The organism is Bacillus capparidis, from assembly GCF_017832095.1.
Taxonomy (GTDB): Bacteria; Bacillota; Bacilli; order Bacillales; family Bacillaceae; genus Bacillus; species Bacillus gobiensis.
In genome coordinates, this window is sequence record NZ_JAFDST010000003.1 from 229,907 (window position 1) to 287,577 (window position 57,671).

General features: G+C 39.5%; 60 protein-coding genes and 1 pseudogene (2 of these 61 running past the window's edge). 39 read left to right on the forward strand and 22 right to left on the reverse strand.

All coding sequences use genetic code 11. The features are described 5' to 3' along the window. Both JOC74_RS14680 and JOC74_RS14685 read right to left on the reverse strand, forming a co-directional pair. Positions 1-338, reverse strand: partial view of a carbohydrate ABC transporter permease gene (locus tag JOC74_RS14680; RefSeq protein WP_053605409.1) — the beginning only. It extends 523 nt beyond the left edge of the window; only the first 338 of its 861 coding nucleotides appear in the window; it begins with the start codon at positions 336-338; its stop codon lies beyond the left edge, outside the window. A 30-nt stretch (positions 339-368) separates the two neighbouring features. Further along, positions 369-1,601, reverse strand: a complete 1,233-nt coding sequence (locus JOC74_RS14685; RefSeq protein WP_082364365.1) for an ABC transporter substrate-binding protein — start codon at positions 1,599-1,601, stop codon at positions 369-371. Between the two features lie 230 nt (positions 1,602-1,831). Here JOC74_RS14685 and JOC74_RS14690 point away from each other — a divergent pair, with 230 nt between their 5' ends. From JOC74_RS14690 to JOC74_RS14705, 4 genes are all read left to right on the forward strand, one after another. Beyond that, the gene (locus JOC74_RS14690; protein WP_211086196.1) at positions 1,832-2,836 is read left to right on the forward strand and encodes a LacI family DNA-binding transcriptional regulator; all 1,005 of its coding nucleotides are present in this window, start codon (positions 1,832-1,834) and stop codon (positions 2,834-2,836) included. A gap of 47 nt (positions 2,837-2,883) precedes the next feature. Further along, positions 2,884-4,554, forward strand: coding sequence for a glycoside hydrolase family 13 protein (locus JOC74_RS14695; protein WP_053605412.1), 1,671 nt, complete (start codon positions 2,884-2,886; stop codon positions 4,552-4,554). 271 nt (positions 4,555-4,825) lie between these two features. Further along, a complete protein-coding gene (locus tag JOC74_RS14700; RefSeq protein WP_053605413.1) occupies positions 4,826-5,611 on the forward strand; it encodes a SurA N-terminal domain-containing protein in 786 nt (261 codons plus the stop codon). A 147-nt stretch (positions 5,612-5,758) separates the two neighbouring features. After that, a complete protein-coding gene (locus JOC74_RS14705; protein WP_053605414.1) occupies positions 5,759-6,637 on the forward strand; it encodes a VanW family protein in 879 nt (292 codons plus the stop codon). Between the two features lie 57 nt (positions 6,638-6,694). On the opposite strand, the gene JOC74_RS14710 is transcribed toward JOC74_RS14705, so the two are convergent. Then, a complete protein-coding gene (locus JOC74_RS14710) occupies positions 6,695-7,102 on the reverse strand; it encodes a DoxX family membrane protein (RefSeq protein ID WP_053605415.1) in 408 nt (135 codons plus the stop codon). Positions 7,103-7,155: 53 nt separating this feature from the next. Here JOC74_RS14710 and JOC74_RS24160 point away from each other — a divergent pair, with 53 nt between their 5' ends. The 5 genes from JOC74_RS24160 to JOC74_RS24325 all read left to right on the forward strand — a co-directional run bounded on the left by JOC74_RS24160 (position 7,156) and on the right by JOC74_RS24325 (position 9,796). After that, positions 7,156-7,413 (forward strand): hypothetical protein, encoded by a 258-nt coding sequence (locus JOC74_RS24160; RefSeq protein WP_148564354.1) that lies wholly within the window; start codon positions 7,156-7,158, stop codon positions 7,411-7,413. A gap of 16 nt (positions 7,414-7,429) precedes the next feature. Continuing rightward, complete coding sequence (locus JOC74_RS14720; protein ID WP_053605416.1) at positions 7,430-7,861, forward strand: NUDIX hydrolase; 432 nt, start codon at positions 7,430-7,432, stop codon at positions 7,859-7,861. After that, positions 7,858-8,784: a phosphotransferase family protein gene (locus tag JOC74_RS14725; protein WP_211086197.1), complete on the forward strand. Its 927-nt coding sequence runs from the start codon at positions 7,858-7,860 to the stop codon at positions 8,782-8,784. The genes JOC74_RS14720 and JOC74_RS14725 overlap by 4 nt, the downstream gene beginning before the upstream one ends. A gap of 378 nt (positions 8,785-9,162) precedes the next feature. Beyond that, entirely contained in the window at positions 9,163-9,450 is a 288-nt protein-coding gene (locus JOC74_RS14730; RefSeq protein WP_053605417.1) for an AbrB/MazE/SpoVT family DNA-binding domain-containing protein, read from the forward strand. A 259-nt stretch (positions 9,451-9,709) separates the two neighbouring features. Continuing rightward, positions 9,710-9,796 (forward strand): topoisomerase DNA-binding C4 zinc finger domain-containing protein, encoded by an 87-nt coding sequence (locus JOC74_RS24325; RefSeq protein WP_225970412.1) that lies wholly within the window; start codon positions 9,710-9,712, stop codon positions 9,794-9,796. Between the two features lie 223 nt (positions 9,797-10,019). Here JOC74_RS24325 and JOC74_RS14740 read toward each other — a convergent pair whose 3' ends face one another. Then, positions 10,020-10,616: a peptidoglycan-binding domain-containing protein gene (locus tag JOC74_RS14740; RefSeq protein ID WP_211086198.1), complete on the reverse strand. Its 597-nt coding sequence runs from the start codon at positions 10,614-10,616 to the stop codon at positions 10,020-10,022. Between the two features lie 705 nt (positions 10,617-11,321). Here JOC74_RS14740 and iolA point away from each other — a divergent pair. From iolA to fba, 10 genes are all read left to right on the forward strand, one after another. Next, positions 11,322-12,767 carry a methylmalonate-semialdehyde dehydrogenase gene (gene iolA / locus JOC74_RS14745; protein WP_211086216.1) on the forward strand — a complete coding sequence of 482 codons (1,446 nt, stop codon included), beginning with the start codon at positions 11,322-11,324 and terminating at the stop codon, positions 12,765-12,767. Positions 12,768-12,856: 89 nt separating this feature from the next. Continuing rightward, on the forward strand, positions 12,857-13,675 hold the full coding sequence (gene iolB / locus JOC74_RS14750; protein WP_053605418.1) for a 5-deoxy-glucuronate isomerase: 819 nt from the start codon (positions 12,857-12,859) through the stop codon (positions 13,673-13,675). A gap of 24 nt (positions 13,676-13,699) precedes the next feature. Next, positions 13,700-14,695: a 5-dehydro-2-deoxygluconokinase gene (iolC, locus tag JOC74_RS14755; RefSeq protein WP_053605419.1), complete on the forward strand. Its 996-nt coding sequence runs from the start codon at positions 13,700-13,702 to the stop codon at positions 14,693-14,695. A 13-nt stretch (positions 14,696-14,708) separates the two neighbouring features. Continuing rightward, entirely contained in the window at positions 14,709-16,622 is a 1,914-nt protein-coding gene (gene iolD, locus JOC74_RS14760) for a 3D-(3,5/4)-trihydroxycyclohexane-1,2-dione acylhydrolase (decyclizing) (protein WP_053605420.1), read from the forward strand. 17 nt (positions 16,623-16,639) lie between these two features. After that, on the forward strand, positions 16,640-17,533 hold the full coding sequence (iolE, locus tag JOC74_RS14765; protein WP_053605421.1) for a myo-inosose-2 dehydratase: 894 nt from the start codon (positions 16,640-16,642) through the stop codon (positions 17,531-17,533). Between the two features lie 21 nt (positions 17,534-17,554). Further along, positions 17,555-18,997 carry a sugar porter family MFS transporter gene (locus tag JOC74_RS14770; protein ID WP_225970290.1) on the forward strand — a complete coding sequence of 481 codons (1,443 nt, stop codon included), beginning with the start codon at positions 17,555-17,557 and terminating at the stop codon, positions 18,995-18,997. Positions 18,998-19,028: 31 nt separating this feature from the next. Then, on the forward strand, positions 19,029-20,069 hold the full coding sequence (gene iolG / locus JOC74_RS14775; RefSeq protein WP_053605422.1) for a bifunctional inositol 2-dehydrogenase/D-chiro-inositol 1-dehydrogenase: 1,041 nt from the start codon (positions 19,029-19,031) through the stop codon (positions 20,067-20,069). Between the two features lie 71 nt (positions 20,070-20,140). Then, complete coding sequence (locus JOC74_RS14780; RefSeq protein WP_053605423.1) at positions 20,141-21,016, forward strand: sugar phosphate isomerase/epimerase family protein; 876 nt, start codon at positions 20,141-20,143, stop codon at positions 21,014-21,016. A gap of 227 nt (positions 21,017-21,243) precedes the next feature. Next, on the forward strand, positions 21,244-22,092 hold the full coding sequence (iolI, locus tag JOC74_RS14785) for a 2-keto-myo-inositol isomerase (RefSeq protein ID WP_053605424.1): 849 nt from the start codon (positions 21,244-21,246) through the stop codon (positions 22,090-22,092). 32 nt (positions 22,093-22,124) lie between these two features. Then, the gene (gene fba, locus JOC74_RS14790) at positions 22,125-23,003 is read left to right on the forward strand and encodes a class II fructose-1,6-bisphosphate aldolase (RefSeq protein WP_053605425.1); all 879 of its coding nucleotides are present in this window, start codon (positions 22,125-22,127) and stop codon (positions 23,001-23,003) included. An 11-nt stretch (positions 23,004-23,014) separates the two neighbouring features. On the opposite strand, the gene JOC74_RS14795 is transcribed toward fba, so the two are convergent. Then, positions 23,015-23,773, reverse strand: a complete 759-nt coding sequence (locus JOC74_RS14795; RefSeq protein ID WP_053605426.1) for a DeoR/GlpR family DNA-binding transcription regulator — start codon at positions 23,771-23,773, stop codon at positions 23,015-23,017. Positions 23,774-24,008: 235 nt separating this feature from the next. Continuing rightward, positions 24,009-24,620 (reverse strand): DedA family protein, encoded by a 612-nt coding sequence (locus JOC74_RS14800; RefSeq protein WP_053605427.1) that lies wholly within the window; start codon positions 24,618-24,620, stop codon positions 24,009-24,011. 625 nt (positions 24,621-25,245) lie between these two features. On the opposite strand from JOC74_RS14800, the gene JOC74_RS14805 reads away from it, so the two are divergent. From JOC74_RS14805 to JOC74_RS14825, 5 genes are all read left to right on the forward strand, one after another. Further along, the gene (locus JOC74_RS14805) at positions 25,246-26,160 is read left to right on the forward strand and encodes a bifunctional helix-turn-helix transcriptional regulator/GNAT family N-acetyltransferase (protein ID WP_053605428.1); all 915 of its coding nucleotides are present in this window, start codon (positions 25,246-25,248) and stop codon (positions 26,158-26,160) included. Between the two features lie 64 nt (positions 26,161-26,224). Then, the gene (locus JOC74_RS14810; protein ID WP_053605429.1) at positions 26,225-27,511 is read left to right on the forward strand and encodes an MFS transporter; all 1,287 of its coding nucleotides are present in this window, start codon (positions 26,225-26,227) and stop codon (positions 27,509-27,511) included. An 84-nt stretch (positions 27,512-27,595) separates the two neighbouring features. Continuing rightward, a complete protein-coding gene (locus tag JOC74_RS14815) occupies positions 27,596-28,015 on the forward strand; it encodes a GNAT family N-acetyltransferase (RefSeq protein WP_053605430.1) in 420 nt (139 codons plus the stop codon). Positions 28,016-28,135: 120 nt separating this feature from the next. Beyond that, positions 28,136-28,630, forward strand: a complete 495-nt coding sequence (locus JOC74_RS14820; RefSeq protein WP_053605431.1) for a PH domain-containing protein — start codon at positions 28,136-28,138, stop codon at positions 28,628-28,630. Between the two features lie 18 nt (positions 28,631-28,648). Next, a complete protein-coding gene (locus JOC74_RS14825; RefSeq protein ID WP_053605432.1) occupies positions 28,649-30,133 on the forward strand; it encodes a PH domain-containing protein in 1,485 nt (494 codons plus the stop codon). A 171-nt stretch (positions 30,134-30,304) separates the two neighbouring features. On the opposite strand, the gene JOC74_RS14830 is transcribed toward JOC74_RS14825, so the two are convergent. After that, positions 30,305-30,448: a hypothetical protein gene (locus JOC74_RS14830; RefSeq protein WP_158320330.1), complete on the reverse strand. Its 144-nt coding sequence runs from the start codon at positions 30,446-30,448 to the stop codon at positions 30,305-30,307. A gap of 24 nt (positions 30,449-30,472) precedes the next feature. Between JOC74_RS14830 and JOC74_RS24330 the strand changes: the two genes are divergently transcribed. From JOC74_RS24330 to JOC74_RS14855, 5 genes are all read left to right on the forward strand, one after another. Next, on the forward strand, positions 30,473-30,841 hold the full coding sequence (locus tag JOC74_RS24330; protein WP_225970413.1) for a zinc-binding dehydrogenase: 369 nt from the start codon (positions 30,473-30,475) through the stop codon (positions 30,839-30,841). 10 nt (positions 30,842-30,851) lie between these two features. Beyond that, positions 30,852-31,298, forward strand: coding sequence for a MerR family transcriptional regulator (locus tag JOC74_RS14840; RefSeq protein ID WP_053605433.1), 447 nt, complete (start codon positions 30,852-30,854; stop codon positions 31,296-31,298). A gap of 233 nt (positions 31,299-31,531) precedes the next feature. After that, a complete protein-coding gene (locus tag JOC74_RS14845; RefSeq protein WP_192841122.1) occupies positions 31,532-33,163 on the forward strand; it encodes a Na/Pi cotransporter family protein in 1,632 nt (543 codons plus the stop codon). Positions 33,164-33,475: 312 nt separating this feature from the next. Then, complete coding sequence (locus JOC74_RS24165) at positions 33,476-34,597, forward strand: response regulator aspartate phosphatase (RefSeq protein ID WP_225970414.1); 1,122 nt, start codon at positions 33,476-33,478, stop codon at positions 34,595-34,597. Continuing rightward, on the forward strand, positions 34,587-34,724 hold the full coding sequence (locus JOC74_RS14855) for a hypothetical protein (protein ID WP_158320331.1): 138 nt from the start codon (positions 34,587-34,589) through the stop codon (positions 34,722-34,724). The genes JOC74_RS24165 and JOC74_RS14855 overlap by 11 nt, the downstream gene beginning before the upstream one ends. A gap of 176 nt (positions 34,725-34,900) precedes the next feature. Here the strand turns inward: JOC74_RS14855 and JOC74_RS14860 are convergent, their stop codons facing one another. From JOC74_RS14860 to tcyA, 3 genes are read right to left on the reverse strand one after another with little or no spacing between them, the layout of a single operon-like run. After that, positions 34,901-35,644, reverse strand: coding sequence for an amino acid ABC transporter ATP-binding protein (locus tag JOC74_RS14860; protein WP_053605436.1), 744 nt, complete (start codon positions 35,642-35,644; stop codon positions 34,901-34,903). A gap of 12 nt (positions 35,645-35,656) precedes the next feature. Next, positions 35,657-36,358: an amino acid ABC transporter permease gene (locus tag JOC74_RS14865; RefSeq protein ID WP_053605437.1), complete on the reverse strand. Its 702-nt coding sequence runs from the start codon at positions 36,356-36,358 to the stop codon at positions 35,657-35,659. Beyond that, positions 36,345-37,148 (reverse strand): cystine ABC transporter substrate-binding lipoprotein TcyA, encoded by an 804-nt coding sequence (gene tcyA, locus JOC74_RS14870; protein ID WP_053605438.1) that lies wholly within the window; start codon positions 37,146-37,148, stop codon positions 36,345-36,347. Before tcyA ends, JOC74_RS14865 begins: the two co-directional genes overlap by 14 nt. A 218-nt stretch (positions 37,149-37,366) precedes the next feature. Here tcyA and JOC74_RS14875 point away from each other — a divergent pair, with 218 nt between their 5' ends. Next, entirely contained in the window at positions 37,367-37,561 is a 195-nt protein-coding gene (locus tag JOC74_RS14875) for a DinB family protein (RefSeq protein ID WP_082364244.1), read from the forward strand. A 79-nt stretch (positions 37,562-37,640) separates the two neighbouring features. On the opposite strand, the gene JOC74_RS23625 is transcribed toward JOC74_RS14875, so the two are convergent. The 4 genes and pseudogenes from JOC74_RS23625 to JOC74_RS14890 form a co-directional block, all read right to left on the reverse strand. Continuing rightward, positions 37,641-37,820 carry a DUF2568 domain-containing protein gene (locus JOC74_RS23625; protein WP_245212978.1) on the reverse strand — a complete coding sequence of 60 codons (180 nt, stop codon included), beginning with the start codon at positions 37,818-37,820 and terminating at the stop codon, positions 37,641-37,643. A gap of 79 nt (positions 37,821-37,899) precedes the next feature. Beyond that, positions 37,900-37,980 (reverse strand): annotated as a pseudogene (locus tag JOC74_RS24335) (hypothetical protein); the annotation flags it as partial. Next, the gene (locus tag JOC74_RS14885) at positions 37,977-38,666 is read right to left on the reverse strand and encodes an MBL fold metallo-hydrolase (RefSeq protein ID WP_053605440.1); all 690 of its coding nucleotides are present in this window, start codon (positions 38,664-38,666) and stop codon (positions 37,977-37,979) included. The gene JOC74_RS14885 and the pseudogene JOC74_RS24335, both read right to left, overlap by 4 nt. Then, entirely contained in the window at positions 38,663-39,298 is a 636-nt protein-coding gene (locus tag JOC74_RS14890) for a TetR/AcrR family transcriptional regulator (RefSeq protein ID WP_053605441.1), read from the reverse strand. Before JOC74_RS14890 ends, JOC74_RS14885 begins: the two co-directional genes overlap by 4 nt. 585 nt (positions 39,299-39,883) lie before the next feature. On the opposite strand from JOC74_RS14890, the gene JOC74_RS14895 reads away from it, so the two are divergent. The 7 genes from JOC74_RS14895 to JOC74_RS14925 all read left to right on the forward strand — a co-directional run bounded on the left by JOC74_RS14895 (position 39,884) and on the right by JOC74_RS14925 (position 47,170). Beyond that, positions 39,884-40,849, forward strand: coding sequence for an amidohydrolase family protein (locus tag JOC74_RS14895; protein WP_053605442.1), 966 nt, complete (start codon positions 39,884-39,886; stop codon positions 40,847-40,849). Further along, the gene (locus JOC74_RS14900) at positions 40,839-42,116 is read left to right on the forward strand and encodes a sugar ABC transporter substrate-binding protein (RefSeq protein WP_053606193.1); all 1,278 of its coding nucleotides are present in this window, start codon (positions 40,839-40,841) and stop codon (positions 42,114-42,116) included. Before JOC74_RS14895 ends, JOC74_RS14900 begins: the two co-directional genes overlap by 11 nt. A gap of 54 nt (positions 42,117-42,170) precedes the next feature. Beyond that, positions 42,171-43,094 (forward strand): carbohydrate ABC transporter permease, encoded by a 924-nt coding sequence (locus JOC74_RS14905; RefSeq protein ID WP_053605443.1) that lies wholly within the window; start codon positions 42,171-42,173, stop codon positions 43,092-43,094. Positions 43,095-43,113: 19 nt separating this feature from the next. After that, positions 43,114-43,932 (forward strand): carbohydrate ABC transporter permease, encoded by an 819-nt coding sequence (locus JOC74_RS14910; RefSeq protein WP_053605444.1) that lies wholly within the window; start codon positions 43,114-43,116, stop codon positions 43,930-43,932. Positions 43,933-44,007: 75 nt separating this feature from the next. Further along, positions 44,008-44,562 carry a GrpB family protein gene (locus tag JOC74_RS14915; RefSeq protein WP_053605445.1) on the forward strand — a complete coding sequence of 185 codons (555 nt, stop codon included), beginning with the start codon at positions 44,008-44,010 and terminating at the stop codon, positions 44,560-44,562. 264 nt (positions 44,563-44,826) lie between these two features. Beyond that, positions 44,827-45,789: an oxygen-dependent tRNA uridine(34) hydroxylase TrhO gene (gene trhO, locus JOC74_RS14920; protein ID WP_053605446.1), complete on the forward strand. Its 963-nt coding sequence runs from the start codon at positions 44,827-44,829 to the stop codon at positions 45,787-45,789. 178 nt (positions 45,790-45,967) lie between these two features. Further along, positions 45,968-47,170, forward strand: a complete 1,203-nt coding sequence (locus tag JOC74_RS14925; RefSeq protein ID WP_053605447.1) for an ornithine--oxo-acid transaminase — start codon at positions 45,968-45,970, stop codon at positions 47,168-47,170. Between the two features lie 37 nt (positions 47,171-47,207). Here the strand turns inward: JOC74_RS14925 and JOC74_RS14930 are convergent, their stop codons facing one another. From JOC74_RS14930 to JOC74_RS14945, 4 genes are all read right to left on the reverse strand, one after another. After that, positions 47,208-47,999: an SDR family NAD(P)-dependent oxidoreductase gene (locus tag JOC74_RS14930; RefSeq protein ID WP_053605448.1), complete on the reverse strand. Its 792-nt coding sequence runs from the start codon at positions 47,997-47,999 to the stop codon at positions 47,208-47,210. A 213-nt stretch (positions 48,000-48,212) separates the two neighbouring features. Beyond that, positions 48,213-49,904 (reverse strand): glycoside hydrolase family 13 protein, encoded by a 1,692-nt coding sequence (locus JOC74_RS14935; protein WP_053605449.1) that lies wholly within the window; start codon positions 49,902-49,904, stop codon positions 48,213-48,215. Positions 49,905-49,976: 72 nt separating this feature from the next. Then, the gene (locus tag JOC74_RS14940; RefSeq protein WP_053605450.1) at positions 49,977-51,209 is read right to left on the reverse strand and encodes an MFS transporter; all 1,233 of its coding nucleotides are present in this window, start codon (positions 51,207-51,209) and stop codon (positions 49,977-49,979) included. 315 nt (positions 51,210-51,524) lie between these two features. Next, complete coding sequence (locus tag JOC74_RS14945) at positions 51,525-52,517, reverse strand: LacI family DNA-binding transcriptional regulator (RefSeq protein ID WP_053605451.1); 993 nt, start codon at positions 52,515-52,517, stop codon at positions 51,525-51,527. Positions 52,518-52,737: 220 nt separating this feature from the next. On the opposite strand from JOC74_RS14945, the gene JOC74_RS14950 reads away from it, so the two are divergent. Together JOC74_RS14950 and JOC74_RS14955 are read left to right on the forward strand one after the other, a co-directional pair. Beyond that, complete coding sequence (locus tag JOC74_RS14950; RefSeq protein WP_053605452.1) at positions 52,738-53,475, forward strand: sulfite exporter TauE/SafE family protein; 738 nt, start codon at positions 52,738-52,740, stop codon at positions 53,473-53,475. Between the two features lie 14 nt (positions 53,476-53,489). Next, positions 53,490-53,831, forward strand: coding sequence for a YunG family protein (locus JOC74_RS14955; RefSeq protein ID WP_098945268.1), 342 nt, complete (start codon positions 53,490-53,492; stop codon positions 53,829-53,831). Positions 53,832-53,866: 35 nt separating this feature from the next. Here the strand turns inward: JOC74_RS14955 and JOC74_RS14960 are convergent, their stop codons facing one another. From JOC74_RS14960 to JOC74_RS14975, 4 genes are all read right to left on the reverse strand, one after another. After that, the gene (locus tag JOC74_RS14960; RefSeq protein WP_053605453.1) at positions 53,867-54,526 is read right to left on the reverse strand and encodes a carboxymuconolactone decarboxylase family protein; all 660 of its coding nucleotides are present in this window, start codon (positions 54,524-54,526) and stop codon (positions 53,867-53,869) included. A 292-nt stretch (positions 54,527-54,818) separates the two neighbouring features. Next, a complete protein-coding gene (ulaA, locus tag JOC74_RS14965) occupies positions 54,819-56,183 on the reverse strand; it encodes a PTS ascorbate transporter subunit IIC (protein ID WP_053605454.1) in 1,365 nt (454 codons plus the stop codon). Between the two features lie 34 nt (positions 56,184-56,217). After that, complete coding sequence (locus tag JOC74_RS14970; protein ID WP_053605455.1) at positions 56,218-56,484, reverse strand: PTS sugar transporter subunit IIB; 267 nt, start codon at positions 56,482-56,484, stop codon at positions 56,218-56,220. A gap of 18 nt (positions 56,485-56,502) precedes the next feature. Next, positions 56,503-57,671, reverse strand: the 3' portion of a protein-coding gene (locus JOC74_RS14975) for a BglG family transcription antiterminator (RefSeq protein WP_211086199.1). The gene runs 931 nt beyond the window's last position; only the last 1,169 of its 2,100 coding nucleotides appear in the window; its start codon lies beyond the right edge, outside the window — the gene reads right to left on this strand; the stop codon is at positions 56,503-56,505.

A 57,671-nucleotide genomic window follows, 5' to 3' on the forward strand; every position in this document is an offset into this window, starting at 1 on the left:
ATGAGAACGCTTAAAATATTAGGAATAAAGTAAATGCCTCTGAAAAATGTTTTTAACCGATTGATTTTATGCAAGCCGATTGCGATCAAAAGACTCAGAGCATTAACCAAAACAGTGGATACAATAGCGAACTGAAAAGTAAAAAGATATGACTTTAGTACCCGTTCATCTTGAAAGACAAGAAAGTAGTTTTTCAGACCAACAAATTCATAGCTTCCGAAGCCGGCATAATTCGTAAAGCTGTAGTACATTCCCTGGAGAACGGGAAACGTGTGGAAAATGATAAATAAAAGCAGCGCCGGCAAGGTTAATATCAAGTAGAATTTTGTAGATTTCATAATGATCCTCCTCGTTTAATAAGAGCTCTATTAAAACCGGCTTCTCTCATTGATCTTATCCCATTCTTGATCCAATTTTTTTAGAAACCTATCTTTGTTTTTCGTAATCAGAAATTCCTGCACAAGGTTTTCCGGTCCTAATCCAAGGGGATATGCATGATCGGGAAATCCAGTAACCCGGTTGTCTTCGAAATAAGGTTGTAACCCTTCTAGGTATTTGTTTTCCTGAAAAACATTGCCGGATGTTGCAAACATGTTCTGGTTTTCAATATATGCTTTTACATTTTCCGGTTCGAAAAGAAAATTGATAAATTTCATCGCTTCTTCGGGATGCTCGGCATGCTTTGACATAAGCAATGTCGTATCAATACCTGTCACCAGTTTGTTCTCACTTTCTTTATCGGATGAAGGAAACGCTGTCATTCCAATGTTCGCATCAGGATTGTTTTTCAAAATTTCTGGAACGGCCCAGTTGCCTTGCAGGTAAAAAACACCTTCTCCTTTTGCAAAGGCGACGCTTCCGTCGGCATAGTTTCTTCCAAAGATGTCGTCCTGGCCATATTCGAGAAGCTGAAGCATTCTGTCAGCAATAACGCCGTATTGTTCCCCAAAAGATGTTTGCTTCTCGTTTTTTTCTTCTGCAAAATTTTCGCTCTGCAAATTGCCAGCAAGAGAATTTAAAATAGGGAGAGCGGTCCAGCTGTCTTTTAATGTAAACTGAATGGGAACCTCTCCCTTTTCTTTGGCTGTATCAAGCATTGATATAAATTCATCCCACGTTTTTGGCGGGTCACCGAAGCCCAGCTGTTTTAATTTGTCTTTGTTATAAACGAGACCGTTGGCGTTTACGCTATAGGGAAGGCCGATTATTTCGTTTTTCTTTAAATTATTTTCTGTGGCGAGAATGTCTAGATAAGTAGGCTCAATCTTTTTGGTGACTTCTTCATCGGCCAGGTTTCTTAATACGCCTGCTTTGGCAATATCCCTGAAAGTGCCGAGAGACATAACATCCGGAAGGCTTTCTTTGGCCACTCGTGTGCGAATAACGGTATCCGCATCAGGCGGGGCAATTAGCTGAACTTTTATCTCTGGGTTTTCCTTCTCGAATTTTTCAATGAGCTGTTTAAGGATGGTTATGTTTTCACTTTTGTTAGAAAAAAATTCGATTTTTGTGACTTTTTCTGATGAAACTGTAGGATGACTATTGCAGCCTGTGATGAATAAAAACAAGAAACTTAGCAAAAAAATAGTTAACCATTTCATTCCCATCAATTCCCCCTTGTTGTACAACGCTTACATTTTACGTAAACGCTTTCCCTATTTTCTAGATTATTTTGCAAATTTCATTTTGTCAACTCCTAAATATTTTATATTCTGACGAAATCTGCACGTGAACCTTTGATTCGTCAGAGTTTTTATTTTTTTGTTGACTTATGTTCGAGTGGTTTTATATACTCTTTATAAGAAAGCGTTTACTCGAAGGTGTGATCATTGTGAAACCAACGATCAAAGATGTTGCCCAAAAAGCCAATGTCTCTATAGCAACAGTGTCAAGAATATTAAATAACGAAAAGGGTTATGGTGAAGAAACGCGCAAAAAAGTCCTGTCCGTTATTCGGGAACTCGGGTATCAACCGAATGCCGTTGCCAGGGGACTGATTAACAAGAAAACACAGTCCATTGGAGTTGTGTTTCCTTATGTGTCGAATATGTATTCTGGTGAAGTGTTGTCAGGTATTGAAGAAGCTGCTTATAAGTCAGACTTTAGTGTCGTTATTTGTAATACAGACGGCCAGCAGGAGCGCACGCTGCGAAATTTAAAGATGCTTGCCGAAAAACAAGTCGACTGTATTATTTTCGTTAGTGAAATGGTCAGCGAGGAGACGGCGAAATTTCTTTTAAACACGAGCATCCCTGTGCTTTTGATTTCAACGAAGTCAGAAATGTATCCATTGCCTTATATTAAAACGGATGATCAATTTGCAGCTTTTTCAGCAGTAAATTATCTCATTCAGAGCGGCCACCGGGATATCGCGATGCTTGCGGGACCGATATCTGATCCGATTGCCGGCAGTACAAGAATAAAAGGGTACACACAAGCTTTAACTTCAGCAGGATTCCCGGTTAAAGAGGAAAATATTATTAAAGTGAATGGTTTTAGTTTTGAAGATGGACTAGAAGGGTATGAAATCTTAAAGAATGTGAAGAGCCAGTGTACAGCGGTTTTTGCCGCCAGCGATGAGATAGCGCTTGGCGTTATTTCGGCCGCTTACCAGAATCATGTCAGCATACCTGAAGAGCTTTCAATCATCGGCTATGATAATTTAAAGCTCGCAGAAATGGCAGTACCGCCTTTAACGACAGTTGCCCAGCCGCTGAAAGAAATGGGGAAAATGGCTGTAGAGATGCTGTGTGATCATATTCAATCCGGAAAAGAATTAAACAGCATCATAATGCCTCATAAAATCGTTGAAAGACAATCGGTTAAACGATATTAAAAATTTTGTCTACAAAGTAAACGTTTACTCAAAAAGGGGGAGAAACGATGGAACAGCAATGGTGGAAAGAAGCGGTCGTTTATCAAATTTACCCGAGGAGCTTTAAAGACAGCAACGGAGACGGAATTGGAGACATTCAAGGCATTATTTCTAAGCTGGATTATCTAAAACTTCTTGGAATTGACGTAATATGGCTATCTCCGGTCTATGATTCACCTAATGACGATAATGGGTATGACATTCGCAATTATACAGAAATCATGCAGGAGTTCGGGTCAATGGAGGATATAGACGAGTTAATCGCTGAGGCTCATCGAAAAGGTATTAAAATTGTGATGGATCTTGTCGTTAATCATACGTCTGATGAGCATGAGTGGTTTTTAGAATCGAAATCATCAAAGGATAATCCGAAAAGAGATTTCTATATTTGGAGAGAAGGAAACGGAGATGAGGCCCCTAATAACTGGGAGTCGATGTTTAGAGGCTCGGCTTGGGAATATAATGAACCAACAGAAGATTATTATTTACATTTATTTTCAAAAAAACAGCCGGATTTAAATTGGGAAAACCCTGCTCTGCGCCAGGAAGTATATAAAATGATGACATGGTGGGCGGAGAAAGGCATCGACGGATTTCGAATGGATGTCATCAATTTTATTTCCAAACACCCAGACCTGCCGGATGGAGAGAAATCTCACGGAAAAGAATTCGGAAACGGTGCACCTTTCTTTATGAACGGTCCGAAGATACATGACTACCTTCAGGAAATGAACAAGGAAGTTCTCAGCCGTTACGATCTGATGACTGTCGGGGAAATGCCGGGTGTCGACGTGGAAGAGGCCCGGAAATACACGGATAGCAGCCGGAACGAAGTCAACATGGTGTTCCAATTTGAGCACATGGGTGTCGGAGATGGAGTAGAAGAAGGAAAATGGAGTAATAATGCATGGGAGCTGAATGAATTAAAGGAAATATTGTCCAGGTGGCAAAATGGCTTGGAAACAACAGGATGGAATAGCCTGTACTGGAATAACCACGATCAGCCAAGGGTTGTTTCCCGCTTTGGAAACGATGGCCAGTATCGGGTGGAGTCAGCTAAAATGCTCGCGACCCTGCTTCATATGATGAAAGGCACACCGTATATTTATCAAGGTGAAGAGCTGGGAATGACCAACAGTGAGTTTACATCCGTACATGATTTTAATGATATTGAATCGATAAACTCCTACTATGATTTAAAAAACCGTGCCAAGTGGGATGAAGAGAAAATCATGAATGCTCTAAAGGCCAGAAGCCGGGATAACGCCCGTACGCCTGTTCAGTGGGATCAAACGGAGCATGCAGGGTTTACCACCGGAAATCCATGGCTGGAAGTGAATCCGAATTACAATGACATTAATGCGGAAAAATGTTTAGCCGATAAAAATTCTGTCTTTTATTATTATCAGAAGCTCATCCAGCTCAGAAAAACATATCCGATCATCGTGCATGGCAAATACGAGCTTATTTTTAAAGAACATCCACAGCTTTTTGCTTATGAGAGGCATTACGAAGGCAAGAAATTAGTGGTATTATGCAGTTTTTCTCCTGAAAAGATCGATTTTGACTATCCGTCTCTCGATAAAGCAGACGGTAAGGAATTGTTGATTAGCAATTATTCGCAGGAGAATCAACCGGAAGCCCTGCGGCCGTATGAAGCGCGTGTGTATTTAATTTAATACGAAAGTACGTTTTTTGACCCTGCCCAAAGGTTTTAGTTTGAGCAGGGTATTTTTTCCACTTTATATATATCGCCATAGCTTGCTATATTCAATACAATATTCAGGTTAATTTTGTAAGCTTTTTATTACAAAAACCTTTCAATTCTATTACAGATCCGGGGAATAGGCAGAAATGGTTTATTTTTATGCCAATATCATATAAAATGCGCACTAGATGATTTTCTCGCAATAGGAAATTATACTTCTTAGCTACGAAAGGAGAAAAATCATGAAAAAATTGATATTTCCATTATTTATAGGATTGTTGGCTTTTGCACTAACTGCATGCTCATCCAATGCTGAAGGTGATAAACCAAAAGAGAATAAAAATGAAAATACTGCTCAAGCGGATCAGCAGGATCAGCAAAAGCAACAGCAGGATCAGCAAAAGCAAATGGAAGAAATGCAAAAGAAAATGGAGCAGCAAAAAATTGAAGATAGCAAAACCGTTGCTATTGTAAATGACAAGGAGCTTTTGGGCAGTGACTACAATGCTGTACTAGCTTCATCACAATCCCAGCTTCAACAAATGGGACAAGATCCAACGTCCGAAGAAGCGGCAAAGCAAATAAAAGAACAAACTATCAACAGCTTGGTGGGACAAACGCTTCTAATTCAAGATGCGGATAAAAAAGGCTATAAAGCATCTGATGATGAAGTAAACAAACAACTAGAAGAAAGCAAGAAACAATACAAAAGTGAGAAAGAATTTAACGATGCTGTAAAACAAGCAGGTTTAGATGCTGACAAGCTTAAAGCTCAATTTGCTGAAAGCATTACATTCCAAAAGTATGTTGATAAAGAAATAAAAGTAGATGAAGCAACTGACAAAGAAATTCAACAATACTATGATCAAATTTCCCAGCAAGGAAACAGCACAGGTCAAAAGCCTCCAAAACTAGAGGAAATAAAACCTAAAATCAAAGAACAGCTTGAGCAGCAAAAGAAACAAGAAAAGCTTGTAACAAAGGTTGAAGAGCTTAAGAAACAGTCAAAAGTCGATATTAAAATATAAAAAGACAGGAGTGCTCCTTTAAGATAGGGGCGCTCTTTTTTTACGTTATTTTCTGGATATAAAAGGTATACATAAACAATCACATTTAAAATCATTCTAAAGTTATACATATCTTATTCATTTTACGTATCATCAGGAGGTTGCTTTATGCGGCTAGCATGGATTGCCGGGCTTTTATTAATGGTTCACCAAATGAATACTCCTGACAATTTAACAATAAGCCATCAAGGGCAGACGGTAGCCATTGTTAATCGAGCCGATTTGACAACACCGCTGTTTGGGGTGCCGATCATTGATGAGAATAAATACAATCAGTTTATTGAAACACTTAACCAAAAAATTTATCACGAGCCTGTAAATGCAGTATTGAATGACCATGGGGGAATAGTGCCAGGCGAAGCAGGCTATAAGCTTTATCGAAAAAAATTCAGAGAAGAGTTTACTTCCTATCTGTACGCAAACGGATCAAAAGAATTAGATGTTCCGTTGCTTCCGATAAATCCAAAAGTAGACAGTGAATTGCTTTCTCATATACGGATTCAAAAAATTGGCCAATACGTGACGTACTTCAATAAGAATAACAAAAACCGTACTCACAATATTATTCTTGCTGTCGATGCAATAAATAATTCTGTTGTTTTCCCTGGAGAAAAGTTCTCCTTTAATCAAGTGGTTGGCAAGCGAACAGAAAGCAAAGGATACATGAGGGCGCCTGTCATCGTAAAAGGTGAAATGGCAGAAGATATCGGCGGTGGGATTTGCCAAGTGTCTTCAACCTTATTCAATGCCATTGACAGCGCGGGCGTTCAAATTACCCAACGCTATTCCCACAGCAAGAAGGTTCCCTATGTTCCGCCTGGCCGTGACGCAACCGTAAGCTGGTATGGTCCCGATTTTTCATTTAAAAACATTTATAACCAACCGATTCTAATACGTGCCAAAACAATTGGAGGAATGGTTGTGATCGGAATTTATTCCTCAGATGTAATCAACTATAAGCCCCGAAAGATCTCAAGTCAGAATTAAAAGAAGAAATCCACACGCATAACCTGCTATGCATGTGGATTTTTAAAGGAGGATAAGTTAATCTCTCGCTCGCAAATAATTATTTTTTGGTTTGAAAAGCGGACGATAGCTCTCTATGTTTGAAAAAAGAAGGAAAACATTTAGAAAACCAATGATCAGTGAAGGAAGAATGGTGGTAATGTCCAGAAATGCGTGAAACAAAATCATATTTACTGTAATAGGCATGAAGATAACAAGCGCTAGAGGAACAAAGCGATTGATGACTAACGATAAACCAACAAGAAGCTTCAATAAACCGACGATGAACAGAATATATCCAGTGTTTTCAAGAGCCATCAAAAAATTATTCGCCACAGGATCAGGATATTCCATCGGAGGCACCAAGTTGAATACAACAATCGAACCAGAAGCTAAAAGCATAAGTCCAAATACAATACGTAAAATCATTGTGATTTTACTTTTCATCCTTCTCACCCCTTCAATTTTTTCAGAAACCTGATCTCTTAGGTAGCCGCATTATGAAAACAATAAAAATCAACAAAGAGACAACAACAGACACAGCGCTGACTATGAACAGGCCCCGATACCCAGTATATTGCGAAACCCAGCCAAGTATGATTGCCCCTATACCGATCCCCACGTCAAATGCGGTGAGAAAAGAAGCTGTGGCTCCTTATTTACGATTCGCGATTTGCAGCTTAATTCCTTCACTTATATATCATTCCTACTTGAAGGATTTCTTTCTCTTCGAAGCGAAGGTAAAAGAATGCAAGTAAAAGGAGTGGGGAAATGATGTTTATCATAAACGTAGAAGGAGCAATATGTAAAGAAAACAAATGGCTGGTCATTGAACGCAGCTCTAAGGAAGCACACGCCGGCGGCCTTCTTTCTCTTGTTGGCGGTACAGTAGATCAGGAAGGAGATTCCAATGATCTATTAGAAAGAACGTTGAAAAGGGAAATGTATGAAGAGGTAGGTATCACAGTGAAAAATCTAATGTATGTTAGAAACACTTCGTTTGTAATTGATAACGACCGAGAGGTGATCGATATCGTGTTTTTGTGTGAAATTGATGAAGGGAAGCCTTTTGCGAAAAGTCCGGATGAAGTAGAATCTGTCTTTTGGATGACTGCTGAAGAAATTTTTCATCATGAAAAGGCGCCAATCTGGTTAAAAGAGAGTATTCAAGAGGCCGATGCTATTCGGGAGAAAACGTTTCAATGAAGAAAGCTTCTGGACATATGCTGCCGGATCGAGTGTTAAAATGGGTCATCCAATCTGTTGGCCCTGATGCTTCCATACAATCGATTCAAGAACTTCATGGCGGGATGTCGTCTCTGGTTCACAGGATTTCTGTAGGAGCCGATCATTCAGAAAAAGAATTTGTCTTGCGTCTGTTCACCAATGCTGACTGGCTGCGTGCTGAACCAGACTTAGCGCTTCATGAAGCAGAAAGTCTTCGGGTGGCGTCTCGGACTGGTGTGCAGACGCCCCACATCATCGCATTTGATGAAACGGGAATTGAATGCGGCGTGCCGGCCGTATTGATGACGAAGCTGGAAGGGACGGTAGAATTAAGGCCGGAGAGTATGACCCGATGGGTAAATGAGCTGGCAGATGCATTGGTAAAGATTCATTCGATCGAAGCTGATGACTTTCCTTGGACATACTTTACCTATCACGATATCGCTTCTCTGGAGATTCCAGGCTGGTCGAGTGTCCCGGATTTATGGAAGAGCGCGATTGAAATACTAAAGGGGCCACGTCCCGAGTCGAAAGAGTGTTTCATCCATCGGGATTACCATCCTACCAATGTATTGTGGTCAGAGAATACAGTGAGCGGCGTTGTCGATTGGGTCAATTCTTGTAAAGGTCCGGCAGGTATTGACGTTGGCCATTGCAGAGTGAACCTGGCTATGTTATTCGGAATCCAAACCGCTGATTTATTTTTATCAGCTTATGAAAATTCCGCGGGGCTGTATTATAAGTACGATCCATATTGGGATATATTATCATTAGCGGATATAGTAGATGGGCCGCCCGAAGTATATCCCGGCTGGCCGGCTTTTGGTGTTACAGGGCTGACAGACAAACTAATAATGGAACGGCTGGACAGGTATTTGATCAGCTTGTTAGAACGTATATAGAGATTACAAGTATATTAGATATCTATCCCATTTATGGGAATATACACCTGCGACAAATGTATCTGAGAAAGTATCATCTCAGAATATTTTAGCAGTGATATTAAACCTTCACAAAAATGGAGAAAAATGAATGGGATAATGTGTAAATGATGAAGTGTTTTATGGTTTATCCATAGTCTTCTAATGGTTAGAACAAGACGTGGCTTAATTGGTTAAGCCCCCGCTCTCTAAGAGAATGGAATAGATTTCCCGAAGTTTCAGCATGTGAAACAAGTACACTAGAATTCTTTTTAAACATGTTGCTATTCAATCTCCTAATTTATCGGTATAATAGAATTTAATAAAAATATACCCTTTAAAAAATTGGAGGATGTAGTGATGAAAGCTACAGGTGTGACAAGAAAAGTTGATGATTTAGGAAGAATTGTACTTCCTAAGGAGCTGCGTCGTACGCTAGGGATTCAAATTAAAGATCCGATCGAGATTTTTGTTGAAAAAGATAAGATTATTCTAAAGAAATACAGTCCTGTAAAAGCTTGTTTGATAACAGGAGAGGTAAGCGAAAATAACATGGAATTTGGCGATGGAAACATTGTATTAAGTCCGGAAGGTGCACGGATTCTGATCGATGAGATACGTAATAAAGCGAAAGAGAATTGGGTATAAGGATTTTTTGGTGATTTAGACAGTAGATTTTCATCAATATTCTTATCCTAGGTTTGACGAAATGAGCCCTCTGACCGGGAAGAAGGTTTAAGGTATAAATTCCCGATCTAGGGCAATAAATGCGATTTGATAAAAACATGCCTAGGGCAGGATTCACTACGATTAAACTCACTTTTAGTAGCTTAAAGAAACTTTTCTTCCTTTCCCATTCAAGGGAAAAATCTCCACCCTTTTCCCCTTGCATTCCGCAATTCGGCAGGTGCTCAGGCAGTCGAAAAATGGCCAATTTATTGGTTGTTCCAACTATCCAACATGTAAATACACCGAAAATGTTGCAAATGTTTAATACAAATAAAGTTATTTACTTTTAAACAGTCAGAAGCCGCATTCCTTCATTGAAAGTATGCGGCTCATTCAAAGAATAAGTTGTCCGACAGGTTGGGTACCTAAAAGACACCCAACCTGTTTTTTTGTTACCATAACAAACATGATAAGGAGTGAAAGTAAAACCCATGGAATTCATAAATTTCATTGGTTCGTAGTCATTATAACGAAATGTTATTCTATCTTTATTCTTCTACTACGCGACCGTCCTTATAGATATGGAACCAGCCAATTGTGCCTGAACCACCTTCATCTATCCAGTCCTTATTCGCCGCTTTGAGTTGATAATAGGATTGTTTTTTATTATCTTTTACTAATCTACCGTCACCACCGAATACAATGTTTTTACCTAGCTTTTTTTGACCTATTGCAATCGCATCATCCACGGTAAATTGTTGTCTTTCTACTTTATTTTGGTCTAACGCTGCCCACGTTAATGGACCAACAATACCATCTTGAGATAGATTATGATCAGCTTGAACCTGTTTTACCACCGCTTGAGTTTTAGGACCAAAAATACCATCCACACTTGTATCATATTTCAAATCTTTAAGGATTTGCTGCAGATCATCCACATAACTAGAGTTGGAACCTATGCTCAAAGAGGGACGTGTTTCTGATTTTGCTACCCCTTTTTGAGAGGAGACAGCTGCTACCTGTGTTTCAGCTTGTGCTTGAAGGGAACTTTTAGCCCCCACAGTGCTAGTTTCTGCTGCTGAAACTTGTCCAGAAACCCCTGCTAATGATAACAATGCGACTGTACCAACTAATACCTTTTTCATTTCTTATCATCCTTCCTTACTCTTAGATTTCCATAAATGTGAGTTCACGAGCTCGTCTCCATATACATGCATAATCTCTTCTAATTCTTGATCTTTACCATACTCTTTTCATAGGTGTCCCCGCTTTTTTCTCCCCCTTATCACCGTTCATTGTTTTGACGAGGTTAGGGGGAATCAGGTTTCAAATAATACATTACTTCAACTTATTCGATAAAAAGCACACAAGAAAATCTATCGTTATATTTTCTCTTCTTATCAAAGTGAATGTTTTGGGGAAAAGCGTTTAACCCCTTTGAAAATCCAAATTTTTCTCCTTATGGGTCGCTCAAATCTATCAGTCTCTTTTTAATAGATCGACATTCAATTTCTTTGATTTTAACGTGAAAAGTAAGGGAGTTCTTGTTTTGTCTGATATGTTGTAAGAAGAATAAATAAAAAATAATACAAAAAGTTTGTATTTTAATTGACTGAAAGCGTTTTAAATTATATGATGTTTATAAGAAGTAACCAATATATACTCAAAATATAACAATGGTTGGTGGGAAGAGGTGGTGTTTTTATAATTCAAGATAAATGAACTTGTTTTTTAAAACCTTCCAGATACCTGTTCTGAGCTTTACGAAACTTTGGCAGCTATTATTTTTAATAATTCTAAACAACCTGTGTAAGGGGGAAATAAACGTGTCACAAGCAGTAACAGTGAAAATGAAAAATTATATTAATGGTGAATGGGTTGAGAGCAATGCGACGCATTATGAGGATGTCTATAATCCGGCAACGAAAGAAGTGATTGCACAAGTTCCACTCTCGCCGAAAGAAGACCTGGATTATGCAGTAGAAGCTGCAAAGACAGCGTTCGAAAAATGGAAAAAGGTAGCCGTTCCACGACGTGCAAGAATTCTCTTTAATTATCAGCAGCTATTAACCAAACATAAAGAAGAATTGGCTCAGTTAATTACGATTGAGAATGGAAAAAATTTAACGGAGGCATTAGGCGAGGTTCAGCGTGGCATTGAAAATGTCGAATTTGCTGCAGGCGCTCCGTCCTTGATGATGGGAGATTCACTAGCTTCTATTGCGACAGATGTAGAAGCAGCAAATTACCGTTATCCAGTCGGAGTTGTCGGTGGAATTGCACCCTTTAATTTTCCGATGATGGTGCCTTGCTGGATGTTCCCGATGGCAATCGCGCTTGGTAACACGTTTATTTTAAAACCATCTGAAAGAACACCATTATTGACAGAAAAATTGGTCGAATTATTTACAGAAGCAGGCCTTCCAAAAGGCGTTTTTAATGTCGTTTACGGTGCGCATGATGTCGTAAATGGAATATTGGATCATCCGGAAGTGAAAGCAATCTCATTTGTAGGCTCCAAACCCGTCGGAGAGTACGTATTCAAACGGGGCAGCGAAAATTTAAAACGAGTTCAAGCATTAACAGGGGCCAAAAACCACACGATTGTTTTAAATGATGCCGATTTAGATGAAACGATCACGAATATAATTGGTGCTGCTTTCGGATCGGCAGGTGAGCGTTGTATGGCATGTGCTGTTGTAACTGTAGAGGAAGGGATTGCTGATAAATTTATCGCAAGACTAACAGAAGCAGCGAAAAATATTAAGATGGGTAATGGCCTTGATGATGGCGTATTTTTAGGGCCGGTTATTCGCGAAGAAAATAAAAAACGCACTTTACAATATATCGAAACAGGGATTGAAGAAGGAGCCTCCATGCTTTGTGATGGCCGTGCAAATATCTCAGATGAAGGATTCTTTGTCGGTCCAACGATCTTCGACAATATAAAAACGGATATGACGCTTTGGAAAGAGGAAATCTTTGCACCGCTCTTATCAATCATTCGTGTGAAAAATTTGAAGGAAGCTGTTGATACTGCAAATCAATCTGAATTTGCTAATGGGGCATGTATTTTTACATCAAATGCTTCTGCCATTCGGTATTTCCGTGAAAATATAGATGCGGGTATGTTAGGCGTGAATTTAGGAGTCCCTGCTCCAATGGCGTTTTTCCCATTCTCCGGCTGGAAATCTTCATTTTTTGGAACGTTGCATGCGAATGGCAAAGATAGTGTTGATTTCTATACACGGAAGAAAGTCGTGACTGCACGCTATAAATCCCCGTCATTTGAATAAAACAACTTTTGCAGAGAGAATTCCTAGTATTGTAATAATAGAATTCTCTTCTGTTGATCCAATCCACGAAAGAAATGGGAGGCAACCTAATGAGTAACTTGCTGCGAAAACCGATAACGAAAGAAATCAATCCAGGTGTTACTATCTGCCATGAGGTGACCACAGAAAATTCTTCTTTAAAATATGTCGACTTTAAAATTGTCGATTTGGTTCCCGGTGCAACGTATTCAGAAGAACTGGGGAAGACGGAATGCTGCATCGTGGCAGTAACAGGGAAAATCAACGTAACTGATAAAGAAAAAACGTTTGAAAATTTAGGAACGAGAGAAAGTGTTTTTGAAAAAATACCGACGGACAGTGTGTATGTGTCAAACGATCGCGGCTTCGAAGTGGAAGCGGTGACACAGGCGCGAGTTGCCTTATGCTACTCACCATCCGAGAAGCAATTGCCTACCAAACTGATTCGAGCTGCTGATAATGGAGTTGAAAACAGAGGAGATGGCCAAAACAAACGGTTAGTTCACAACATTTTGCCAGATTCAGATCCATCTGCGAACAGTTTGCTTGTCGTAGAAGTCATTACAGAAAGCGGAAACTGGTCCAGCTATCCGCCGCATAAGCATGATCGGGATAACCTGCCGGAGGAGTCATTTTTAGAAGAATCCTATTATCACGAAATGAATCCAAAGCAAGGATTTGTATTCCAGCGAGTATATACAGATGATCGATCGTTGGATGAAACGATGACAGTTGAGAACGGTGATGTCGTGATCGTGCCGGAAGGCTATCACCCGGTCGGCGTACCTGCAGGTTATACTTCCTATTATTTAAATGTAATGGCCGGACCGACGCGGACGTGGAAGTTTCACAATGATCCAGATCATGAATGGATACTGGCAAGCAACTAATCAGGGAAGGAGCAGTGATCGGAGATGAAATACGAATTTACTAGTCAAAAAGAATATGATCTTATCGCAATCGGACGCGCTTGCATCGATCTGAATGCAACAGAGTATAACCGTCCAATGGAAGAAACGATGACATTTTCAAAATACGTGGGTGGTTCCCCGGCTAATATTGCTATAGGGAGCTCTAAATTGGGATTAAAAGCAGGTTTTATCGGAAAAATTTCAGATGATCAGCATGGACGATTTATTGAGAAATACATGCGTGATTGCGGAATTGATACATCAAATCTCGTCATAGATCAAGAGGGACATAAAAGCGGCTTAACCTTTACAGAGATTAAAAGTCCGGAAGAATGCAGCATTTTAATGTATCGGGAAAATGTAGCCGATCTTTATTTAGATCCGTCAGAAGTAAACGAGGACTATATAAAAAAAGCAAAACTTCTCTTAGTGTCAGGTACTGCTTTATCGAAAAGCCCATCACGTGAAGCGGTATTTAAAGCGGTAAGTATAGCTAAGAAAAATGACATAAAAGTAGTATTTGAATTGGATTACCGCCCATATTCATGGGATTCTCCAGAGCAAACAGCCGTTTATTATTCATTCGTTGCAGAGCAGGCAAATGTTGTCATAGGTACCCGGGATGAATACGATGCGATGGAAAACAGAACAGGCGGCCAAAACGAGAGCACCACCGACTATTTGTTTGCCTATTCACCAGAGTTAATTGTAATTAAACATGGAGTGGAAGGATCATATGCTTATACAAAATCAGGCGAAACATATAAAAGTGAAGCCTATCCGACGAAGGTATTAAAAACGTTTGGAGCGGGCGATTCATATGCTTCCGCTTTTCTGTATGCTTTACTCAGCGGCAAAGACATTGAAACGGCTCTAAAGTATGGAAGCGCTTCAGCTTCGATTGTTGTCAGCAAGCATAGTTCCTCTGAAGCGATGCCATCGAAAGAAGAAATCGAGGACCTGCTGAATAAACACTCTGAAGCGAAACAACTGAGATAAGGAGTGGGGGAAAATCGTGAAAACCATTAGACTAACAACAGCACAAGCATTAGTTAAGTTTTTAAACCAGCAATACATTCACGTAGATGGAAGGGAATTCCCCTTTGTTGAAGGCGTATTTAATATTTTTGGCCACGGCAATGTATTAGGGATCGGCCAGGCGCTTGAGCAGGAGGCCGGAAGATTGAAAATCATCCAAGGAAAAAACGAACAAGGAATGGCCCATGCGGCGATTGCGTATAGCAAACAAATGCTGCGGCAAAAAATTTATGCGGTGACCACGTCAGTCGGTCCAGGCGCTGCTAATTTAACAGCCGCGGCAGGAACGGCATTGGCGAATAATATTCCTGTCTTATTATTGCCAGGTGATACCTTCGCGACCAGACAGCCTGATCCAGTGTTGCAGCAAGTGGAGCAAGAGTATAGCGCCGCGGTGACGACAAATGATGCGCTAAAGCCAGTTTCAAGATATTGGGACCGAATTACCCGGCCGGAACAATTGATGTCTAGTTTACTGCGGGCTTTTGAAGTCATGACCGATCCGGCAAAAGCCGGCCCCGCAACGATTTGCATCTCGCAAGATGTTGAAGGGGAAGCGTATGATTTTGATGAAAGCTTCTTTATCAATCGTGTCCATTATCTTGATCGGAAATTGCCGACAGAACGTGAATTAAATGAGGCAGCTGAATTAATAAAAGCAAGCAAAAAGCCGGTAATCCTAGTGGGCGGCGGTGCAAAATATTCAGAAGCACACGAAATATTGATAACGCTTTCGGAAAGGCATAATATTCCGCTGGTCGAAACCCAAGCCGGCAAATCCACTGTAGAAAGTACATTTAAAAATAACCTTGGCGGCATGGGAATAACCGGAACACTGTCAGCCAATAAAGCTGCGCGCCAGGCCGACTTAATTATCGGAATCGGCACGAGATATACTGACTTTGCGACTTCTTCCAAAACGGCTTTTCAATTTGATCAAACGAAATTTCTGAATATTAATGTCAGCCGAATGCAGGCGTATAAGCTTGATGCGTTTCAAGTGGTCGCAGATGCGAAAACAACGTTAGAGCAGCTGGCACCGCTATTAGAAGACTATACGAGTGAGTTTGGCGGCACGATAACGGAATTAAAAGAAGAATGGGCAGCGGAGCGCGACCGTCTAGGCAAAGTAACATTTAGCAGAGAGGATTTTGATCCTGAAGTAAAAAATCATTTCTCTCAAGAAGTACTCAATGAATATGCAGATACGTTAAATACAGAATTAGCACAAACGACCGCGCTGCTTACTATTAATGACACCATTGCTCCTGACAGTATCATTATTGGTTCAGCGGGATCGCTTCCAGGTGACCTGCAGCGTATATGGAACCCGACGGTACGAAACACCTATCATTTAGAATATGGCTACTCCTGTATGGGATATGAGGTATCTGGTACGTTAGGTCTGAAACTAGCTGATCCGACGAAAGAAGTGTACTCATTGGTGGGGGATGGCAGCTTCCTAATGCTGCATTCGGAATTCCTCACATCTATTCAATATAATCACAAAATCAATGTGCTGCTTTTTGATAATTCCGGATTCGGCTGTATCAATAATTTGCAAATGGATCATGGAAGCGACAGCTATTATTGTGAATTTAGAACGCATGACAATCAAATCCTTAATGTGGATTACGCGAAAATAGCGGAAGGATACGGCGCAAAAGCTTACCGAGCGAACACAGTTGAGGAGTTAAAAGCGGCATTGGAGGATGCGAAAAATCAGAAGGTGTCCACATTGATTGAAATGAAAGTGCTTCCAAAGACGATGAGTGATGGATATGACAGCTGGTGGCATGTTGGGGTTGCCGAAGTGTCTAATAAAGAAAGCATTCAAAAAGCTTATGAATTTAAGCAGGAGAAGCTTACACACGCAAAACAATATTAGGGGAAGAGGGCAAGAGGATGGGAGATCGCGATATTTTATGGGGGATTGCTCCGATTGGCTGGCGCAATGACGATTTACCGGAAATCGGTGCAGAAAACACATTGCAGAACCTGTTAAGCGATATTGTGGTGGCCGGCTTCGAAGGAACTGAAGTTGGTGGTTTTTTTCCTGAAGCGAAGGTGTTGAACAAAGAGCTTCAGCTGCGAAATTTAAGAGTGGCGGGGAAATGGTTTAGCAGTTTTATCATTCGCGATGGGATTGAAGCGGCTTCGAAAGCTTTCCATCAACATTGTTCTTTTTTAAGGGATGTCCATGCAGACGTGGCAGTAGTATCTGAGCAAACTTACAGCATTCAGGGTACCCAAAAAAATGTCTTCACTGAAAAACCTCATTTTACTGATGGGGAATGGGAGATCGTGTGCGAAGGGCTGGATAAGCTGGGAAAAATCGCTGCGCAATATAACTTAAAATTGGTGTACCACCATCATTTGGGAACGGGTATTCAAACTGCCGAGGAGATCGATAGTTTGATGAAACATACGAACTCTGATTATGTACATTTGCTATATGACACTGGTCATATCTACGTGTCTGACGGAGATTATTTGAGTGTACTAAATAAACATCACGATCGGATTAAACACGTCCATTTCAAGGATACGAGAAGAAAAGTAATGGATGAGTGCAAAGAATCGGGCCGTTCGTTTTTCCAATCTTTTTTAAGCGGAATGTTTACGGTACCGGGTGATGGAGGTATTGACTTTAAAGAAGTGTATAAGCGATTAACATCTTACAATTATCAGGGTTGGATTGTTATAGAAGCTGAGCAGGATCCTGCTATAGCTCATCCATTGGAATATGCGTTATTGGCTCGTAAGTATATCAATGAAAATCTGCTTGTACACACATAATTTTGTATGGAGGAGAACAATTTGAAGCAGGAAAGCGAAATATCTCATGAGAAGCAGACATTGGCCGGAAAACCAAAGAATCCTAAAGCGTTTATGCGGACAATTACATTCGTCTCGACTTTTGGAGGACTTCTCTTTGGATACGATACTGGGGTAATTAATGGGGCTTTGCCTTACATGTCACAGCCGGATCAATTGAATCTTTCCCCAGTGACAGAAGGGATTGTTACGAGCTCGCTGCTTTTGGGAGCAGCCTTTGGTGCCATGTATGGCGGCCGATTCTCTGACCTGAAAGGGCGAAGAAACAGTCTTCTGTGGCTTGCGGTTGTGTTCTTTATTGCTACTTTGGGCTGTACATTTGCACCAAACGTTCAAGTGATGATCGTATTCCGCATTCTTCTTGGACTCGCAGTCGGCGGTGCATCTGTGACCGTTCCTGCCTATTTAGCCGAAATGTCACCTGCAGAACAGCGAGGAAGGATTGTTACTCAAAATGAGTTAATGATTGTTTCTGGACAGCTGTTAGCGTTTACCTTAAACGCGATTCTCGGGAATACAATTGGTGACAACGCGCATGTATGGCGGTATATGCTGGTCATCGCATCGCTGCCGGCGGTTTTTCTCTGGTTTGGGATGCTGGTTATGCCCGAAAGTCCGCGCTGGCTCGCCTCGAAAGGAAAAATCGGAAATGCCATGCGCGTTCTGCAGCAGGTTCGTGAAGAAAACAGAGCCCAGGCTGAATTGAAGGAAATTGAAGCAGCGATTGCAGAAGATGCAAAGCTGAAAAAAGCTACGTTTAAAGACCTGACTGTTCCATGGGTGCGGCGGATTGTCTTTATCGGACTGGGAATCGGTATCGTCCAGCAGATTACAGGTGTCAATTCCATTATGTATTACGGAACCGAAATTTTAAAAGATTCAGGCTTTGGGACCGAATCGGCATTAATCGGAAACATTGCAAACGGTGTGGTTTCCGTTTTGGCGACCTTTGTCGGAATCTGGCTTCTTGGCAAAGTCGGTCGCAGGCCGATGCTGATGACTGGTCTAGCCGGCACGACATCCGCTCTTCTCTTAATCGGGATCTTTTCACTTGTTTTAAAGGATACAGCAATATTGCCGTACATTATCCTTTCATTGACTGTAACGTTTCTTGCCTTCCAGCAAGGAGCTGTATCACCTGTCACCTGGCTGATGCTGTCTGAAATTTTCCCTCTTCGGCTGCGGGGTATTGGGATGGGGGTCACTGTGTTTTGTCTTTGGATGGCAAACTTTCTCGTTGGCCTGACATTTCCGATTTTGATGAGTGGGATTGGACTTTCGACTACATTTTTCGTCTTTGTGGCCTTAGGGCTTATTGCGATCGCCTTTGTAAAACATTTCTTGCCGGAAACAAAAGGCCGGTCACTTGAGGAATTGGAACATGATTTCCGAAATCATGTGGTGAGGAAGAAAGCGTCTTTTTAGTAAAAATATGTTTTGATAAGGGGAGTTTATTGTGACACTTAGAATAGGCGTAGTTGGTACCGGTGCGATCGGCAGGGACCATATGAGAAGAATTAGCAAAACGCTTTCCGGCGGAGAGATTACCGCTGTAACCGATGTGAATCTGGAGTCCGCCAGTCTTGCGGTCAGGGAGCTCGATTTGAATGCGGAAATTTTTCCTGATGATGCATCATTGATTGCGTCAGATCAAGTCGATGCCATCCTGGTAACAAGTTGGGGCCCTGCCCATGAAGGAACCGTGCTAAAAGCCATTGAAGCAGGCAAATACGTTTTTTGTGAAAAACCTTTGGCCGTTACAGCAGAAGGCTGCATGAAAATCGTCAATGCCGAAATGCGACATGGAAAAAGGCTCGTGCAGGTTGGCTTTATGCGGCGTTATGACAGCGGTTATGTGCAAATGAAAAAGGCAATCGACAATCATGAGATCGGAGAACCTTTGATGATTCATTGCGCCCATCGCAATTCTGAGGTGAATGCAGCTTATACAACGGACATGGCCATGACGGATACCCTGGTTCATGAGATTGACGTCCTGCATTGGCTGGTTAATGACAATTATAAATCTGTACAAGTGGTTTATCCGAAAAAAACGAGGCATGCGCTGGAGCATCTGAAAGATCCGCAAATGATCACGCTGGAAACCGAAGGAGGCATTGTCATCCAAGTAGAGGTCTTTGTCAATTGCAAATACGGCTATGACATTCAATGTGAAGTCGTTGGAGAAGACGGAATCATAAAATTGCCGGAGGTTCCAGGGATTGTCTATCGAAAAGATGCACAATTACGTGTCAATCTATTAACGGATTGGAAGCAGCGATTTATAGATGCCTATGATAAAGAACTGCAAGATTTTATTGATTCGATCCGGGAAACAGGAGAGCCTAACGGACCGACGTCGTGGGATGGTTATGTTGCAGCTGTTACTGCAGGTGCGTGTGTAACCGCGCAAAAAACAGGTGAGAGAGAACCTGTGAGACTAGGAGTAAAGCCTGAGTTCTATAAAGAAATCGGGAAAACAAAAGAGATTATCTAATCTACTATATAGAAGAGAATTTCTAATATTAAAATATATCAAGTGTGTACAAAAGAAAGGAGAAGTTTACATTGCGTTTAGCATATGATCCGTCCCATTATCGTGATAATACCAACTTAAAAGATACTATCGATGCAGTTGCCAGATTAGGGTATGAATATGTAGAGTTATCACCGCGTAAAGATTTTATTTGGTTTTATGAATATCCAAAGGTTGATAAACAGCTGATAAAAGATTTAAAAAGATATTGTTTAGATGCCGGCGTTAAAATCTCTTCTGTACTTCCTGTTCAACAATGGTCTTCACCAATTGAAGAAGAGCGTCAAGCTGCAGTGAGAAATTGGAAGCGTTGTATTGAAATCACTTCTGAATTAGGAGTAGATTTAATGAACAGTGAATTTAGCGGTGACAAAAGCCGTCCTGTCCAAAGTGAAGCTGCTTTTGTTAAATCAATGGAAGAGCTGATGCCGCTTTTTGAAAAAGAAAGTATAAAGCTTAATTTACAAGCTCACCCTAACGATTTTATTGAGTTGAATACAGAAGCAATTCGAATAATTCGTGCGCTGGATAAAGATTGGCTTAAGTTGGTATATTCTGTTCCACATGCTTTCTTTTATGATGATGGTGTTGGCGATGTAGAGAAACACTTGGAAGAAGCAGGAGATTTACTTGATCATGTTCTAATTGCCGATACTCTTAATCATAAAGCGGCATTTGGATTACGATATATTATTAATCCCCCTGATGCAAACGTAACAATTCACCAGCATTTGAATCCTGGTGAAGGGGAAATAAACTTTGATGCATTATATCGCAAATTAAGAGAAATGAAATTTGATGGAATTGTAACAAATGCAGTATTTGCTTATCCTGATAAACCAGAGTGGTCGAACGAATTAACCCTGAAATCCATTAAAGATGGATTAAATATTTATCAGAAGATATAACTTTTTAGAATGGTTTAAAAACCATTAGAAGATCATACTCTACATTTTTAAGGTAGAAATGAATTTTGATGGCAAAACCATGAATGCAGTATTTGCCTGGACCTAAGAAAGCTGATGAGTCCAGCACATTTATGCTGCAAAAAATGAAGAAATTTTTATGCCATTTAATTAATCAATAACCCAAAAATGGAAGCGTTTTAAAAGTTGAGACGATGGAGTGGATGACGATGAAACTGTGCTTTAATCAAGCGACAACTCTGGAAAATTCAACTCTCGCCAAGGATCTGGAGATTTGCAACAGACACGGTTATGACTATATTGAAATTCGTACGATGGATAAGTTGCCTGAGTATTTAAGAGAAAATACGATCGAGGATTTAGCCAACTTCTTTCACACGCATCACATTAAACCGTTAGCATTGAATGCTCTAGTTTTCTTCAACAATCGAGATGACGATGGCTATCAGGAAATCATAAGTGAATTCAAAAAAATGGTGAAAACCGCCAATCAGCTAGGTGTGAAATATATCGTTGCTGTTCCGCTCGTAACGAAAGAAAAAATACGAAAAAGCGAGATTAAAGGCAGCTGTGTCGATGTATTAAAAGAGCTTTCAGATATAGCTGATCCATATGATATTAAAATTGCTCTTGAATTTGTCGGTCACCCGGAGTGTACCGTCAATACATTCGGTCAAGCTTATGACATTATACAGACAGTTGATAGAGAGAATGTGGGATTGGTACTTGATTGTTTTCACTTTCATGCAATGGGCTCTGCCATTGAAGATTTGGAAAAAGCCGATGCGTCGAAAATCTTTATTTTGCACATCGATGACACAGAAGATTTCCCAATTGGCTTCTTAACAGATGAAGATAGAGTCTGGCCGGGATTAGGAGTTATCGATTTGGACCGCATCTTATCAACATTAAAGGAGATCGGGTACTCAGGGGTTGTATCTGTCGAATTATTCCGCCCAGAATATTATCAATTAGATGCTGAAGAAGTGATCAGCACAGCGAAAGAAACAACAATGAACGTCGTATCAAGGTATTATGATTTTAAAATTATGACCTGATAAATAACTTCTAATGAGAGAAGTGATAATAAATGACACTAGTATCTATGAAAGAAATGCTTTTACAAGCAAAAGAAGACAAATACGCTATTGGACAATTTAACATGAACAGCACACAGTGGGTACAATCAATTTTAGAAGCAGCAGAAGACGAACGTGCTCCAGTCATAGTAGCAGCCTCTGACAGACTCGTCGATTATTTGGGTGGTTTTAAAACGATTGCTGCAAGCGTCAAAGCCCTGATGGAGGAAATGTCCGTAACGGTTCCTGTGGCCTTGCACCTGGACCACGGGATGAGTGTGGAGAGATGTAAGGCGGCAATTGACGCAGGCTTTAGTTCGGTCATGTTTGATGGTTCTCATTACCCGATCGATGAAAATATAAGGATGACCAAAGAGGTTGTTGACTATGCAAAGCCTCATCATGTATCTGTTGAAGCAGAGGTTGGTACAGTCGGCGGTATGGAGGATGGCCTCGTTGGCGGGATTAAATACGCCGATCCTTTGGAATGTGTCCGTATTGTAGAAGAAACAGGCATAGATGCATTGGCAGCAGCTCTTGGTTCAGTTCATGGCCCGTATAAGGGTGAGCCTAATCTGGGATTCGATGAGATGAAACAAATTTCTGAGTTAACATGTATACCATTAGTCCTTCATGGCGGTTCAGGCATACCCAAATATCAAATTAGAAAAGCGATTGAATTGGGACACGCCAAGATCAATGTGAATACAGAATGTCTGCAAGCATGGGCAAAAGCTTTACGCCAGGTGCTGGCTAGTGACAGTCACGTTTATGATCCGAGGTCAATTCTTACTCCGGGCAAAGAAGCAATCATTTCTACAGTAAAAGAGAAACTAAAGGAATTTGAATCAAGCGGGAAAGCAGAAAAAATGGGGCACTTATTTTCATGAGTGCCCCGTTTTTATTTATTCGCAATTAGAAGTTTTATATCATTGTTCTCTGTAAATTCTCGATAATTCTCGTTCGGTACAGTGTCAGTAATAAGATAGTCAATATCTTTCAAATCACAATAAGTCATCAACGCATATTTATCAAACTTGAAATGATCGACCAATAAAAATACTTTAGAACTTCGTTCAACTACAATTTGTTTAATTTCACTTTCAAGCGGAGAAGAATTCGTAACACCGTTTGACAAGGAGACACCGGTTGAAGCCATGAATGCCTTGTTAATGTTGTATGCTTTTAGCAGTTCCATGTTTTTGAAGCTGACGAATGATTTTGTTTTCCGTTGAAAAACCCCGCCCATCGAAATGATATTCAAATTATCATAAGGAAGAGAATGATTAATAAAATCCAGGTTGTTGGTAATAATCGTTACATTCTTTGTCTGTAAATAATCAGCCATTTCTAATGTAGTAGTCCCGGAATCAATAAAAATAATGTCGTCATCTTCCACAAAGCTCGCGGCTAATTTTCCAATTAACTCCTTCTGTTTTTTATTGCGAATTTGCCTATCATGAAATGATTCTAGGGTTCTATGGTTGATCGAAACCCCGCCATAAACCTTTTTCAAATCACCTAGATCAACTAACTCTTGAACATCACGTCTTATTGTATTTTTGGATACGTTAAACACTTTCACAAGTTCGTCTAAGGATACGGTTTGATGTTCAATTACATAATCTTGAATTTGTTGAATACGTTTTGTTTTTAACATGCCTCTCCACCTTGTTTTGTTTTTTAGTCATACGTGATTCGTACATGGAACAATTCTTATTAGTTATTATAAAAATACACGATGTTTTTATATATATTATACCAACATTTAACCAAAACATCACCTTTTTCTTTAGGGAATAGTGAGTGAAGGCATATATAGGATCGATCTAAACCAATAGAAAAAGCACTGCTCGAAAATCGAACAGTGCTAAAACATAGATTGAAGAATAAAACTATTTATTTTTGACTCTTTTTTTAATAAATAAGACTGCAATAACAATTACAAGAATGGCTAAAATTGCATAAACGATATTTGAATAGATATCCATATACCCGACAATTGATTCCCACGAATCGCCTACCGCAGCTCCGACATACACCAGAATTACATTCCAAATTAATGATCCCGCTGCTGTAAAAAGGAGAAAGATCCAAAAGTTCATATGCGACATTCCGGCTGGAATGGAGATCAGGCTTCTTATCAGAGGGACAAGACGGCAGAAAAAGACCGCCCAACCCCCGTATTTCGCAAACCAATCATTGGCTTTGTGGATATCCTCTTTTTTTAAGCGAAGGAAGCGGCCCCACTTGTCCACGATTTTTTCCATTCGTTTAATATCAACGACCCGGCCTATTCCGTAAAGAATCACAGCCCCCAGTACGGATCCAATCGTTGCGTAGATCACAACGCCGATCACAGTAAGTTCTGACCTAGTCGTCATATATCCTCCAAACGTAAGAATCACTTCAGAAGGAATCGGAGGAAATACGTTTTCTAAAGCGATGAGCAGAAGAATGCCTATGTATCCAAATTGCTCCATAAAATGTTGAATCCAGTTTTCCATTTTTCACTCTCCCAGATATAACTAATGTATTAGAATTCATATTTATTAATTATTGCAAGATTCATAGCTCCTACTATATGTAAACATAAAAAGGCATGAAAAATGAAATGGCGGCAACAGTCGCCACGATATTCCATATGTATTTACGATTAATAGGGGAATTTTCGGGTTTTTCATTTATATGACGTCAAAAGTTTCCTGCAGGTTTCCCTATTCCTTATTTTAATCAATACAAACGAAAGTCACCACCCTAATTTGACACATTTCCTATCGTTATGTTCATGATAAGTTACATGCCAAAAAATTGCGAGGTAATTTCCTCACCAATGTCGAAAATAAGAAAATAGTCTGTTAGTTGGAGAAATAAGAGTTCTGACACAACCATACTAGTAAATGGCTGTGTTCATTAAAAGATTTCAGGTGATTTTTGCATGATGGGGTACCTTATAGAAAGAGTCGAGCTCCTTTGACCTTGTATGAAACGAAGTAAATTTTTATCGAAAAGATTTTGAAGAATAGGAAATAGGACTGTTTTTTAGGTTTGAAAATGATTGATAAAATCAACTAATTTGCTTTAGAATTTGGTTGATTAAATCAACTGTTTTGTGAGAGGAGATCTTTTAAAATGCCACTTGGTGAAAATTTTATTGGATTAAAATTCAGAAAGTTCAATCGTTTTTATACAAATGTGCTAGGGTTTCTTAATGAGCACATTTATGACAGCCCTTTTTCCTTAACTGAAACACGTATTTTGTTTGAAATTTATAATACAAGAGATTGTACAGCAAAGGTGCTGCAGGATAATTTAGGACTTGATCGTGGTTACGTTAGCAGAATCATAAAACATTTTGAAAAAGAAAATTTAATTTATAAACAAAAAAGTGAGAAAGACGCACGAAACCATTATCTACATGTCACTTCATTTGGTCGAACCATTTATAAAAAATTAGAAGAGAAAGCGAATCAGCAGGTCGAGTATATTTTGAATGATTTAGATAACGAAAGCCAAGAAAAGCTGGTAATCGCTATGGACACCGTTGAATCGATTTTGTCTCAATCCGTTCAAACTAATGAATCTACGGTTTCTATCAGGGATTATCATATCTCTGATGATATTAAGGTCATGATTGAGAAGCAGAGGACGTTTTATGCAGAGACATACGGCTGGGATCAATCGTTTTTAGAGTATTTGCATGAGACGTTTGATGGGGTAATCGAGAAAATTTGGATAGCAGAAAGCGGAGGAAGATTTGCCGGTTGTGTAGGTTTGGTAAAACAAAATGAAAAAACTGTGCAGCTTAGATGGTTCCTTGTAGATGAAGCTTTTCGTGGTAAAGGTATTGGTACTCAGCTCCTTCAAAAGCTAGTTACTTATTGTAAAGAAAAGGAATTTGAACGCGTATTCCTTTGGACAGTCAGCAGTATGAGTACGGCTCGTCCGCTATACAAGAAAATCGGTTTCGAAATTACCGAAGTCAAGGAAGAGCAATTGTTATGGGGAAAACATCTTGTAGAAGAGCGATGGGATCTAGAATTATAAAATGATTGAGAGAATTACAATTCAAGATACAGTGTGAGAAGGTTGCAAATTTCAGGAGGATTTTATGAAGGGGAAACCGCATTATGCGTGGATTATCGTTTGTATTACATTTTTTACTCTATTAGCAGTACAGGGAATTCGGCTTTCATTCGGAGCTTTTATTGAACCGTGGGAGAAAGAATTTTCCATGGATAGAGGATCTATTTCATTGATTTCTATGGTAAGCTTTGTCGTTTATGGCATTTCGCAACCCGTGATAGGCAGACTTGTTGATCAGTTGGGATCTCGGCTGATTTTATCTTTTAGTACCTTGCTGGTTGGCATTAGTATTTTCTTAACGTATTTTGTAACTTCATCGTGGCAGTTATTTTTACTTTATGGAATAGTTGTTTCTATTGGGGTAGGAGGGGTATCGAATGTCACGGCTACGGTTGTAGTGACAAATTGGTTTAACGAAAAACGCGGTATTGCTTTTGGGATTATGGAAGCTGGCTTTGGAGCTGGCCAAATGCTGCTTGTTCCCGGTTCGCTTATGTTAATCAATTGGTTAGATTGGAAGCTGACTGTAGTAATATTAGGTCTGTTCTTAATGGTAACTGTATTTCCAATTGTGCTCTTGTTCCTGCGGAATCACCCGGAAGAAAGAGGGTTGCAGCCGATTGGCGGCAGCAATAAGGAAAAGAACAGAGTAAAATTTTCTACTGAAGAGAAGGTGCCATATTGGCATTTATTTCGTATGAGAGAATTTTGGTTTCTTATCTTGCCATTCTTGGTATGCGGGTTTACGACTACCGGATTAATGGATACTCATCTGATTCCTTTTTCTCACGATCATGGGTTCTCCACAGGCGTAACAAGCGCCGCTATCAGTTTATTAGCTGCATTTAATATAGCGGGAATACTAGTTTCTGGTGTTGTTGCAGACCGATGGAGCAGCAGAAAAATGCTGTATTTGTTATATGCCATACGAGCAGTATCACTGTTAGTTCTTATATACAGTCATGAGTCGTTTTTATTGCTTATTTTTGCAGTGCTATTCGGATTAGTTGATTTTGCAACTGTAGCACCAACTCAAATGTTAGCTACCAAGTATTTCAAGCAGTATTCTGTCGGATTAATTCTCGGATGGTTATTTCTCAGCCATCAAATAGGGTCTGCACTCGGTGCGTATTTACCGGGGCTGCTATATAATGAGACGGGTAATTATACGTTGTCCTTTTACATATCCATTTTTTTATTAACCGGAGCCAGTATTTGCAACGTCTTGCTTCCGGAAACGAGTAAATCGAAAAATGAAGAGGGAATTGAAGTAGCGGCGCTGGATATGCAGACCTATGATAATAAAGGGTGAATTATCTAAGAAAATATTCAATCAACAAGAAATTCGGTGCTTATTATCAGCTCCGAATTTCTTGTGAAATAAGGAGGAATTAAATTGGATATAAAAATACACAGTGATTTTTCGAATGTGAATCTTGATGAAATGAGGGGAATATATCGTTCTGTCGGTTGGACAAAGCATACAAATGAAACAATTAAACAAGTTTTTGAAGCAAGTAATGTCATCACTTTGGTGACAACAAATGGCCGAATGATTGGGTTTGGAAGAGCGATATCAGACGGGGTTTTTAATGCAGCAATCTATGACGTTATCGTCCATCCAGATTTTCAAAAACAAGGGGTAGCTAAAAAAATAATGGAGTTTTTACTTGATAAACTAAGTAATGTTTCCTGTGTTCATTTAATCTCGACTATTGGAAATGAAGAGTTTTATCAGAAGCTAGGCTTAAAAAAGGTGAAAACAGGAATGGCAAGGTATTTAAATTCTGAGCTGGCTAATGAGTATTTAGAGTAGGATTCCTCCTTGTTCATATCAAATCTCTCAGAAAGATATCATTTATTTTAAATTGAAACATTTCTCCCTAAATTTCGTATATCAAGTAATTAAGAAATTTATAGAAAGAGGCGTAAGTGAATGAATTATACAATTCCGGAGCCGCAGCAACGAATTTCAAAAAATGCGGTAAAGGTGTGGAGAATCTCTTCAGTGATTTCTCATATCATAACAATGCTCATTTTTGGAGCTCTATTATATTGTCAGGATCGATTTGGTTGGTACGATTGGATTGGCCACGTCACATGGGTAATTCTGATACTTGTCGGGCTTGATTTCGTATACGGTGTTCTTATTCGTCCGGTTTTTCTGCAGCGAACGTGGAGATACGGGGTGGATGAGGAGCATATTCAGCTTAAGCACGGGGCTTTAGAGAAGACGCATATCATTGTACCGATGACCAAAGTACAGTATGTCAATACCTCTCAGGGACCGCTTCTCAGGAAATATGGGCTCTCAACGATTAAGATCGGAACGACAGCATCCTCTCATGAAATACCGGCGATTCCGGAAGAGGAAGCAGAATCGTTACGGACACAAATCGCAGTATTGGCCAAGATAACCGAGAATGAATGACGGAAAGGATAGATGTGTATGAGACGGGAAGAATTGAATACTATTGCCTCTAAACCTCATCGTCTGCATCCGTTATGGATATTATTTTCGATTGGTGAGTTGATAAAAGAGTTAATTATTCCAATCGTCATTTATCTAATAAATCTAGGGTCGGAATCGTTATTAATGACAATTGGAAAAATCGGTGTCATTTTGTTTGTTGTCTTTCGTATGACTTCAATCTTATTTGAATGGTGGAATTTTCATTATTTTTTTTATAATAATGAGCTGAGGGTGCAAAACGGACGTTTTATGAAGAAGAAGCGTTTTATTCCGCTTGATCGCATTCAAGGTGTGCAGATCAATTCTAATTTTCTGCACCGTTTCTTCGGCTTAACATCCATTACAATTGATACAGCTGCAACAGAAGGAGATTCTTCGGTTAAGCTAGTCTTGATTAAACGCTCGGAGGCTCTCAGGATTCAGGAATATGTCGCACAAAAACCACCTGTTCCTAATCAACCTGCAGAGAAAGAGACACTTGTTGAAGCAGACAATCTCCAACCGTCGGATTGTAAAGAGATAAAGTATAGGGTAAGCGGAAAGGAAATCATTCATGCTTCACTCACGTCATTTAGCTTTGCTGCGGTTATCCCGATATTGGTAGGACTGCTTTTCAAAATTAATGAAATCTTATCGCTTGAAAAGTATTTTGATAACGCTTTGAAATTTGTTCAAAGCGCTTGGACGTGGATGATTGTATTCGGGATTGCTCTCTTTTTTGTGTCGGTTGTGTTCGGCATGGTACTCACGTATTTGCGTTTCGGCAGGTATATTGTTCAGACGGATGCAGAGAGAATTTATATTCAAAAAGGGGTCCTGAATCAATCCGAATGGATGATCGAAAAGAGAAGAGTCCAAGCGGTGAAATTCAAAAAATCGTTTATTCGCCGCTTGTTCGGCATTGTAGAGGTAGAGCTTGTTTGTGCAGGAGCATTTGGAGATGAGGCTGTTGAATCGAACCTGCTGTTTCCGTTCATTTCAGAAAAAAAGGCGCTGCAGCTGCTGCCTGATATTGTTCCTGCATTTAAAGTAAGTGAGAATATGAACAAGCTGCCACAATCCGCTCTATGGGTAAAATGTTTACGACCGAGCTACTTCTGGATAGTGGTAACAGCTGTCCTTGTCTATATTTGGCCGGATAAATGGTATTTCTCTATTTTATTGCTGGCGATTATTATGTGCTTGCGAATACTGAATTTTTATAACAGCCGCTTTTCTGTGGACGATCGATTTATTCAAATGAGCTCGGGTTCATTTTCCTCAGAAATGTTTGTAACAACGAAGCAAAAGATTGAACAATTGTCCGTTACTGAGTCATGGCTGCAACGAAAAGCAGGGCTTGCTACTCTTGATATCGCAACACGCGGAACACCGATTCATCACGCTGAGATCGCTGATATCCCGAAAGAAGCTGCTGTGCGCTATTATCTCTGGTATGGAAATCGAGCAAAGGCTAATTAAATAGAACGGGGCTGTCTAATAAGTCGATTTTTCGACTTTTGGAAGCCCTTCTTCATATTCGAGTAAATTGATATATCAACATTCTTGAATTTTATCGCATTTGCCCTATTCGGACAGCCTCTATTTTTTAATAGGCAACCATGTTGAACATAGAAAAAGCCTTCAGAATCCTTATGAAGGACTTTTCTCTGGATCTTTTCCTTCTTTTTGTCCTTCAGAACCACGATGAGGGACTTTTCTCTGGATTTTTTCCTTCCCAATAATTAAACAAATTTTCTCAAATAAATATCCAATTTGTAACAAAAACTTTTTCATAAAAATGTAATTACTCTCCTTAACATTGCCGGCGAAAACTATAATCGTTCGCTTCAAACTTTAAATGAGAACGGACGGTGCATCGTCTATGGTTATACGTCAGTTCTTGAGAAGAGGAATTCAAGTGATTGGTCGAATGAATGGAAACAAATAACGGAAAATGAGACAGCCCAGGGAGGAAATCCTCAAACCCTCTATTCCATAACAGGCTTAAAAAAAGAAAGACTCGATTGGTTTCGAGAGGATCTGCAAAAGGTATTTTCATTATTAAAGGAAGGAAAGATTAGACCAATTATTGCTGAGAAAGTGCCGTTAACGGAGGCTGCAAGAGCCCAACAATCACTTGAAAATTCCAGAGCGGTAGGGAAAGTTATTCTTACGAATGAATCATAGGAGGTACATGATGTATTCAATTGGAGAGATAGCCAAATTAACGGGCATCACTGCGTTTACATTGAGGTACTATGAAAAAATCGGCCTCCTGCCAAAGCCCCAGCGGCAGAATGGAAAGGAAGACGGGATTCGGCGTTATGATGATCGTGACCTTCAGTTCATTCGTTTTATTCACGGACTGAAGGATACAGGCATGAAGCTTGAAGACATCGCGACGTATGTGGAAGAAGGCTGTCTTTTGGCCAGAAATGATTGGGAGACAGATGATTGGAAAGAAGACATCTATGAAACACTAAACAAACGAATTCAATTGTTAGAAACGCACGAAGATCATCTGGATCGGCAAATCAAAAAGCTGGAAGCGATGAAAACCGCTGCACGTGAAAAAAGAGTGTACTATTTAGCGAGGCTAAAAGAAAAAGGACAGGAGCCCGGCTCTAAAAAAACAGGTGGATAATTAATTAGGAATTGTTGAACAGAAAACCAGAATCTACATGATTTTGTTTTTTTTATTTGCGAAAGAATGCTGTTTAAGTAAGGTAATTGTACTTTAAAAACTGAATAATGATATATACATTTCATTATTGTAAAGTTATTGTAAAGTTTTCGGTTTGGTTGTTTACAAAAATTTAAGGTTCTAACATAATGGACGGAGTTTGCAGACTTTTATTGAATGTAGGGGTGAATCTTTTGGAAATAGATATACAAAAACTATTGTTCGAATTTATTGGCGGACTTGGAATTTTCTTGATTGGAATTAAGTACATGGGAGACGGCCTCCAGAAATCTGCGGGAGATCGGTTGAGAGACATTTTGGATCGATTTACAACCAATCCTGTAATGGGTGTTCTCGCTGGAATTATTGTTACCGTTTTAATCCAAAGCAGTTCCGGTACAACTGTGATTACGGTCGGGCTTGTAAGTGCGGGATTTATGACACTTCGCCAGGCGATAGGAGTCATTATGGGAGCAAATATCGGGACTACCATCACCGCATTTATTATCGGTTTTGATGTGGGTGAGTATGCTTTACCGATTATTGCAGTTGGATCTTTCCTTCTGTTTTTCTTTAAAAATAAAAAACTTCAAAATTGGGGACAGGTCTTTTTCGGATTTGGTGCCCTATTTTACGGATTGGAATTAATGAGCGGAGGAATGAAGCCCCTTCGTACAATGGAAGCATTTCATGATTTAACAGTAAACATGAGTTCGAATCCGCTTCTTGGAGTAATTGTAGGGACCATTTTTACATTAATTGTGCAAAGCTCAAGTGCCACGATCGGAATTTTGCAAGGGCTTTTTGCCGATTCATTAATTGATATAAATAGTGCGCTGCCAGTATTATTCGGAGATAACATTGGCACAACGATTACGGCAGTATTAGCATCAATTGGCGCTTCTGTTGCAGCAAAGAGAGCGGCTGCTACTCATGTGCTGTTTAATCTTATTGGGACTGCCATATTTTTAGTTTTGCTTAAACCATTTACATCATTTATTGTCTTTCTCCAGTCAGCTTGGAGCCTTGATCCCAAAATGACGATTGCTTTTGCGCATGGGATATTTAATACAACGAATACTCTTATTCAGCTGCCTTTTGTTGCTGTATTAGCATTTCTTGTGACAAAAATTATTCCTGGAAAGGATACGGTCATTGAGTACAAGGCAAAGCATCTTGATCCTATTTTTATTGAACAATCACCGTCGATTGCTCTTGGACAAGCAAAAGAAGAGGTTTTGCGTATGGGTGAATTTGCTATAAAAGGACTTGAAGAAACCTATCAATTTTTGCTGACCAAACAACCGAAACATGCTAAAAATGCCTATCAAATAGAGGATGCAATCAATAACCTTGACCGGAAAATTACTAACTATCTCATCGAACTGTCATCTGCATCACTGTCTGATCAGGAGTCAGAAGAGCATAATATGTTAATGGATACAGTAAGAGACATTGAACGAGTCGGAGATCATTTTGAAAATCTTATCGAGCTTGTCGAATATAAAATGGCAACTCGAGTAGACATTACCGAATCGGCGATTGACGATTTAAAATATATGATCGAATTGACTGTTTCAACTATTAAGGAATCCTTAGCTGCTCTTGATCAAAATGATAAAGACATAGCAGAAAAAGTCATTGAAAAAGAGGAGCAGATTGACAAGTTGGAACGAAAGCTTCGCAAGCAGCATATTCTTCGTTTGAACAAAGGATTATGCACTGGCCAGGCAGGAATTGTTTTCGTTGATATCATCAGCAATCTGGAACGAATCGGTGATCATGCAGTAAATATAGCTGAAGCCGTAGCCGGTGATCAAATATAAAGTGAATCTTCAATCAATGGGGCGTTTACTGCCCGTTAATACAGGATAAAGTCTTGGAATTGCCCGCACACCCGTAACTTCAGTCTAAGGTGTGCGGGCTTTTTTGTCAGACAGTTCTCGATGAAGTATTATATTACGAGATTGCTGTATGGTCTGCACTTTCATCAATCTATTTATACTCCTTTCATAAAAATCTACTTAGGACTAATCATCCAATTATAGGGATTTGTACTCTTTTTTGTAAAACACTTCTATGCTATTTTTTTAGTGTAAAGCAATAAAATTAAGGAGGGGATAAACTGGGTGGAAATTGTGTCCTCAGAAGTAGGGGTGAGAATCAACGATTGGTATAATGTAATTCGCAAGCATAATATTGATGAAGCTTTAATCATTAAATCAGAAATTGAGCAAAAGATGAAAAGCATGGATGACAAGGATTTATCAATTTATTACAATTTAATGAGCTTTCGACATCAAATGATGATTGATTATGTAGACCCTGCATTTTTAAAAGATGACAGGATAGAGTTACCAGAGGAGTTAAAGGACAGTGAAAGTAAAAAAGAGCAATTCAATGGATTGATAGAGTATTATTTTAACTTTTTTAGAGGGATGCATGAATTTAATAAGGGTCTTTTTATAAAGGCAATATTGTTTTATAAGAGAGCAGAAAAAAAGTTAGATGCTGTATCAGACGAAATTGAAAGAGCTGAATTCAACTACAAAGTCTCAGAGGTTTATTATCATATGAAACAAACTCAAGTATCGCTGCTCTATGCTATGCAGGCATTTCAAACCTATCAGGCCTATGAAATATACACTGTCCGTCGAATGCATTGTGAATTTGTAATAGCGGGGAATTACGATGATTTGCATCGCCCTGACAAGGCCTTGCCGTATCTTGAAAGCGCTTTATATATTGCGAAGCTTGAAAATAATCATCGTCTAATAGGAGCAGCATTATACAATCTTGGGAATTGCTTCTTGAAAATGGGTGATTTCGCCACTGCTACACAATATTTTAGAGAATCTGTTAATCGGTATGTAGAAGGAAAATTAGAATTTCTTACTCATTCAGTTGAAGCTTGGTTTTCACTTACCCAAATTTTATTTAAGCAAAAGAATATTCACGAGGCGAAGAGAATTTATGAAGAGGGTTTAGCTCAAGCATATCAACTAAAGGAAGAAGGTTTAATTGCAGAGTTCCATTTTTTGAAGTCATTATATCTTGAAGATGGGGATACCAAGGGTATATTAGACTCCTTTTCTGTTCTAGAATCGAAAGGAATGTATCCTGACATAGAGGAATTTGCATTGGAAGCAGCGAAATATTTCAGTGAAAATGGAAAATATAAGGATTCCTCTTTATTTTATGAAAAAATGATTGAAGCACAAAAACAAATTCGAAAGGAGGGGAGTGACTATGAAATTTAGAATATTCAGTATTGTCCTAGCTGTAGTAACATTGGTTGGGGTAAGTATTGTTGGACAAGTATCGAATGAAAAAGAAGAACTGATTTCTAAAAGAAATCAAACTACAAAGATCGACAAATTGGTTTAGAGCATAAAGGTTATCCTGAAAGAAATAAATTAATTAGAAAAAATAACTTCCTCTATATTTTATTGTATAGAGGGTTTTTCTATTGAAAAAGATGTAAAAAGGCCACATCTTAGATTCATTAGTAAGGATTCTAAGATGTGGCAGATCTTCTTTTTCAGTAGTTTCCATTTTCCAGATCAAAGAGGATTCAAAATCCTGTGCAGAAAGCGCTTGGTGCGCTCTTCCTTAGGGGAGATGAGCACCTCGCTCGGAGGACCTTGTTCGACGATTACCCCTCCATCGATAAAAATAATCTCGTCTGCAATCTCCTGGGCAAATTTGATTTCATGCGTGACGACAGCCATTGTCCAGCCTTCGTTAGCCAGGTTTTTCATGACCGTAAGAACCTCGCCAATAAGCTCTGGATCCAAAGCAGAAGTCGGTTCATCAAAAAGCATCAGTTCGGGCTTGATTGCGAGCGCCCGTGCAATGCCGACGCGTTGCTGCTGTCCGCCGGAAAGCTGAAACGGATATAAGTCCAATTTATCCTCTAAACCAACCTTTTCTAACAATTGGATAGCTTCTTTTTTGGCTTCCGCTTTGTTTTTTTTCTGAACCTGAACCGGACCTTCCATTACATTTTGCAATGCCGTCCGATGCGGAAACAAGTGATAGGCTTGAAAAACCATTCCGGATTTTTTTCTGAGACGAAGCAGGTCTGATTGCTTGTTCTTTTCAGAAAAATCGATGGAAAAATCATCAAAAGAGAGAATGCCTTGCTCGGGAGTCTCCAGGGCGTTTAAACATCGTAGCAATGTCGTTTTCCCTGATCCGGACGGTCCTAAAATGGCAATGACTTTTCCTTTTTTTATTTCAAAATTAATGTTTTTTAATATGGTGTTATCGCCAAACGATTTTTGTAATCCACTTACGGATAACATTTACGGACCCTCCTATCTTGCTGTAAATCGGTCAAGATACCGTTCGATATGATGCTGGACAAGTGATAAAAGAAAGCAAATAATCCAGTATATAAATGCGGCTAACATGTAAATATAGACAATTTGATCGAGATGAGTCGCACCGATTTCCTGGGATTTTCTGAACAGTTCAGTCACCAAAATCTGTGATGCAAGTGACGTATCCTTGACCAAACTGATAAAGGTGTTGGATAAGGGCGGGATCGATACCCTCATGGCTTGCGGCAAAATAACGCGAAATAAGGTTTTTCTATAAGACATCCCTATCGTATAGCCTGCCTCCCATTGTCCTTTCGGTACAGAAAGAATAGAGGCGCGAATAATTTCTGACGCATAGGCACCCACATTTAAAGAGAATGCGATAATCGCTGTTGGATACGGGTCAATGTAAATGTTAATTTCAGGAAGTAAGTAAAAAATGATAAACAATTGCACCAATAGAGGTGTTCCCCTAATCGCTGAAACATAAATACTAAAAATCCACCGGAGAATTTTCACCTTGGAAATCCGGGCAAAAGCTGTCAGGAGTGCAATAATCAATCCGACAATAAATGAAATAATAGTTAAGGGAATCGTATATCTGATTCCCTCTAGTAAAATTGGCCAAAATGATTGCTGCATTAAATCCCATGGAATAGCAAATCCGAAAGTTTGGAGATCCTTAATTAGAAACATCTTCACCAAACCATTTCTCTGATATTTTTGAAAGTGTTCCGTCTTCTTTCATTTCATCCAAAGCTTTATTCACTTGTTCAACTAACGTATCACTGCCTTTACGGAAGGCAAAATAGGTTTCTTGTGGTTCGCCGGTTTCAAAAGCTATTTTTACATTTTTATTTTTTGACGTTGTTAGATAATTAAGTACAGCTAGTTTATCATTAAACGTTACATCTGCTCTTCCTTGCTGAATGAGCTGTAAAGCCTGGGCAAGACCTTCCACGCCTTGTACATTGGCGCCTGCTTCTTTAGCGATATCGTTGTAGTTACTTGTCAATGATTGAGCTGATGTTTTTCCTTTGACATCTTCTTCAGATTTGATACTGTTGTTATCGGCTTTCGTAACGACGACAGCTTTAGAAGTTGTATATTTTTCAGAGAAATCATATTGGTCTTCACGGCCGTTTTTACCGACTTGATTGGCAACCAAATCAAATCGCTTGCTGTTTAGCCCGGAAAACATACTGTCCCATTGAGTTTCTTTAAACTCGACCTCAAGATCAAGCCGTTTGCCGACCTCTTTGATAACTTCCACATCATAACCGGTCAATTGGTTTTTTTCATCGTGGAAGGTAAACGGTGCGTAGGTTCCTTCTGTTCCAACGGTTAACACACCTTTATCTTTAACTGCTGTCCATAAGTCTTCATTTTTATTACTGTCTTTCTCTGAAGAGTTATCAGCATTTCCACATGCTGTTAATGCTGCAAAAAGCATAATGAACAGGATGGTAAATAGTCCTTTTTTCATGATATACCTCTTTTCTTATTGGTTTAGACCGTTTAATCTTTCTGACCAATTGTAAATTATAAAACACCTTCCTACATTTTGCATAGGAAATGCTTATTTTTTATTTTTAGCTGATTTTTTTCTTGTATAGTATGTGATAGATTCAATACTTTAAACGCTAGTTAATTTACAGGAATTGCTTTAAGAATATTTTTTAGAACGAAAATCTTTTTCACCGCATGGATTCTGTACTAAACGTATTTCTTTCTCACTTCAGGACAATGGATCTGACGGATTGGAGAAAGCCTCGTGTGCTTGCCGATTATGATGTCACGCCTGAGTGGGTCGTCTATCATCTGATTGAACACGAATCATATCATAGGGGCCAGATTTTTCAGCTGCTGTCCCATATAGAAAAACAGGAATCTTTTTGAATAAAGTTCCCTAAAAATAAGCAGAAAAAAAGATCGAATAATGAATGCTTCTTCGATCTTCTTATTTAAATCGCATGTATCAAAACCCCAGCCAATAATCCAACCCAATCACAACGAGAACAACGATGAAAAAAATGATAGCGAGTGTTTTCTGTCCGGCAAAGTATAAGGCGGCTGCTGCAGCACCGAAAATAACAAGCTTCAAGAGAATTCCTATTGGAACAGAAACGGGAATTGTTGCTTTTGGAGATACGAACATTCCCCAAAAGATGGCGACAAGCAACGGCGTGCCGATTCCCAACGATCAGTTTGACAGCTAATCCTTTATCGAGCTGAAAGCCCCAATAAACAAATGCTACTAAAGCCGAGAGTTCTAAAAGAAAAAGGATGGCTAACACGGTATATTCTATGATGATCATATGGAGAGGCTGCTTATTTCTTTACCAAAGTTCTGAAGGTATTCGTCTAAGTGATCGGCGGGCTGAAATACTGAATTCCCGTGACAGACCTCCAATCGCTTCGGTTTCAATTTCCTGACGATCGTGCTGCTTTTGATCGCTTCATTCATATCGGCTGTAAACATTGGCATGGGCCGGTGAAGCTTCCCTTTTTTAGAGGTGAAGAGATCACCTGCGAGCATTACTTCATTCTTTTCGTGATAAAAAACGACATGCCCCGGTGAATGGCCAGGTGTAAGGTAAGGGGTGAGTTCTGCCATCCTAGTTAAGTTTCCGTGCTCATCTTCAGGAAGTGCTTTGGCTATCTCTTTTGAAACGGATTGGGCGGCTTTTTTTCGGCGTGGATAAGGCAGTTCTCCGTCCATATACGGGATTTCGATTCGATGCGCATAAACCGGGACATTTGCTGTTTTTAAAATAGAAGAAATCGCCCCTGTATGATCCGAATGGCCATGCGTTAACAGAATTCTTTGAAGTGGTCCGGCCTGCAGCTCATCAATAAATGATAAAATGCTTTTAGCCATCGAAGGTATGCCTGCATCAATGAGTGTGACTCCATCGTCATCAGTAACGATCCACACGTGAACCGGGATTATCATCCACGTTTTCAAGCTCCAAATATGCTCTGAAATTTGTTGTTTTTTCATTTTTCATCTGCTCCCTGATTTATTTTTTCTTTAAAACCAAAAAGAATGACATCAACGGCTTCATCAAAGGTTGATGATAATCTATTCATCAATTCTTCGACTGATTCATTCGAATAAGTGTAAGTGCTCACGGTTCCATGGAGGTTATAGAAAAAAATACGCGTAAATGTTAATAGCTGTTCGTTTTTCGGTATAGAGAGACATTCCTGAATGACGCTCATCAATAAAGCAAACATATTGTTGCGAAGTTTATTAATTTCGAGCTTTGGATCTTTCTCATCGATCCTGGTAGATTGTGCGGCGATAATGATTGTGTACATGTTTTTGTTCTGTAAACAAAAATGGATAAATTTATGGCTGATTTGTTTCAATCTGTCTTCTGGGGTTAAAGCATCATGCTGTGCGATTTGTTCCATTTGCTTTTGCAATTTGAGCAATGAAGGCATTGAAAGCTGGTGGAGCAGAGCTTCCTTATCCTTAAAATAAATATAAATCGTCGTATGTGAGCAGCCTGCTTTTTTCGCGATTTGCCGCATCGTTACTGTGTCATACCCCCGGTCGGCAAACAGTTCCTTTGCAGCAGTAAGGATATTATTTTTTGTTTCATCTGAACGCTGGTCAATTTTAGTCATTGATGAGAATTCTCCTTTTATCCCGCATTAATGGGCAGTAAGTCCCCCGCCACAAAGCTGTCGGCAGGTGAACAGGCGGGGGACGGCTGCCTGTAAAAGCCAATTGGTTCACCTAACATGTACGGAGGCTATTCTTCGAAACCCTTGCTGGTTGAAGGGGTACTTTATAACCATTGGTTACTAACCTATGGTTATAATATAACCGACGGTTACCAGAGAAGTCAAATTATTAACTTAATACCAACTTGACTTATAGGAATAATATAATTAATATTGGTAACATATTCTAGTAAACACTTTTGTAAAGAATCTCGCATAACTGAACGGCTAATAATATAGAGGTGATGCTGTAAAGAAATAGATTTAATTTTTATAGGAATCAATAAAAGAAGATTTGATAATCGATATGTCTACATGAGTGATGTTACAAAATATTGAGGAATTAGATGATTATCCAAAACAATGTTTTTGTCCGCATGTCTGTTGGGGGAAAGTTGTGAAAATATTCGAATGGTGTGTGGAATTAACGGGTATAGTTACAGCCCGCTTTCATGTTACATAATTTTAGTAAGGGATGGGAACTTCATGTTATTTAAGGCCCCTTTTAGAGTAGTTGATATTCATGGACATTTGCCATACTCTCTTTCTTTTATCACAAAAAACAAAGTGGTTAATGAGTACAACAAAGACCGTTCCGACCGAATGAAACTTACTTGGGATTTCCCGAACACAAAACAAGAAACCGAACAAAATGATCTTGAAGCTCCTCTCATTGAGCGTTGGGAAAAAGAACTTGACGCCTATCAAATTGATACTCTGAATTTTTTAACGGCAGAAAGTAATGACATAATGGCTAGTTATATTAGATTCAACCCCTCAAGATTTACCGGCTTTGCTTACCATTCGATTGAAAGAGAGGATGCTCATCTTGAATTAAAGCGGGCAGTGGAGGAACTGGGATTGAAGGGATATAAGCTATTTGGCCCGCTTGTTAATAAGGATTTCCACGATCCGTCTCTTAAAAAAGTTTGGACATACTTAGCAGATAAGAGATTGCCAGTTTTAATCCATTTTGGTTTGTTGGGAAGAGCAGGGGGGATTGTCAATCATCAAAACATCAGTCCCCTTTCAATTTTTCAAGTAGCTAGAGAGTATCCTGAGATACCCATCATCATTCCGCACTTTGGTGCAGGTTATTTTCAAGAGCTGCTTCACCTTTGTTGGAGCTGCCCGAACATTTACATTGATACTTCGGGATCAAATCAATGGGTGAGATGGATGCCATACCATCTTGATTTGGAAATTTTGTTTCGTAAAACCTTTGAATTGATTGGATCGAAACGGATCATTTTTGGAACAGATTCAAACGGATTTCCAAGAGGGTACGTTTATAGATATCTCCAGGATCAGGTCCGAACGTGCAGAGAGATGAATATGCGCGAAGATGATCTTGAAAACATTTTTGGTAATAACGCCAGATATCTATTGGGAATTGAGAAGAAAGACCGTAACAATTATAAAAGGGGGAAAGAAGTTGAAAATGAATTATAAATTAATCCTGTTGTTAGCTTTTTCAATATTACTTTTTACAGGATGTTCAAGTAAAGACACAGCAAGTTCGGGTAGCGACACTGTTGAAATTGAATACTGGCAGTATTCTTTTGATTCAAAAGTTCATTTAATGGATGATCTAATTAAACAATTTGAAGAAGAAAATCCGGGTATCAAGATTAAGCAGACAACGTTTCCGTATGAACAGTACAACCAAAAAATTGCAGCATTAGTCCCCGCTGGGAAAGGGCCGGATGTTATTAATCTGTATTATGGATGGTTGCCTAAATATGTGAAATCAGGCTTTTTACAGCCTTTGCCTAAGGACGATTTTCCACAGGAGCAAATTGAAAGTGAATATTTCCCATTTATTCAAACGTCAAAGCTGGATGGTGAATATTATTCGCTTCCTACTGCTGTTCGCACACTAGCTCTTTTTTATAACAAAGATTTATTCAAAAAAGCCGGTTTGGATCCTGAACATCCTCCGACAACATGGGATGAGCTAATCGATATAGGCAAAAAGCTAACGGTAAGGGACAAGAATGGAAAACTGATTACAGAAGGGCTTGCCTGGCAGCCTGAAGCCCAACTGCACACCTGGTTTAGAGACGGCCTTCTCTATCAGGCAGGCGGAAAAGACCAAAGTGATGATTACAAGAAAATTCTTTGGGACGACAATAACGCTGGTTTAGAAGCATTTAAATATTTAGTCGAACTATCAACCGTCCATAAAATAGGGGAGAAAGACTTTTATACCGATGACTCTACAGCTTTCAAAACAGGTAAAGCCGCTATGAATATTGATGGCTCCTTTCGCTTAGGAGATTTAAAGAAAGGGGCTCCCGATTTAAATTATGGTGTGGCACCTCTTCCTTCCTATAAAGAAAAAGCCACACCTGCAACTTACTGGGCAAATGGAATAACCGCAAATGTAGATGGGAAAAAACTAGAGGCATCCGTAAAGTTTTTGCAATTTTTAGCGAGTGACAAAGTCATGGAAAAATGGTCTGATGAAATTGGCGAGCTCCCGGCCAAGAAAGAAGTCGCACTGCAAGACAAGTATGTAAATGATCCGATTATTGGATCTTTTGTCAACCAGTTGCCTGATGGGAAATCTCACTTCTTTATTGATGAAAATGTGGAAAGGCAGTATATCCTCGACGCAATAAATAAGGTTCTGCTAAAACAGACTAGTGTTGAAGGTGCATTTGCAGAATTAGAAGAAAAAACCCAAAGCTTGTTTGATGAATATTGGAATCAGTAGAAAAACAAAGAGAGAACTTTTTTAATTTCTCTCTTTTAATAGGGGGGAAACAAATTGGACTATGTCGGACAAAAACGAGCCAAAAGCAAATCGAAAATCTATCGAATGACCCTTACCCAGCAAAAATACCTGTTTGTTTATGGTAGCTTGGCGATTCCATTGCTGTTTTTTATTTCCATCCGTTTTTTTCCCATGCTTTACACGTTTAATATCGGTTTTAGGGAATGGAATATTATGTCTCAGGATAAGCCGTTTGTTGGCTTAAATAATTATGTTCAGTTATTTCAAGATCCTGTTTTTGGTAAGGCGTTGAGTAATACTTTGATTTACGTTGTCATAGGTGTATCTCTTCAATTGATAGTAGGACTGGCCATTGCTTTATTACTGCAAAAGATCAATAAGTTTCAAGGACTGTTTCGGGTGCTCTATTTTATTCCTTATATCACGAGTGCGGTAGCCATTAGCTGGGTGATTAAGTGGATTTTTATGAATAATGGAATCATTAATGATATTTTGTTGAGTATCGGTTTCGAAAAGCAATTGTTTCTTCAATCCCCTGATCAAGCTATTTATATCGTAATTGCAACCATCATCTATCAAGGGCTTGGTTTTCAAATAATTATCTTTTTGGCCGGACTTGAAAACATCCCGACTATTTATTATGAAGCGGCAGATATTGACGGGGCTGGAGCATGGAAGAAGTTTTTGCATATAACCATTCCTCTGCTGAATCCAACGATTGTTTTTTCCGCTATAATAGCAACGATCAATTTTTTACAAAGTTTTACTCAGGTAGAAAATATGACAGGAGGAGGACCGCTTAACTCAACGATTACCATTGTTCAATACATTTATCAATTGGCTTTCAGTCAGTTTAAAATGGGATATGCTTCTGCGGCAACCGTTATTCTCTTTTTGATCATTTTTATGATCACTATCTTTCAAACAAAAGTGCTAACCAAAAAATTTGAATATTGAAAAGAAAGAGGTGAGAAACATGGCAGCTAGCCAAAAGGCATTGCAAATTGTTTTCTATATTGTGTTAATGTTTGGCGCAATTCTTATGATATTTCCTTTTCTATGGATGATTTCTACCTCATTCAAAGTACCGGCAGAAATATTTTCATTTCAATTGATACCGGAAAATCCAACGATACAAAACTACATTAGAATTTTTACTGACACGTTATTTGGCAGATGGTTTCTAAATAGCCTGTTCATTGCTTCTTTAACTACACTTAGCGTGGCTTTTTTTGATACTTTAATAGGATATATTTTGGCTAAATTCTCCTTTGTTGGACAAAAGGTCATTTTTTTTGCAATTCTAAGTTCATTAATGGTTCCAACAGAAATGCTGATCATACCTTGGTATATCATGTCTTCCCAATTGGGGTGGGTAGATACGTACTGGGGTATCATGTTTCCTGGTGTTATTTCGGCATTCGGTATTTATCTAATGAAACAATTTATCGAATCGATTCCCGATGATTTGTTGGATGCTGCACGAATTGATGGAATGAGCGAATTTGGCATTTTTATAAAAATTGTTATTCCACTTGTCAAACCAGCAATATCCGCATTATGTATTTTTACTTTCTTGGGAAACTGGAATGCGTTTCTGTGGCCTCTAATCATCAGCCAATCAGAAGATGTTAGGACGTTGCCAGTAGGGTTGGCTTTTTTTTCAAGTGAAAACGAATCAAATTGGGAAATGGTAATGACGGGTGCTGCTCTATCGGTCATTCCTTTAATACTTGTTTTCCTGTTTTTCCAAAAGCGAATTATTAAGGGAATCACTCTTACAGGGTTAAAATAAGGTTATGTTAAACTACACTGTTACAAATTTTCGTTCTGTAATAGGGTTAAATTGTCGTTCGGAGATGATTTACCTGTGAACCTCAAGAACAACAGTAACTTTCCTGTTTGGGCAATAGAATCAGTAGAAATAAAAAATCCTGATCCTGTGTGGATCATAAAAGGTAATGAGGAAAGACAGAAACTATATAAACTGCTTTCTATTTTTGGTGTTACTGAGATTGAGCATATTGGGAGCACTTCCATACCTAATTTGCCAGCTAAACCGATCATTGATTTAATGGCTTCAATTCCATCTATGGAGCAAATTAACGAAATGGCACAGAAATTAGTTTCCTATGGATGGCATTATGTGCCACCCGAATTAGATAATCGGCCATGGAGAAGATTTTTTGTTAAGGTGAAGAACGATAAGCGTGCCGCACATCTGCAGCTCATGTTGAAGGGAGAAGAGCGGTGGCGAAAACAACTTTTATTCCGAAACACTTTAAGAGCGAATTCTCATTTAGTGGAAGAATACGCAATCCTTAAAAGAAGATTGGCAAAAGAATTTGCCAATGATCGAGAAGCGTATACGGAAGCAAAGGCGGAATTTGTAAAACGTGTGCTTTTAATGGATCACAATAGTTAAATTTACCGCTTTTCAATGGTGGTTCTTTTGAGCCAAAATTAACACTCAGATATAATAAAGCCTAAAAAGAATTCTAAAAAGGACTTAGAACTTGATCCTTATTGAAAAAATGTATTTACTAAAATGGGGACAAATCAATATTTTAAAATGAAAAGTGGTCTGATATCTCTGTTTTTCCAGAAAAAATATTTTTCCTGTGTCAATTTTTGTTGTATGATAAAGGATAGTAGTTTTTTAAATTAAAATTGAACAGGGTGTTTAATTATGGAATATAGAGTTTTACTTTATTATAAATATGTCCCAATCGAGGATCCTGAGCAATTTGCCATCGATCATCTGGAATTTTGCAAAGAACTCGGTTTATTAGGACGAATTCTCGTTTCAGAAGAAGGTATTAACGGTACTGTCTCAGGAACGGTTGAGCAGACTGAAAAATATATGCAGGCTTTAAGGGAGGATCCGCGCTTTGCTGATACCGTGTTTAAAGTGGATGAAGCAAGCGGCCATGCCTTCAAGAAAATGCACGTTCGCCATAAAAAGGAACTTGTCAACCTTAGCTTAGAGGATGATGTGAATCCACTCGAAATTACGGGAAAGCATCTAAGCCCGAAGGAATTTTATGAAAATATGCAGCAAGAAGATACAGTTGTGATTGACGCGCGTAATGATTATGAATACGATCTTGGGCACTTTAGAGGAGCGATTAGACCTGATATTAAGACCTTCCGTGAGTTGCCTGATTGGATTCGCGATAACAATGAAGTTCTTGAAGGAAAAAAGATTCTTACCTATTGTACAGGCGGGGTACGTTGTGAAAAATTCTCAGGATGGCTGTTAAAAGAAGGCCATCAGGATGTTTCTCAGCTGGATGGCGGTATTGTCACTTACGGCAAGGATCCCGAAGTGCAAGGTAAACTCTGGGATGGGCAGTGCTACGTATTTGACGAACGAATTAGTGTTCCAGTCAACCGCGTAGAGCATGTCATCGTCGGTAAGGATTATTTCACCAGTGAACCGTGCGAACGATATGTAAACTGTGCCAATCCTGAGTGCAACAAGCAAATCATCTGCTCAGAGGAGAACGAGTACAAATATATGCGCAGCTGCAGCCACGAATGCCGTGTGGATCCGCGCAACTTATATGTGAAAGAGCATGAAATGACAGAAGAAGAGATAAGCGCAAGACTTGCGGAAATCGACAGAGAAAATAAAGTAACGTCCAGGTAAAGCGGACTTTTTAAGATGCGGGATAAGAGATACCTTTCTTTTATCCTTTTTTATTTGCCTCAAATTTTTAAAATCGTCTTGTTGAATCTTTTGTTATTCTTTTTTACTATTAAAGGAAACAGGAACGTCTGTGACATAAGCTATACTGTAACGGAATTTGTGGAGGGGGATTTAAAAAATGGATTCGATTAGAAACGAAACGGATAAAATCATCCAACAAACCGAGGAATACGGAGCGAATAACTATCATCCTCTGCCGATCGTTATTTCTGAAGCAGAAGGGGTATGGGTGAAGGATCCTGAGAACAATCAGTATATGGATATGTTAAGTGCTTATTCTGCAGTCAACCAGGGGCATCGCCATCCTAAAATCATTCAAGCTTTAAAAGACCAGGCAGATCGCGTGACATTGACTTCACGGGCATTTCACAACGATCAGCTTGGTCCATGGTACGAAAAGATTTGCAAGTTAACGAATAAAACGATGGCTCTTCCTATGAATACAGGTGCTGAAGCAGTTGAGACAGCTGTGAAAACAGCCCGCCGCTGGGCATATGATGTCAAAGGGGTTGCCGAAAACAAGGCGGAAATCATCGCTTGCGCCGGAAATTTTCATGGCCGAACCATGACTGCCGTTTCTCTCTCCTCGGAGAATGAATATAAAAGAGGCTTTGGGCCGATGCTGCCGGGCATAAGAATCATCGATTACGGAGACATCGAAGTATTACAAGCAGCAATCACGCCAAATACTGCTGCTTTTCTTGTTGAACCGGTTCAAGGAGAAGCTGGAATTGTCCTTCCGCCTGAAGGATTTCTTCAAAAAGCAGCTGAAATTTGCAAAGATAATAACGTTTTATTTATAGCAGACGAAATTCAAGTCGGCTTGGCAAGAACGGGGAAAATGTTCGCCTATGAATGGGAAAACATTGATCCTGATATTTTGATCTTGGGAAAAGCTCTTGGCGGCGGTGTTTTCCCGATTTCTTGCGTAGTCGCTAACAAAGAGGTTTTAGGAGTTTTTAATGCCGGATCACACGGATCAACATTTGGAGGAAATCCCCTCGCTTGTGCTGTTTCGATCGCCTCACTTGAAGTGATCGAAGAGGAGGATCTCGTCAAACGGTCACTTGAGCTTGGCGGGTACTTTAAACAAAAATTAGCGGAAATCACTCATTCTCATATTAAAGAAATTAGAGGAAGAGGATTATTTATCGGCATGGAGCTTCATGAACCTGCCCGTCCGTATTGCGAAAAATTAAAGGAAGAAGGGCTGCTGTGCAAGGAGACGCACGATACAGTCATCCGTTTTGCCCCGCCTCTTGTCATCTCTAAGGAAGAGTTGGATTGGGCGATTGCAAAAATTAAAAAGGTATTTGCTTAAGTAAAAAGCGTAACCAACCCGGTTACGCTTTTTACTACTACAAGGATCTGATAATCCCGCCTTCAACCCTTTGGGCGGATCCGTTTATTGCTGAGGCTTTTCCAGAAGCCAGATACACAATGGTGCTGGCAACCTCCTTAGCCGTGGCATAACGCTGCAGGAGCGATGTTGGCTCATTCACTTTAAAATAATCTTTGACAAAGGTGTCTAACTCTTCATTGGCAGCTTGTGCAGCACCCTTCATATAGTTTTCGACGCCTTCTGTCCAAGTAGGGCCGGGCAATACGGAATTAACGGTGACATTGGTGCCTTTCGTCATTTCCGCCAGTCCTCTTGATAAGCTGATTAACGCAGTTTTTGTCATCGAATAAGGAATCATTTGCGGCAGAGGCTTCACTCCCGCTTCACTTGCCAAGTTTAAAATACGTCCGGAATCCCTTTTAAGCATAAGCGGCAGAAAATGACGGCAAAGGCGTACCGCGCTCATGACGTTTACTTCGAAGTAACGGAGCCATTCCTCATCCGACACTTCAGTAAAATCCTTCACCTCAAAAAAGCCCAGATTGTTTACAAGTACATCAACTTCACCAATGTCAGATGCTTTTTCGACAAAGGATTTGCTCTCGTCTTGATTAGCCAAGTCTGCTGCGATTCCGTGTACAGTACCGAAGGAAGAAAGCTCCTCTACTACTGCAGAAACTTTTTCTGAAGAGCGTCCATTAATAATCACCGTTGCTCCTTCCTCAAGAAAAGCCTTGGCTGCAGCCTTTCCAATCCCAGCAGTTGAGCCTGTTACGATGACGAGTTTATTTTTTAGTTGTAAATCCAATATGCATTCATCCTTTCTATAATTGGCTAGTTTAACGCAGGCTTAATGAGTTTCGCTATCATTTTGCTTTACGATAAGTTGGCAGGAGTAGCTAATAATATTCTTTTTACAAAGACTAAGCAAATATGTATTGATTGAAGAATGTTAATGATTTTATCTAACCAAATAAAAAACCAGCTGGGTTCAATTCTTGAACCCAGCTGGTTACGAATACTAATTTTCCGATTTTAATTGAAATACCCTTGCTTCAAAAGGTCTTAATAGGTTGGTTTCCATCGGTTCATTATTTTCAGCTGAATAATTACCAATAAGCAGTGGCGTTTCATTGATATTGATAGGAGATGGAAGGTGTAGCGGTACAGTTTTATCGGAAAAGTTAAGAATAACAATGATTTTTTCATTCCCTAATGAACGTGTATAAGTCCAAAGGTCTTTATCATCAGGCATCAGGTTATCATATGAACCGTGTAACAAAACTTCATTGTTCTTTCTAAGTTGAATAAGCTGCCGATAATAATGAAACACAGAATTACTGTCGGTTAGATTGTTTTGAACGTTAATTGTTTGATAATTGGGATTGATACTCAGCCACGGTTCATGTTCCGAGAACCCGGCGTTATTGCCATTATCCCAATGCATTGGAGTACGTCCGTTGTCACGGCTGCGGCGCCAAATTGTTTTTAGTGCTTCTTCCTCCGAATACCCTTCTTCCACAGCCTGTTTGTATTGGCCGATCGATGCAATATCATTGTAATATTCGATTGAAGGGAAATTTACATTCGTCATTCCCAGCTCTTGTCCTTGATAAATAAAAGGAGTTCCTTTTAAAAGCATATAAAACGTGGCCAATAATTTTGCTGGAATAGGTCCATCGACATGTTGTCCTAGAAAATGATTAATAGAGCGCGGCAAGTCGTGATTTTCAATATAAAGCGGACTCCATCCAATTTGATTAATAACTTCTTGGCTTTCAGAGATTACTTTCTTTAGCCCGGAGAGAGGACGGTCAAGCGGTTTGTACCATTTTCCGTCTTTATCTAAATCGATGTCCACATGTCCAAATTCAAAGAGCATGTCGAAAACGCCATTATCGCCGACATAGTCAGGTAAATCCCTTGCTAAAACACCGGGCGCTTCAGCAACAGTAAATATATCTTGATTAAAAGCTTTTTTCTTTAATTCATGTAAATGTTCGAGTAATCCTGGTTGATTTAATGTTCCGATATCAACAGGTGATAGGCCATCAGAAGAATCTGAAGGGAAATCATCCATCATATCACTTTTCTTAATAAAAGTAATCGCATCCAGCCTAAAGCCTGCAATACCCTTTTTTAGCCAAAAATGAATCATTTCATATAATGCTTCTCGAACCTCGGGATTATCCCAATTCAAATCCGGCTGTTTTTTAGAGAATACATGCAGATAGTACTGACCCGATCTTTCGTCATATTCCCATGCGGAGCCGCCAAATTTAGAACGCCAGTTATTTGGAGCAGACCCATCGGTTTTAGGATCTCGCCATATATACCAATCGCGTTTTTTATTGTCTTTGCTTTTTCTCGACTCGATAAACCAAGGATGTTCATCGGATGTATGGTTAAGGACCAAATCCATGATAATAGATATCTCTCGCTTTTTAGCTTCCGCAATTAAACGGTCCATATCATTCATTGTTCCGTACTCAGGCGCTATGTCCATGTAATCGGAAATATCATACCCATTGTCATCCATCGGAGAACAGAATACAGGGTTTAACCAAATAACATCGATCCCCAATTCTTTTAGATAATCCAATTTTTCAATAACACCGTTAATATCTCCAATTCCATCATGATTTGTGTCTTTAAAGCTTTTCGGATAAATTTGATAAATCACGCTATTTTGCCACCATTTTTTACTTTGCATTGATTATATCCTCCATTTTCATTGTTAGGTTTGATTGTTAGAAATATTGCCGGTTTCAATTATCAGCAAAACTTAAGCGCTTCCCTTGCTAATCGAACGAGACGGAACGATGTTTTTATGACTGCTTAATAACGTAAATGCTCCAAACAAAGTAAAAGCAAAAACGATTGCTCCCATATACAGGTATGTTTGTCTAAAACCAATCTGATCATAAAGCGATCCGACAATAGGCGATAGAACCGCAGTTCCAATCTGTGTAGAAAACTGAAAGCCTATTAAATAAAGTACTGAAGACAACCGAGTATCGAAATGTTCCGCAAGATATTTAAAAATGGCTACTAACATAGTTGCAAGCTCAAAGGCATGAATTAATTTAATAAATGAAATGCTATAAGGGTCAAAAACCAAGCCTGATCCGATCATTCTGAATGTCATAATACACCCTGCAAGTATCAGGCTGTTTTTAGCTCCAATTTTATTAACCAAAAATGGTGCCAGAAACATCGTCCCTGCTTCTAGAAAAATCTGAAGAGAATTTAAATATCCAAAAACTTGATTTCCCAAATCTGATGTCGGGAAAAGTGAAGCATAATATAAAGGAAATTGCTGGTCAAAAACCGTATATACACACGCTGATCCTAGCATAAAAATCATAAATACCCAAAAGTCTTTCAGCTTGAAAAGGTTTCCCATATCCTTGAGCGTAACAGATTCCGCTTTTTCAATTTCAATTTCATTCATTTCTACTTTTGTAAAAAAGAGAATAAAGATTAATAGTATGGCAGAGAAGGAAGCCATCCAAAAGTTAATATTTGGATCGAAATTAAAGATTCTCCCGGCAATGAAAGCAGCAGCAGCAGATCCCACTGAGCCCCACATCCGAGCGCGTCCAAATTCGAATTTGTATTTCCGGCTTACTTTTTCAATGTAAGATTCGATAGCTGCACAACCAGCAAGAAAAGTGAGCCCAAGGTAAAAACCTCCGACTAGTACACCAAACCAAAAATTCCATTTTAAAAGGGGGCCGTATACATAAATAAAGAAAGGGCCTGCCAAAACAACCAATAAACTTATAGTGTAAAGCAACGTTTTTTTCAATCCAATGCGATCTGATACGTAACCGTATAAAGGTTGGAAAGCCATGGTAAAGACAGCGTTTGCAGAAAAGATTATGCCAGTTTGAACACCGCTTAGTTTGATGCTTTGGCCAAGCCAAATGGCAAAAAATGAATAACACAATGCGTAAGAAAAGAAAAAGAAAAAGAAATACATACTAAGCTTCCAATAAATGATTCTTTTATTCATATGTGTCACCTTTCCCGTCAGGTAGTCATGCATTACTACCCGATAAATGATGGAAAACGCTTTCTCTGATTTAGATTTTACTGAAACCGATTTCATATGTCAATAATTTTTCCATGGATGATCAAGTCGTGATTATACTTGTTTTATTTTATTTCATGATCTATTTGTAGCTTAGGATTTATATGATATCGATTTCATAATTAGAAAGGAATACCCTGAATATAAAAAGGAATTCCCTTGGATACTAATCAACATCAGGATATCGACTTATTAAGCTTTAGGATACAAATAGGAGGGTGAAATCGATTTCTTATTTCAAGTTGATTTACGAACTACGAGTTGGATCGGTAATTCATAGGTTTGCACCTTAAATTCTGGATTCTTTAAGAGGTCGATTATTATTTCGATCGATTTTTTTCCCATTTGTTCTACCGGTTGTTTAATTGTGGTTAATTTAGGGTTTAATAACTCTGCGAGAGGTTGATCATCAAATCCCATAACCGCGATGTCGTCTGGGATTCTTAAACCGCATTCAATTGCTTCCATCATGATTCCGCCGGCAATTTCATCACTTCCTGTAAATACTGCTGTCGGGCGATCGTCCATTTTTAGAATATTTTTCATGACCTGTTTTCCGTCTTCAACCGTATGTTTATTTACAAATATCAGCTCTGGCTCCACTTCAATCCCTGATTCTTTCAAAGCTGTTTGAAAGCCTTGATTCCGGTCTTTATCTTTTCCTTGCTCTGCAAAAAGACCGCCGGTACAATAAGCGATCCTTTTATGGCCTTTTTCGATCAAATGTTTAATTCCAATGTATGCTCCTTTGTATTGGTTTAAATGAATCATTGGAACTTTAGAATTTTCGATATATTCGTTACAAAGCACGATAGGTCCGTATTCTATATAAGACTCTATTGCTTGCCATTCGTTTTCAATCGATGTCATGATGATCCCATCAACTTGTCTGTTTTTGAGTAAGTTTAAAAAAGCTATTTCTTTGTCCCTGTCTTCATGACTTTGACAAATAAGAACTTGATAACCTTTACTGTATGCGGCTTGTTCAATCGAATCTACCAGGTAAGCGAAAAAAGGATTAACGATCCGAGGAACTATGACGCCAATTGTAGTTGTAACTTGGCCTCTTAATTTTCTTGCGGAAGGGTTTGGAGTATAGCCAATCTCTTTCATTGTCTTCAGTACCAGATCTTTTTTTTCTTTTGAAACATAGGAATGGTTATTTATTACACGTGATACCGTTGCTTTCGACAATCCAGATAATTTTGCAACGTCGGATATTGTAGGCATATGTGCTTCCCCTTTCACCAGTAAGAACTTACACAATTTTATTTTATCAATGACCGGTCATAACCGCCACACCGGCATGTTATTACCTATTGAGAAAGTCGGTTAGTTTTGCGAATCGCTGGATTAATAAAGAAGATATTTATTTTATAAGAGTTTCAGGTTTATAATAGAAAAATTAGAACTGTGTACAGCTGTATTCCATCTTTTGGAGGCAATATTTATGCTAATTATTCTAACGATGTTCGCTTTAGGAATCTTGCTTGGATTTGTAGGCGCAGGCGGGGCAGGATTTATTATTGCGCTTTTAACGGTCGTATTTCATATCCCGATACATACAGCCCTTGGAACTTCACTCGCAGGAATGGCATTTACAAGCTTTTCGGGAGCTTTCAGCCACTACAGAGAAGGAAACATAAACATAAAAACGGGGCTGATTGTTGGTGTGTTCGCAGCGGTTGGAGCTTTCATCGGAGCTAAAATCGCTTTAGTGATACCTGAGCATATTTTACACTATTTTACTTCCGCTATGTTATTTTTATCAGCCATCCTCATGTTTGTTAAATTGTTTTTTAAAGACAGTAAGGAAGAAAAGAGGTTAAGCGAGCCGGATATGTGGATTAGAAGTATTTTCTTAGGAATCATTTCAGGAATCCTATCTGGAACGTTTGGTATAGGTTCTGCTCCCTTTATCCAAATCGGGTTGCTAATTCTGCTGCAACTGTCTATTCGCCAATCTGTCGGAACGACCATGCTTGTCATCCTACCTATTGCAATTGGAGGAGGATTTGGCTATATCACGGAGGGTGCTGTGGACTTTATACTGCTTCTGCAAATATTAATTGGTACCATGTGCGGATCTTACATTGGAGCGAAATTCACAAATTTAGCGCCGAAGCCAATGCTGAAAACGGCCTTATTTCTCACACCTGCAATTGCTGGAGTTATCCTTTTGCTATAGGAGGAAGAGAACAAGTGGATAGAAAAATAAGAAACATATTATTTAAAGCGTGGTCTTTTGAATCGAGTTCACAATGGAGCAAAGGTAACCCGGCAAAGGGGCAATGCGGGGTTACAGCATTAGTTATTAATGATTTATTCGGGGGAGACATTTTTAAGACGAAAACTGAGGGAGGCTGGCATTTTTACAATCTGATAAATGGTGAACGCTGCGATTACACAGAATCACAATTTACAAAACCCATTCAGTATTTAGATGTTGTTTCCAGCCGACAAGAGGCATTTGCCGATACAAATGAAAATCAATACATGTATTTAAAACAAAAAGTGAATCTGCTGCGATCAAGTTATAAATAAAAAAGCCGAATTGTCCGCAGTTGGACTTTCGGCCATTATTTCTCTTCTTCGTAGCTTTGAATCAAATTCACCATATGGGCGTAGGGACCTCCGGCAAGTACAGCCGATGTTACCAGGATCGCTTCGGAAAGCTCCTCTTTTGTCGCTCCAGTTTTTTCTGCTTTTTTCGTATGAGCATCAATGCAATACGGACATTCAGTAACATGGGCGGCACCGACGGCAATGATTTCTTTCAGTTTTGCGCTTAATTTGCCCTCTTTCATGGCTGCTGCACTGAAATCGGAATAGGCTTTATACCCATCAGGTGCCCATTCTTTTAAATTGTTAAGCTTTTTCACATTGGATTTGTCATAGAAAGCATCAGGGGCATTTGGATCCGAAGCATTTTGCATGTGAGAGCTATGCGCGACTGCACCGCCTGCTTCCAGTGCAGATGCAACAAATACCGCTTCCACCAATTCTTCAAGAGAAACTTCCTCCGCTTTCGCCGTCCTCGTATGAATATAAATGGAATACGTGTCTTCCTTCGCATGAGCGATTGCAACCGCAATGATTACTTTTTCTTTTCTCGATAAAGCGCCCTCTTGTAAGACCGTGCTGTTAAATTCCGAATAAGCATGCAATTGCTCAGGAGCTAGATGCTTCAATTGATTAAGCTTTGTTAGATTTTCTTGTTGATATAAGCTGTTTGACATGGGACCCACCCTTTCCTTGTTATACTATTTGTGTTTCTTTGGCGAATTATTCCTGTGTTGGGGCGATTGTATAATTAATTGAAGGAACTGTGCAAATTTGAAGTGTAATTGTTCAATTATTTAAAGAAACTGTTTAATTAATTAATGTACCTGTGCAATTAGTTAGTTCAATTGTTCGATTAGTCAAAGGAACTGTGCAATTAAGGTACCCATCTGTGCAATTCGTTGAACTACGATGAAAAAAATAGATGATTCGCAGCACGGGTTTAGCGGCTTTGAATCATCCATCTACTTAAGCTGACTCAGTCTGTTCTTTTGTACTTTTTCTAGTTTTCCAACCAAGGGCAAACAGCAAGGCAAGGATTGCTAACACAACAATGATGAAAATCAGATTCGATTGAATAGTGTTTATCATCTGGCCAAGTATGATCCCGACCAAACCGAAGTCTGCGTCGCCAAACGTCGTGCTTTGGAAACCGAGTCCACCGAGTACGGGAAGCAATAACGCCGGCAAAAAGCTGATCAGAATCCCGTTAGCCATGGCACCAATAATCGCACCACGTCTTCCTCCAGTTGCGTTTCCGAAGACTCCGGCTGCTGCTCCCGTAAAGAAATGGGGAACGAGACCGGGTACAATGACAGCTAAACCAAAGACCGGCAATAACAGCATACAAATGAGTCCGGAAATAAAGCTGAACATAAATCCTAAAATGCTCGCATTGTTGGCGAACGGAAAGACAGCGGGAGCATCCAGGGCCGGCTTGGCATTTGGCACCATTTTATCTGCAATCCCTTTAAACGCAGGGACGATTTCTCCGAGCAGCATCCGCACACCGGCTAAAATGATGTACACGCCAGCAGCGAAAGTAAGCCCTTGCATTAATGAGAAAATCAAGTAGTTTTGCCCGTCGCTAAGCTCTGACTCGATAAACTGTCCTCCGGCAAATAAGCTGACGACGAAGAATAAGATAACCATCGTTAACGAAACTGCAACCGTTGTGTCACGAAGAAAGCCGAGTGATTTTGGAACTTTAATTTCTTCGGTTGATTTTGAGTTGCCGCCAACTCGTTTGCCCAGGAATCCGGCAACGAAATAACCGATTGAACCAAAATGGCCGATTGCGATATCATCCGATTTTGTAATTTCTCTCGTATAAGGCTGTAATAAAGCAGGAAACAAAACCATTAATGAACCTAAAATAATTGCTCCGAGGATAATCAACGGAATCCCTGTAATGCCGCCAGTTGTGAGGATAACTGCAATTAAGCAAGCCATAAACATAATATGGTGACCGGTTAGAAAAATGTATTTAAACGGCGTGATTCGGGCTAAAATGATATTCACAATCATCCCAAACAGCATAATCATTGCCGTTTCCGCGCCGAAGCTTTCTTGCGCGACAGCGACGATTGCTTCATTGTTAGGAATGATGCCGTCTACATGAAAAGCATGGTTGAACATGCTGCTGAACTTATCAAGCGAGCCAATAATGACGGTTGCGCCGGCACCTAAGATGACAAAGCCAAGAACGGTTTTGAGTGTGCCGGAGACTACGTCGGCTGCCGATTTTCGCTGAGCTAACAGCCCAACTAATGCAAACAGCCCGACTAATATTTCCGGTGTGCCGAGAATATCGTTCATAATGAGGTCAATCATCAACGTTTCCTCCTTTTCCTTATCTTGCTGTTACTTAAAGATTGTTTTCCAAGGCATGCCGGAGCTCATTTTTATCCAATAAGTTTTTTAATAAAGCAACATTACGAGAGCCATCTGCGATATTGCCGAGAATATCCTCAGATCCGATGTACAGATCAGCCGGTTCCGTTTTTGCAGTAGTTAGATCGGTATGGGAGACGTCAGCTTCAACATTCATTTCTTTTAATATCGCCTTGACGTTCATCTCTACGATCATTGAGCTTCCTAATCCATTTCCACATACAACTAATATTTTTTTCATCTTAAATCCCTCCGTAAGTTATTTTAATGAGTATTTTTTAACAAGTGATAAAACATCTTCAGCAGTTTCTGCCTGGATAAGTTTTTCGGTATTGCCTGGTTCTGATAGCAATTCTGTCAGCTGTGATAATGCTTTCAAATGGGTTTCATTATCAATAGCTGCGAGAACAATGATCAATGATGCTTTGTGTTTCTCTTGATTCGAAAAGCTGACTGGGCTTTTTACACGAAGAAAACTCATCCCCAGTTTGTCGACTCCATACTCAGGCCTCGCATGAGGAATGGCGATGTTTGGAGCGATGACGACATAAGGGCCAAGCTCTTGAACATTTTTCACCATCGCTTCCACGTAACTCGGTTTAATGCTTTCGTTTGCAAGCAGTGGAGCGGAAGCGAGCTGAATCGCTTCTTCCCAATTGGAAAGTTCCTTACGAAATTGAATCGTTTCTTCGGTAAGCAATTCATCTAACATCGGCTTATGGGCCTCCTTTTTTAATGAATGATGGGAAGAAATAAAGTGCTGCAGCTTCTCTTTCAGAGGTTCCCGCTGCTTGATGATTGCGTGCTCTTCAATCATGGCCATCAGCAAATCGATTTCTATTGCTGGTTCAGCATCATTGAAAAGATTCCTTACCTGCTGGACGACGTTTTCCCGGTCCTTTTCATCCAAAAGGGCGGGAACGTAAATCACGGGTGCCCATTTTTGTTTGATAAAGGATGTCGAAAAAACGATATCAGCATCAAAAGGGTTCCGATTGTATTCCCGCACTGAAACCGTGTGGGTCACCATCATCTCGGGCAGCAGGGTTTCAAGCTGGGAACGAAGCATGCCGGAAGCGGCGATCCCATTTTCGCAAACGACGATGGCTTTATAGTTTTTTGAAACATATTGGTTTTTACGGCTTAGCCAACCGCCAAAATGCATCGCTACGTAGGCTATTTCCTCATCCGGAATGGTTTTTCCGACAAAGGATTCTAAGTGAGACAAGGATCGCTTTGTTAAATAAAATACTTCCGGATACTGCTTTTGAATGTCTTTTAAATAAGAGTTAGTAATTGGGATACTGTACTTTAACCGGTAATAAGCAGGCTTCAAATGCGTTAGCAAATTTTCTTCAAGCTGCTTCCGGTCATCAAAAATTAAGCACCCAATCAGCTGAAAGTCATCAATGATTTTTTTGATGACCA

Excerpts from the sequence above, each read along its gene's own strand:
- iolC (WP_053605419.1), top strand. The coding sequence starts at position 13,700 with ATGAAATACGAATTTACTAGTCAAAAAGAATATGATCTTATCGCAATC.
- JOC74_RS14810 (WP_053605429.1), top strand. The coding sequence starts at position 26,225 with ATGAAGGGGAAACCGCATTATGCGTGGATTATCGTTTGTATTACATTT.
- JOC74_RS14720 (WP_053605416.1), top strand. The coding sequence starts at position 7,430 with ATGTTTATCATAAACGTAGAAGGAGCAATATGTAAAGAAAACAAATGG.
- tcyA (WP_053605438.1), bottom strand. The coding sequence starts at position 37,148 with ATGAAAAAAGGACTATTTACCATCCTGTTCATTATGCTTTTTGCAGCA.
- JOC74_RS14890 (WP_053605441.1), bottom strand. The coding sequence starts at position 39,298 with ATGACTAAAATTGACCAGCGTTCAGATGAAACAAAAAATAATATCCTT.
- JOC74_RS14935 (WP_053605449.1), bottom strand. The coding sequence starts at position 49,904 with ATGCAAAGTAAAAAATGGTGGCAAAATAGCGTGATTTATCAAATTTAT.
- JOC74_RS14685 (WP_082364365.1), bottom strand. The coding sequence starts at position 1,601 with ATGAAATGGTTAACTATTTTTTTGCTAAGTTTCTTGTTTTTATTCATC.
- JOC74_RS14740 (WP_211086198.1), bottom strand. The coding sequence starts at position 10,616 with ATGAAAAAGGTATTAGTTGGTACAGTCGCATTGTTATCATTAGCAGGG.
- JOC74_RS14970 (WP_053605455.1), bottom strand. The coding sequence starts at position 56,484 with ATGAAAAAAATATTAGTTGTATGTGGAAATGGATTAGGAAGCTCAATG.
- iolE (WP_053605421.1), top strand. The coding sequence starts at position 16,640 with ATGGGAGATCGCGATATTTTATGGGGGATTGCTCCGATTGGCTGGCGC.
- JOC74_RS14730 (WP_053605417.1), top strand. The coding sequence starts at position 9,163 with ATGAAAGCTACAGGTGTGACAAGAAAAGTTGATGATTTAGGAAGAATT.
- JOC74_RS14825 (WP_053605432.1), top strand. The coding sequence starts at position 28,649 with ATGAGACGGGAAGAATTGAATACTATTGCCTCTAAACCTCATCGTCTG.
- JOC74_RS14860 (WP_053605436.1), bottom strand. The coding sequence starts at position 35,644 with ATGTTATCCGTAAGTGGATTACAAAAATCGTTTGGCGATAACACCATA.
- JOC74_RS14840 (WP_053605433.1), top strand. The coding sequence starts at position 30,852 with ATGTATTCAATTGGAGAGATAGCCAAATTAACGGGCATCACTGCGTTT.
- JOC74_RS14885 (WP_053605440.1), bottom strand. The coding sequence starts at position 38,666 with ATGAAAAAACAACAAATTTCAGAGCATATTTGGAGCTTGAAAACGTGG.
- JOC74_RS14705 (WP_053605414.1), top strand. The coding sequence starts at position 5,759 with ATGCGGCTAGCATGGATTGCCGGGCTTTTATTAATGGTTCACCAAATG.
- JOC74_RS14865 (WP_053605437.1), bottom strand. The coding sequence starts at position 36,358 with ATGTTTCTAATTAAGGATCTCCAAACTTTCGGATTTGCTATTCCATGG.
- JOC74_RS14950 (WP_053605452.1), top strand. The coding sequence starts at position 52,738 with ATGCTAATTATTCTAACGATGTTCGCTTTAGGAATCTTGCTTGGATTT.
- JOC74_RS14945 (WP_053605451.1), bottom strand. The coding sequence starts at position 52,517 with ATGCCTACAATATCCGACGTTGCAAAATTATCTGGATTGTCGAAAGCA.
- JOC74_RS23625 (WP_245212978.1), bottom strand. The coding sequence starts at position 37,820 with ATGTTCGTATCTCCAAAAGCAACAATTCCCGTTTCTGTTCCAATAGGA.
- JOC74_RS14830 (WP_158320330.1), bottom strand. The coding sequence starts at position 30,448 with ATGAAAAAGTTTTTGTTACAAATTGGATATTTATTTGAGAAAATTTGT.
- iolI (WP_053605424.1), top strand. The coding sequence starts at position 21,244 with ATGAAACTGTGCTTTAATCAAGCGACAACTCTGGAAAATTCAACTCTC.
- JOC74_RS24160 (WP_148564354.1), top strand. The coding sequence starts at position 7,156 with ATGAAAACAATAAAAATCAACAAAGAGACAACAACAGACACAGCGCTG.
- JOC74_RS14875 (WP_082364244.1), top strand. The coding sequence starts at position 37,367 with ATGGATTCTGTACTAAACGTATTTCTTTCTCACTTCAGGACAATGGAT.
- JOC74_RS14895 (WP_053605442.1), top strand. The coding sequence starts at position 39,884 with ATGTTATTTAAGGCCCCTTTTAGAGTAGTTGATATTCATGGACATTTG.
- ulaA (WP_053605454.1), bottom strand. The coding sequence starts at position 56,183 with ATGATTGACCTCATTATGAACGATATTCTCGGCACACCGGAAATATTA.
- iolB (WP_053605418.1), top strand. The coding sequence starts at position 12,857 with ATGAGTAACTTGCTGCGAAAACCGATAACGAAAGAAATCAATCCAGGT.
- JOC74_RS14795 (WP_053605426.1), bottom strand. The coding sequence starts at position 23,773 with ATGTTAAAAACAAAACGTATTCAACAAATTCAAGATTATGTAATTGAA.
- JOC74_RS14820 (WP_053605431.1), top strand. The coding sequence starts at position 28,136 with ATGAATTATACAATTCCGGAGCCGCAGCAACGAATTTCAAAAAATGCG.
- JOC74_RS14910 (WP_053605444.1), top strand. The coding sequence starts at position 43,114 with ATGGCAGCTAGCCAAAAGGCATTGCAAATTGTTTTCTATATTGTGTTA.
- JOC74_RS14960 (WP_053605453.1), bottom strand. The coding sequence starts at position 54,526 with ATGTCAAACAGCTTATATCAACAAGAAAATCTAACAAAGCTTAATCAA.
- JOC74_RS14855 (WP_158320331.1), top strand. The coding sequence starts at position 34,587 with ATGAAATTTAGAATATTCAGTATTGTCCTAGCTGTAGTAACATTGGTT.
- JOC74_RS14710 (WP_053605415.1), bottom strand. The coding sequence starts at position 7,102 with ATGAAAAGTAAAATCACAATGATTTTACGTATTGTATTTGGACTTATG.
- trhO (WP_053605446.1), top strand. The coding sequence starts at position 44,827 with ATGGAATATAGAGTTTTACTTTATTATAAATATGTCCCAATCGAGGAT.
- fba (WP_053605425.1), top strand. The coding sequence starts at position 22,125 with ATGACACTAGTATCTATGAAAGAAATGCTTTTACAAGCAAAAGAAGAC.
- JOC74_RS14700 (WP_053605413.1), top strand. The coding sequence starts at position 4,826 with ATGAAAAAATTGATATTTCCATTATTTATAGGATTGTTGGCTTTTGCA.
- JOC74_RS14900 (WP_053606193.1), top strand. The coding sequence starts at position 40,839 with ATGAATTATAAATTAATCCTGTTGTTAGCTTTTTCAATATTACTTTTT.
- JOC74_RS14695 (WP_053605412.1), top strand. The coding sequence starts at position 2,884 with ATGGAACAGCAATGGTGGAAAGAAGCGGTCGTTTATCAAATTTACCCG.
- JOC74_RS14800 (WP_053605427.1), bottom strand. The coding sequence starts at position 24,620 with ATGGAAAACTGGATTCAACATTTTATGGAGCAATTTGGATACATAGGC.
- JOC74_RS14725 (WP_211086197.1), top strand. The coding sequence starts at position 7,858 with ATGAAGAAAGCTTCTGGACATATGCTGCCGGATCGAGTGTTAAAATGG.
- JOC74_RS14940 (WP_053605450.1), bottom strand. The coding sequence starts at position 51,209 with ATGAATAAAAGAATCATTTATTGGAAGCTTAGTATGTATTTCTTTTTC.
- iolA (WP_211086216.1), top strand. The coding sequence starts at position 11,322 with ATGAAAAATTATATTAATGGTGAATGGGTTGAGAGCAATGCGACGCAT.
- JOC74_RS14805 (WP_053605428.1), top strand. The coding sequence starts at position 25,246 with ATGCCACTTGGTGAAAATTTTATTGGATTAAAATTCAGAAAGTTCAAT.
- JOC74_RS14925 (WP_053605447.1), top strand. The coding sequence starts at position 45,968 with ATGGATTCGATTAGAAACGAAACGGATAAAATCATCCAACAAACCGAG.